51 protein-coding genes, 2 tRNA genes and 3 pseudogenes (1 of these 56 running past the window's edge) are annotated in these 57,347 nt (G+C 58.7%); 23 read left to right on the forward strand and 33 right to left on the reverse strand.

Annotated elements, in window-relative coordinates; genetic code table 11:
• Positions 1-575: 575 nt before the first annotated feature.
• From M0D69_RS13515 to M0D69_RS13535, 5 genes are all read right to left on the reverse strand, one after another.
• On the reverse strand, positions 576-2,132 hold the full coding sequence (locus M0D69_RS13515; RefSeq protein ID WP_301782499.1) for a DHA2 family efflux MFS transporter permease subunit: 1,557 nt from the start codon (positions 2,130-2,132) through the stop codon (positions 576-578).
• Between the two features lie 76 nt (positions 2,133-2,208).
• Positions 2,209-3,369: an HlyD family efflux transporter periplasmic adaptor subunit gene (locus M0D69_RS13520; protein ID WP_301782500.1), complete on the reverse strand. Its 1,161-nt coding sequence runs from the start codon at positions 3,367-3,369 to the stop codon at positions 2,209-2,211.
• 65 nt (positions 3,370-3,434) lie between these two features.
• On the reverse strand, positions 3,435-4,943 hold the full coding sequence (locus M0D69_RS13525) for an efflux transporter outer membrane subunit (protein ID WP_301782618.1): 1,509 nt from the start codon (positions 4,941-4,943) through the stop codon (positions 3,435-3,437).
• 198 nt (positions 4,944-5,141) lie between these two features.
• Positions 5,142-5,576 carry a MarR family winged helix-turn-helix transcriptional regulator gene (locus M0D69_RS13530; RefSeq protein WP_301782501.1) on the reverse strand — a complete coding sequence of 145 codons (435 nt, stop codon included), beginning with the start codon at positions 5,574-5,576 and terminating at the stop codon, positions 5,142-5,144.
• Between the two features lie 139 nt (positions 5,577-5,715).
• Entirely contained in the window at positions 5,716-6,645 is a 930-nt protein-coding gene (locus tag M0D69_RS13535; RefSeq protein WP_301782502.1) for a LysR family transcriptional regulator, read from the reverse strand.
• Positions 6,646-6,932: 287 nt separating this feature from the next.
• Here M0D69_RS13535 and M0D69_RS13540 point away from each other — a divergent pair, with 287 nt between their 5' ends.
• A complete protein-coding gene (locus M0D69_RS13540) occupies positions 6,933-7,865 on the forward strand; it encodes a helix-turn-helix domain-containing protein (protein WP_301782619.1) in 933 nt (310 codons plus the stop codon).
• On the opposite strand, the gene M0D69_RS13545 is transcribed toward M0D69_RS13540, so the two are convergent.
• From M0D69_RS13545 to M0D69_RS13570, 6 genes are all read right to left on the reverse strand, one after another.
• On the reverse strand, positions 7,851-8,207 hold the full coding sequence (locus M0D69_RS13545; protein WP_301782503.1) for a nuclear transport factor 2 family protein: 357 nt from the start codon (positions 8,205-8,207) through the stop codon (positions 7,851-7,853). The two genes, M0D69_RS13540 and M0D69_RS13545, sit on opposite strands and share 15 nt — an antisense overlap.
• Before the next feature lie 77 nt (positions 8,208-8,284).
• Positions 8,285-8,725: an acetylacetone-cleaving protein gene (locus M0D69_RS13550; RefSeq protein WP_301782504.1), complete on the reverse strand. Its 441-nt coding sequence runs from the start codon at positions 8,723-8,725 to the stop codon at positions 8,285-8,287.
• A gap of 285 nt (positions 8,726-9,010) precedes the next feature.
• Positions 9,011-9,478, reverse strand: a complete 468-nt coding sequence (locus M0D69_RS13555; RefSeq protein WP_301782505.1) for a MaoC family dehydratase — start codon at positions 9,476-9,478, stop codon at positions 9,011-9,013.
• Positions 9,479-9,523: 45 nt separating this feature from the next.
• Positions 9,524-10,852 (reverse strand): MFS transporter, encoded by a 1,329-nt coding sequence (locus M0D69_RS13560; protein ID WP_301782506.1) that lies wholly within the window; start codon positions 10,850-10,852, stop codon positions 9,524-9,526.
• Positions 10,853-10,878: 26 nt separating this feature from the next.
• Positions 10,879-12,087 carry a porin gene (locus tag M0D69_RS13565; RefSeq protein ID WP_301782507.1) on the reverse strand — a complete coding sequence of 403 codons (1,209 nt, stop codon included), beginning with the start codon at positions 12,085-12,087 and terminating at the stop codon, positions 10,879-10,881.
• Positions 12,088-12,241: 154 nt separating this feature from the next.
• A complete protein-coding gene (locus M0D69_RS13570) occupies positions 12,242-12,367 on the reverse strand; it encodes an SRPBCC domain-containing protein (RefSeq protein ID WP_301782508.1) in 126 nt (41 codons plus the stop codon).
• Positions 12,368-12,788: 421 nt separating this feature from the next.
• Between M0D69_RS13570 and M0D69_RS13575 the strand changes: the two genes are divergently transcribed.
• The 6 genes from M0D69_RS13575 to M0D69_RS13600 all read left to right on the forward strand — a co-directional run bounded on the left by M0D69_RS13575 (position 12,789) and on the right by M0D69_RS13600 (position 18,899).
• Positions 12,789-13,973, forward strand: coding sequence for an acetyl-CoA C-acyltransferase (locus tag M0D69_RS13575; protein WP_301782509.1), 1,185 nt, complete (start codon positions 12,789-12,791; stop codon positions 13,971-13,973).
• 21 nt (positions 13,974-13,994) lie between these two features.
• Positions 13,995-14,804 carry an enoyl-CoA hydratase/isomerase family protein gene (locus M0D69_RS13580; RefSeq protein WP_301782510.1) on the forward strand — a complete coding sequence of 270 codons (810 nt, stop codon included), beginning with the start codon at positions 13,995-13,997 and terminating at the stop codon, positions 14,802-14,804.
• A gap of 2 nt (positions 14,805-14,806) precedes the next feature.
• Entirely contained in the window at positions 14,807-16,735 is a 1,929-nt protein-coding gene (locus tag M0D69_RS13585) for an acyl-CoA synthetase (protein WP_301782511.1), read from the forward strand.
• 127 nt (positions 16,736-16,862) lie between these two features.
• Entirely contained in the window at positions 16,863-17,591 is a 729-nt protein-coding gene (locus tag M0D69_RS13590) for a TetR/AcrR family transcriptional regulator (RefSeq protein WP_301782512.1), read from the forward strand.
• 24 nt (positions 17,592-17,615) lie between these two features.
• A complete protein-coding gene (locus M0D69_RS13595; RefSeq protein WP_301782513.1) occupies positions 17,616-18,392 on the forward strand; it encodes an oxepin-CoA hydrolase, alternative type in 777 nt (258 codons plus the stop codon).
• Positions 18,393-18,455: 63 nt separating this feature from the next.
• Complete coding sequence (locus M0D69_RS13600) at positions 18,456-18,899, forward strand: PaaI family thioesterase (protein WP_301782514.1); 444 nt, start codon at positions 18,456-18,458, stop codon at positions 18,897-18,899.
• 49 nt (positions 18,900-18,948) lie between these two features.
• Here M0D69_RS13600 and M0D69_RS13605 read toward each other — a convergent pair.
• A pseudogene (locus M0D69_RS13605) lies at positions 18,949-19,274 on the reverse strand (acyl-CoA dehydrogenase family protein); the annotation flags it as partial.
• Positions 19,275-20,168: 894 nt separating this feature from the next.
• Here M0D69_RS13605 and M0D69_RS13610 point away from each other — a divergent pair.
• The 7 genes from M0D69_RS13610 (at position 20,169) to M0D69_RS13640 (ending at position 30,479) form a co-directional block, all read left to right on the forward strand.
• Positions 20,169-21,575 (forward strand): MATE family efflux transporter, encoded by a 1,407-nt coding sequence (locus M0D69_RS13610; protein WP_301782515.1) that lies wholly within the window; start codon positions 20,169-20,171, stop codon positions 21,573-21,575.
• A gap of 61 nt (positions 21,576-21,636) precedes the next feature.
• A complete protein-coding gene (locus M0D69_RS13615) occupies positions 21,637-22,524 on the forward strand; it encodes an MBL fold metallo-hydrolase (protein ID WP_301782516.1) in 888 nt (295 codons plus the stop codon).
• 35 nt (positions 22,525-22,559) lie between these two features.
• Positions 22,560-23,162, forward strand: coding sequence for a TetR/AcrR family transcriptional regulator (locus M0D69_RS13620; protein WP_301782517.1), 603 nt, complete (start codon positions 22,560-22,562; stop codon positions 23,160-23,162).
• Positions 23,163-23,211: 49 nt separating this feature from the next.
• A complete protein-coding gene (locus tag M0D69_RS13625) occupies positions 23,212-23,928 on the forward strand; it encodes an SDR family oxidoreductase (protein WP_301782518.1) in 717 nt (238 codons plus the stop codon).
• 86 nt (positions 23,929-24,014) lie between these two features.
• Positions 24,015-25,436 carry an amidase family protein gene (locus tag M0D69_RS13630; RefSeq protein WP_301782519.1) on the forward strand — a complete coding sequence of 474 codons (1,422 nt, stop codon included), beginning with the start codon at positions 24,015-24,017 and terminating at the stop codon, positions 25,434-25,436.
• A 316-nt stretch (positions 25,437-25,752) separates the two neighbouring features.
• Positions 25,753-26,766, forward strand: a complete 1,014-nt coding sequence (locus M0D69_RS13635) for an IS110 family transposase (RefSeq protein ID WP_301782520.1) — start codon at positions 25,753-25,755, stop codon at positions 26,764-26,766.
• 686 nt (positions 26,767-27,452) lie between these two features.
• Positions 27,453-30,479, forward strand: coding sequence for an ankyrin repeat domain-containing protein (locus M0D69_RS13640; protein WP_301782521.1), 3,027 nt, complete (start codon positions 27,453-27,455; stop codon positions 30,477-30,479).
• A 562-nt stretch (positions 30,480-31,041) separates the two neighbouring features.
• On the opposite strand, the gene M0D69_RS13645 is transcribed toward M0D69_RS13640, so the two are convergent.
• Both M0D69_RS13645 and M0D69_RS13650 read right to left on the reverse strand, forming a co-directional pair.
• Positions 31,042-32,640 (reverse strand): SagB/ThcOx family dehydrogenase, encoded by a 1,599-nt coding sequence (locus M0D69_RS13645; protein ID WP_301782522.1) that lies wholly within the window; start codon positions 32,638-32,640, stop codon positions 31,042-31,044.
• 58 nt (positions 32,641-32,698) lie between these two features.
• Positions 32,699-32,974, reverse strand: coding sequence for a hypothetical protein (locus M0D69_RS13650; protein WP_301782620.1), 276 nt, complete (start codon positions 32,972-32,974; stop codon positions 32,699-32,701).
• Positions 32,975-33,444: 470 nt separating this feature from the next.
• Here M0D69_RS13650 and M0D69_RS13655 point away from each other — a divergent pair, with 470 nt between their 5' ends.
• From M0D69_RS13655 to M0D69_RS13670, 4 genes and pseudogenes are all read left to right on the forward strand, one after another.
• On the forward strand, positions 33,445-33,705 hold the full coding sequence (locus M0D69_RS13655) for a transcriptional regulator (protein WP_201084040.1): 261 nt from the start codon (positions 33,445-33,447) through the stop codon (positions 33,703-33,705).
• 481 nt (positions 33,706-34,186) lie between these two features.
• Complete coding sequence (locus M0D69_RS13660) at positions 34,187-34,411, forward strand: CDGSH iron-sulfur domain-containing protein (RefSeq protein WP_063496116.1); 225 nt, start codon at positions 34,187-34,189, stop codon at positions 34,409-34,411.
• A 261-nt stretch (positions 34,412-34,672) separates the two neighbouring features.
• The gene (locus M0D69_RS13665; RefSeq protein WP_301782523.1) at positions 34,673-35,017 is read left to right on the forward strand and encodes a hypothetical protein; all 345 of its coding nucleotides are present in this window, start codon (positions 34,673-34,675) and stop codon (positions 35,015-35,017) included.
• 847 nt (positions 35,018-35,864) lie between these two features.
• Positions 35,865-36,003 (forward strand): annotated as a pseudogene (locus M0D69_RS13670) (esterase family protein); the annotation flags it as partial.
• A gap of 349 nt (positions 36,004-36,352) precedes the next feature.
• Here M0D69_RS13670 and M0D69_RS13675 read toward each other — a convergent pair.
• On the reverse strand, positions 36,353-38,386 hold the full coding sequence (locus tag M0D69_RS13675) for a YncE family protein (protein ID WP_301782524.1): 2,034 nt from the start codon (positions 38,384-38,386) through the stop codon (positions 36,353-36,355).
• Positions 38,387-38,714: 328 nt separating this feature from the next.
• Between M0D69_RS13675 and M0D69_RS13680 the strand changes: the two genes are divergently transcribed.
• Complete coding sequence (locus M0D69_RS13680; protein ID WP_301782525.1) at positions 38,715-38,996, forward strand: hypothetical protein; 282 nt, start codon at positions 38,715-38,717, stop codon at positions 38,994-38,996.
• A 607-nt stretch (positions 38,997-39,603) separates the two neighbouring features.
• Here the strand turns inward: M0D69_RS13680 and M0D69_RS13685 are convergent.
• On the reverse strand, positions 39,604-39,975 hold the full coding sequence (locus M0D69_RS13685) for a helix-turn-helix transcriptional regulator (RefSeq protein WP_367619710.1): 372 nt from the start codon (positions 39,973-39,975) through the stop codon (positions 39,604-39,606).
• 52 nt (positions 39,976-40,027) lie between these two features.
• On the opposite strand from M0D69_RS13685, the gene M0D69_RS13690 reads away from it, so the two are divergent.
• On the forward strand, positions 40,028-40,264 hold the full coding sequence (locus M0D69_RS13690) for a hypothetical protein (RefSeq protein ID WP_301782526.1): 237 nt from the start codon (positions 40,028-40,030) through the stop codon (positions 40,262-40,264).
• Positions 40,265-40,514: 250 nt separating this feature from the next.
• Here the strand turns inward: M0D69_RS13690 and M0D69_RS13695 are convergent, their stop codons facing one another.
• From M0D69_RS13695 to tig, 8 genes are all read right to left on the reverse strand, one after another.
• Positions 40,515-41,027: a site-specific integrase gene (locus M0D69_RS13695; protein WP_301782527.1), complete on the reverse strand. Its 513-nt coding sequence runs from the start codon at positions 41,025-41,027 to the stop codon at positions 40,515-40,517.
• Positions 41,012-41,911 (reverse strand): integrase arm-type DNA-binding domain-containing protein, encoded by a 900-nt coding sequence (locus M0D69_RS13700; RefSeq protein ID WP_301782528.1) that lies wholly within the window; start codon positions 41,909-41,911, stop codon positions 41,012-41,014. The genes M0D69_RS13695 and M0D69_RS13700 overlap by 16 nt, the downstream gene beginning before the upstream one ends.
• 143 nt (positions 41,912-42,054) lie before the next feature.
• A tRNA-Val gene (locus M0D69_RS13705) sits at positions 42,055-42,130 on the reverse strand.
• A 76-nt stretch (positions 42,131-42,206) separates the two neighbouring features.
• Positions 42,207-42,479: an HU family DNA-binding protein gene (locus M0D69_RS13710; protein ID WP_047896884.1), complete on the reverse strand. Its 273-nt coding sequence runs from the start codon at positions 42,477-42,479 to the stop codon at positions 42,207-42,209.
• 283 nt (positions 42,480-42,762) lie between these two features.
• Complete coding sequence (lon, locus tag M0D69_RS13715) at positions 42,763-45,186, reverse strand: endopeptidase La (protein WP_122171820.1); 2,424 nt, start codon at positions 45,184-45,186, stop codon at positions 42,763-42,765.
• A 194-nt stretch (positions 45,187-45,380) separates the two neighbouring features.
• On the reverse strand, positions 45,381-46,652 hold the full coding sequence (clpX, locus tag M0D69_RS13720; RefSeq protein ID WP_047896882.1) for an ATP-dependent Clp protease ATP-binding subunit ClpX: 1,272 nt from the start codon (positions 46,650-46,652) through the stop codon (positions 45,381-45,383).
• A gap of 250 nt (positions 46,653-46,902) precedes the next feature.
• Positions 46,903-47,556: an ATP-dependent Clp endopeptidase proteolytic subunit ClpP gene (gene clpP, locus M0D69_RS13725; protein WP_047896881.1), complete on the reverse strand. Its 654-nt coding sequence runs from the start codon at positions 47,554-47,556 to the stop codon at positions 46,903-46,905.
• Positions 47,557-47,715: 159 nt separating this feature from the next.
• Complete coding sequence (gene tig / locus M0D69_RS13730; protein ID WP_301782529.1) at positions 47,716-49,062, reverse strand: trigger factor; 1,347 nt, start codon at positions 49,060-49,062, stop codon at positions 47,716-47,718.
• 447 nt (positions 49,063-49,509) lie between these two features.
• Here tig and M0D69_RS13735 point away from each other — a divergent pair, with 447 nt between their 5' ends.
• Positions 49,510-50,667 carry a glycerate kinase gene (locus M0D69_RS13735; RefSeq protein WP_301782530.1) on the forward strand — a complete coding sequence of 386 codons (1,158 nt, stop codon included), beginning with the start codon at positions 49,510-49,512 and terminating at the stop codon, positions 50,665-50,667.
• An 85-nt stretch (positions 50,668-50,752) separates the two neighbouring features.
• Here the strand turns inward: M0D69_RS13735 and M0D69_RS13740 are convergent.
• Positions 50,753-51,211, reverse strand: a pseudogene (locus M0D69_RS13740) (PepSY domain-containing protein); the annotation flags it as partial.
• Positions 51,212-51,442: 231 nt separating this feature from the next.
• On the opposite strand from M0D69_RS13740, the gene M0D69_RS13745 reads away from it, so the two are divergent.
• Together M0D69_RS13745 and M0D69_RS13750 are read left to right on the forward strand one after the other, a co-directional pair.
• Positions 51,443-51,529 (forward strand) — tRNA-Leu (locus M0D69_RS13745).
• A 152-nt stretch (positions 51,530-51,681) separates the two neighbouring features.
• Complete coding sequence (locus M0D69_RS13750) at positions 51,682-52,713, forward strand: tyrosine-type recombinase/integrase (protein ID WP_301782531.1); 1,032 nt, start codon at positions 51,682-51,684, stop codon at positions 52,711-52,713.
• Here M0D69_RS13750 and M0D69_RS13755 read toward each other — a convergent pair.
• From M0D69_RS13755 to M0D69_RS13790, 8 genes are all read right to left on the reverse strand, one after another.
• Positions 52,710-52,922 (reverse strand): DNA-binding protein, encoded by a 213-nt coding sequence (locus tag M0D69_RS13755; RefSeq protein ID WP_301782532.1) that lies wholly within the window; start codon positions 52,920-52,922, stop codon positions 52,710-52,712. The genes M0D69_RS13750 and M0D69_RS13755 overlap by 4 nt on opposite strands.
• Before the next feature lie 2 nt (positions 52,923-52,924).
• A complete protein-coding gene (locus M0D69_RS13760) occupies positions 52,925-53,485 on the reverse strand; it encodes a hypothetical protein (protein WP_301782533.1) in 561 nt (186 codons plus the stop codon).
• The gene (locus M0D69_RS13765; RefSeq protein ID WP_301782534.1) at positions 53,478-53,915 is read right to left on the reverse strand and encodes a hypothetical protein; all 438 of its coding nucleotides are present in this window, start codon (positions 53,913-53,915) and stop codon (positions 53,478-53,480) included. The genes M0D69_RS13760 and M0D69_RS13765 overlap by 8 nt, the downstream gene beginning before the upstream one ends.
• 2 nt (positions 53,916-53,917) lie before the next feature.
• Positions 53,918-54,496, reverse strand: a complete 579-nt coding sequence (locus M0D69_RS13770) for a hypothetical protein (protein ID WP_301782535.1) — start codon at positions 54,494-54,496, stop codon at positions 53,918-53,920.
• Positions 54,493-55,608 carry a hypothetical protein gene (locus M0D69_RS13775; protein WP_301782536.1) on the reverse strand — a complete coding sequence of 372 codons (1,116 nt, stop codon included), beginning with the start codon at positions 55,606-55,608 and terminating at the stop codon, positions 54,493-54,495. Before M0D69_RS13775 ends, M0D69_RS13770 begins: the two co-directional genes overlap by 4 nt.
• Before the next feature lie 81 nt (positions 55,609-55,689).
• Positions 55,690-56,097 (reverse strand): hypothetical protein, encoded by a 408-nt coding sequence (locus M0D69_RS13780; RefSeq protein WP_301782537.1) that lies wholly within the window; start codon positions 56,095-56,097, stop codon positions 55,690-55,692.
• A gap of 77 nt (positions 56,098-56,174) precedes the next feature.
• On the reverse strand, positions 56,175-57,137 hold the full coding sequence (locus tag M0D69_RS13785) for a recombinase RecT (RefSeq protein WP_301782538.1): 963 nt from the start codon (positions 57,135-57,137) through the stop codon (positions 56,175-56,177).
• Between the two features lie 53 nt (positions 57,138-57,190).
• Positions 57,191-57,347: the 3' end of a YqaJ viral recombinase family protein gene (locus M0D69_RS13790; RefSeq protein WP_301782539.1), read on the reverse strand. The gene runs 872 nt beyond the window's last position; only the last 157 of its 1,029 coding nucleotides appear in the window; its start codon lies off the right edge, out of view; the stop codon is at positions 57,191-57,193.

Raw genomic sequence — 57,347 nt, forward strand, 5'->3', positions numbered from 1 at the left:
CTGTCTTTCTTTCTTCGCCAGCTTCACTGGCGTTGCGTGACGGCCTCGGCTCATCTCTCCATGATAAAAACAGATCGCTAAATATTCAACTTATTTACGGGATGTTGTACTAGTGCCTCATCGGCGCACTCTACCGTTCGGGGACCGTGACTCTACGGTGCGTCCAACGCCCACGGACAGGTTGAACGCCTCAAGGTGATTGGATCGGGACGCTTGACGAACTTCTTTGGCCGACCCACTTGCGGCATTCGACGAAATTCTGGTGATCCGCGCACCGTTGTCCAGTCGAAAAGCCCCTGGCAGCCTAGCAAGTTTCGTCTCCGCACACGCGTCTTTTGTAGCAAATGCGACGTCTATAAACCGCTCCGAAGCCGGCGTTTCGATCGAGTCCGATGCGACGGCGTGCACGCGACCCAGCCCGAGAGTGGCCTCGCAGCACGTTTGCCATAGCGAGCTCACAAACTTAGAGGGCGAATTCCGCAGGGTGCGGAATATTCAGCGTTCCGAACACGACACCATTGCGCCCGCTGGCCGAGACAACCTTTGTCGTTCCCGATAGGTGCCCCAGCGGTCTTTCAGTGCGCACCTGCGGCCGCGTCACTCGAACCGCCAGCCTTGCCAGGCTTCGTGATCCAGATGAGCGGGATAATGATAATCATGATGATCGCTGCGCCATAGAACACGTCATTCAGCCCTAACATGGCGGCCTGAGTCTGCACCGTATGATCGAACAACGCATACGATGCTTGCTGGCCCAGACCAAGCGCAGAGCGGTAGGTGTTCATCTGCGCATTGAATATCGGGTTGGTCGGACTCGACTGCTGCGTCAGGATTTCATGGTGCATGATCGTCCGGTTGTTCCACACGACGCCCGCCAGCGACGTGCCGATGCCGCCGAAGAACATACGTCCGAAGGTGGACAGGCCGGCAGCGGCTGGCACCTTTTCGGGCGGTTGCCCTGACAGGATGATCACGGTCAGCGGCGCAAAGAACAGCGCCATCGGAATACCCTGCAGCAGGGTTGGCAGGATAATGTACCCTTCGCTGAGATCCGTGTAGAAATACGAGCGCATGTAGTAGACGGTCGCAAAGCCGATGAACGCAAACGTGCCGATGATGCGCGCATCGGAACGCGGCAGGATCTTACCCATGATCGGTGCGCCGATCACCGCAAAAATGCCCAGCGGCGCCGTCGCGAGCCCGGCATCAACTGCCCGATAACCCAGGTACTCCTGCATCCACTGCGGAAGCAACACCAGCGTGCCGAAGAAGATTCCATACGCCACAGCAATCGAAACTGTGCCTCCAAGGAAGTTGCGTTGCTTGAAGAGGGTAAGGTCGACGATAGGGTTTTTCTCCGTTAGCTCCCAGACAATGAATAACGCAAGGCCCACTGCGGCAACGATAGTCAGAACGACGATCGTGCTCGACGAGAACCAGTCGAGATCCTTGCCCTTGTCCAGCATCACCTGAAGCGACGCGACCCAGACGATCAGCAGTAGCAGCCCGACAACGTCGATTGGCAGCTTTTTAGCCGGTGTATCGCGCTTGCGGTAGAGAAACCAGACCATCGCGGCAGCGAATAGCCCGACCGGGATGTTGATATAGAAGATCCATGACCAGCTGTAGCTGTCCGTGACCCACCCGCCGAGTGCCGGCCCCACAATCGGCCCGGTCACCACAATCATTGAGAATAGCGAGAGTGCCAGCGAGGATTTCGCCTTTGGCCACGAACTGAGCAGCAGTGCCTGGGACATCGGAATCAGCGGTCCGGCCACGGCGCCCTGCAGCACACGTGCAAGAAGCAGGATCGGCAACGTTGGCGCAATGCCGCACAACCACGACGCCAATACGAACAGCAGGATCGAACCGACGAACAGGCGAACCTGACCTAATCGCTGGGTCAACCAGCCGGTCAACGGTATCGCGATTGCATTCGCAGCAGCAAATACAGTGATAACCCACGTGCCTTCATCAACCGATACGCCCAGGTTTCCCGAGATGGTCGGAATGGCGACGTTGGCGATCGATGAGTCAAGCACGGTCATGAAGCCCGCGAGGCCCACGCATAGCGAGCCCAGGGCGAGTGTCGCCCCCGTAAGCGGGGGATGGTTAGGATGGTTGTTAGTCATGCTGAGTACCATGATATTGTGTGTCAGGCTGAAGGGGCGTGGCGTCTTTCACATGCCCCTGATCAGTGGGGAACGATTATTCGTTTTCGGCAATGATGCGTGCGATCGCAGCATCCGCGTCGTCGCCATACTTTGCGAATACGTCGGTCTTGTAGGTCGAGGTCGGCTCGGTACCGAGCTGGGTACCAGTGGGGTCCTTGACGTCGACATCCACATTCATTGAAAGACCCACGCGCAACGGATGCTTTTCCAGTTCTGCGGGCGGAATCGCGATGCGCACCGGCAGCCGCTGCACCACCTTGATCCAGTTACCTGTCGCGTTCTGCGCCGGCAACAGCGCCAGTGCCGATCCGGTGCCCGGCGTAAAGCCCACCACCTTGCCGTGATAGATGACGGAGGAGCCGTAGACATCGGCCGCCAGCTCAACAGGTTGTCCAACCCGGATGTGCCGAAGCTGCCACTCCTTGAAGTTCGCATCGACCCAGACCTGTTCGAGTGGCACCACGGACATCAGCGGCGTCCCGGGGGATACGCGCTGCCCGACCTGAACGGTGCGCTGCGCGATATATCCGGTCACAGGGGCTGGCAGCGTGGTGCGCGCATAAGCCAGGTATGCGTCGCGAACGTGGGCGGCGCTTGCCAGTACGTCCGGATGTTTCCCGACCGACGTGTTGGCCGTCAGTGCGCGATTGGCACCAAGCTGCTGGCGGGCCGCGTCAAGCGCAGCCTGAGCCGATCTGACAGCGTCGCGTGCATGCGAGATTTCCTCATCCGACACTGCCCCCGTCATGCCGGTGGAAAGCCGGCGCCGCAGGTCGTCCTGTGCCTTCGAAAGATCCGACTGGTGTTGTGCGATATCTGCACGATATTTGTCATCGTTGACATACAGACCATGTATCTGGCGCACGGTCTGCCCCAGATTGGCCTCCGCCTGTTGCAGTGCGATCGTTGCATCGGCCGGATCGATCTGGACGACCGGTTCGCCCTTCTTCACGACCTGCGTGTTGTCCGCATTGACTGCGATCACAGTGCCCGTGACCTGGGGCGTGATCTGGACGACGTTACCGTTGACGTATGCATCGTCGGTATCCACGTGGAAACGGGCGTCAAGGAAATAGTAAGCGCCATAGGCAGCGCCTGCGATTGCGAGGGCAGCGACAAGCAGCGCAAGCAGCGTCTTGCGTTTTCCGGGTTGCCTTGCCGGCTCGTTGACCGACGGTGACTGAGGGGTATTCATCGATAGCTCCAACTAGGTTTGAGGTACGCCGTCCTGCCGCTACGCCTGACGGCCGATCTGATCGTTTAGTGAGTGGCCGTGCCGTCGGCCGGCGCGGGAATCGGTGTCTCTGCTATAGCCGCAAGGTCAGCGCGCGAGGCATCGAATCCACCGCCTAGTGCCTTGATCAGTCCGATCTGCATGCTGCGGCGGTCCATCTCGAGGTTGACGACGGCCGTTTCGGCCGCGAGCCGGTTATCGTCCGCGTTCAGCACCTGCAGTTGCTGGTTCAAGCCCGCCTTGTATCGAACGATGGCAAGTTGATACGCCTTGGTCTGCGCATCCAGTGCCTGCTGCGCATCGACCAGTTGACGGTCGGCTGAGTGGATCTGCGTGACCTGCGTGGCAACATCGGATAACGCGTTGATCAACGTCTGGTTGTACGTTGCGACGTCGTAGTCGAAGTCCGCATAGCGGCCCTTCAGTTGGGAGCGCAAAGCACCGGCATCGAAGATAGGAAGATGAATCGCGGGTCCCGCCTGAATCTGCCGGCTTCCGGCCGTAAGCAGGCGCCCCCAGCCAAACGCATCCAGTCCGGCCGCTGCGGAGAGATTGACGTCCGGATAAAACTCAGCCTTCGCTTCCTTCACATCGTGGATTGCCGCATCCACCTGCCAGTAGGCCGCGACGATGTCCGGGCGACGCGAAAGCAGGTCGGCAGGCAGGTTGTCGGGAAGCGCGACGCTGGCACCATCTCCAAGCGCCGGATTGGCGATCCTGAGGCCGCGGTCCGGCCCCTCGCCAAGCAGCGCGCCCAACTGGTAGCGTACGGTCGTGATCTGTCCATCGAGGTCGCTGACGCTGGAGCGGCTCGTTGCGGTTTCGCCATATGCGGTTTGCCGTTCCACGTTGGTGTCGAGTCCCGCACCAACGCGTCCATCCGTGATTCGCCCGATATCCTGGCGATTCTTCACTTCGCGAACCTCGATATCACGCAACGCATAGAGCTGCGCAAGATGGTTGTATGCGCTTGCCACCGAAGCGGAGAGAGAGATACGCACCTCCTCGGCTTCGGCGTCGGCTACCTTTTCCTGCGAGATGGCCTGACGAAGCTTCTCCCGATTCTTGCCCCACAGGTCGAGGTCAAACGAAGCACTGGCGAGCACGTTGTTCTCGCTCTGCCACGTGCCACCGTACGGCGGCGGAACGATGCCATTGCCCGTATAGAGCTGCCGCGTCCAGGCATAGCTGCCCGTTACATTCGGATAGAGGGTCGAGTTGGCGCTGCCGACATATGAAGTTGCTTTCTCGATGCGGGCGCGTGCCTGGTCGATCGTCGGATTACTCTTTAACGCCTCGTCGATCAGTGTGGGCAGTTGAGGATCGCCGAACTGTTTAGCCCAATCCATTGCTGGCCACTGTCCGCCCTCGGCGGGCAAACTCTCCTTCGTCTCGAACTTTGCGGGAGGCTCGATCTGCTTGTCGCTTTTGATGCCGCCGTAGTTGACGCATCCGGCCAGGGCGAGCGCCGCCACCGCCGCGGCTATCGAGGCCACCCATGCGCTCGCTCGCAGCTGGGGTTGGTAGTGATTCATCATGGTTTCGATTTTCCTTTCACTCATCTGGGGAACATGTCTTCGCACGGTTCGCGTGTCTTATAGTGCATATGCACACAATAGCCTTCAGGTATCCATGCACGGGAGTGAATGGACTCGACATGATTAACATGTGTATATGCACTAATTTAAACGCAAGACTACGACTGCTGGATGGGCTGGTGGCCCGATCTTTCTTTAGGCTTTCGAAACGTCGCGCGTGACGCGGAAAAGCTCGCGTCGAAGGTAGGCCGCCTGCTGATGTCCAAACTTGCGCTCAAACTCGTCCTGGGCCGCACGCCAGCACACCACCGCCTCTTCAAGCTTCGCGTGGCCGCTACTGGTCAGAACCAGTTGGAGACGTCGCTTGCCCTGCCCGTCAGGCTCATCGGCGACAAAACCGCTGCGCAGCAACCGTCCGAGCACGCGCACGAGCGTGGTTCGGTCCATCACCATCGCCTGTGCCAACTCGACCATCGTCAAACTCGAATCACGTCCGAGCGTGCTTAGGATGCTGAACTGCGTCGGTGTGATGTTCGCGTCCGACAGATGCCGCTCGTAAAGCTGCGAAATGTGCCTGGCAGCCTGGCGAACGGCGAAACAGTCGTCGTTTTCGGGTGATTGAGTGTGCATGCGCACAGATTAGTGGTGCTGCGGGAGCCGATCAATGCTCGCAGGCGCAACAATCTATAACGGCCACAGAAGACTTGGGCTCTCAGCTGGACTGATGAGGACAGGTTGAGGCAGACACCAACCGCGGTCTGATGAATCTTCAGGTCTCAGGCTCAGACGCCGCCGGCGCGCCGGACATTTCTTCAAAGAACGCGGCGGCATGCTCGATAAACGCTCTCACTTTGGCGGGCAGCAGCGTTCGCGTGTTGTACGCGAGCCGAATCTCGATCGCTCCGTCGACAATGTCGAACTCGCCGAGGATGGATATCAGTTGGCCGGAGGCCAGTTCCGTCTGCACCAGCGCAACTGGCACCACGCCGATCCCGAACCCCTGCAGCACCATTTCCCGGTTGAAGATCGGATTATTCGAAGCGATGTCGTACGTCATCGGGATGGTCACATCTTCCTGCCCCATGCGGAAAGTCAGGACAGGTTTGCGCAAGGCCGGCGACATCACGACGAAGGTTTGTTCGGCCAATTCGGAGGGATGCCCGGGCCGCGAATGCGTCTGCAGATACTGCGGTGCCGCGACAATGCAAAGGGGAATGCGCTCCAGCAGCCGTGTGACTGTCGTGTCGCTGCTCAGCATGAAGGGCAGCACGACCCCGAGGTCATAGCCGTCCGCCACCAGATCGACCGGGCGCTCGGTTAGCGTCACGTCGAGACTCACCTGGGGATGCTTATGCCTGAAGGTCGAGATCAGCGGCACGAGCCGGTTCACGGTCGCCGTCGTATGGGCGACGAGTCGAAGCACACCGCTCGCCTCGCGCGTCTGCTTTGACGCCTCTGCTTCCAGCGCCTCCAGATCGTCGAGAATCCGGGAGCAGCCTTCATAGAAGTGCTCCCCCGCTTCCGTCAGCGAAACCTGCCGCGTAGTGCGGTGAAACAAGCGACTGCCGAGACGCTGCTCAAGTCCCGCAATGGCGCGGGAGACAACCGGCGCGGTAACACCCAGCATGTCCGCAGCGCGCGTAAAGCTTTTCGCCTCGACGACCGAGCGGAAAACTCGCAAACTCTCAAGATATTCCATACGGCACCTTCCGTAAGTTCGATGGTGCAACGAATTGGACGAGCGCCCGAATAGGAACGGGTGGAATTTTAGAGCGCCGCGGGGCACCGCCGTTGCTCTCAATTATCGGACGCGAGCATCGATAGGGTACATCCTACTGCCCGGCTGCATATGAGCGCGCTAGCCTGGCCTTTATTCATATGGACCACATGCAGAATTTGATGCTGTAACAGCATGCGGCGCATGATGCGAAACGGAGACATGAGGTGCGAAATCAAGCAACCGAATGGTCGAGTAACGACGTGCCCATGGGTGACCTGACAGACGCCTGGCAATCGGTGTTGAGCAGCAGCTACCGCGAGTGGCAAATACCGCGTCGTCTTCCCGCCACGTTTTTTGCTCACGTCAAAACGCATGACTTCGCTGGCGCTGGCATTGTCGAGACGGTTTGCGACCCGTGCTCGGGGCAACGTATGCGTGCCCAGTTGCGCCACGATGACGAACCTTATATCGGCGTACAGCTGACTACGGAAGGTCGGGAACGCTTCAAGATTGGCGATTCCGGGATCGAGGTCGCGTCGGGCGACGTTGTGGTCTGGACGACGGATCAATCTGTTGAGTTCGAGGTGATGGAGCGCCTGCACAAGGTAACCCTGATGATTCCGTGGTCTGTCATGCGGGAACGATTACCCGCGCGAAATCAGCCACTTGTTGGCGGGAAAATCGAAAGCCGCACGGGAGTGGGCTCCCTGCTGGCCGTTCATCTGCTCGCGCTGTCAAATGAAATCGCGACGCTCGATCCCGGCGTTCAAGGTTCGGTGAGCCGCGCCACCCTCGAGTTGCTTGGCATCGCCCTGTCAGGTCAGCAACCATCGGCGTCATTTGACGCGAGTGCCACGATGCTGCGGCGCGCCCAAGACTACATCTTGCAGCACCTGCACGAAGACGACCTTAGCCCTGCCCGCATCGCACAAGCGAATCGCATCTCACTGCGATATTTGCATATGCTATTCCAGCGAAACGACGCGACGGTTTCCGGCTGGATTCTGGACAGACGTCTGCATTCCTGCAAGCAGGCCCTTACGGATCCTGCGTACAGCCGACAGCAGATAGCGGAAATCGCGTTTCGATGGGGCTTCAACTCGACAAGCCATTTCTGCCGTGCTTTCAAGGAAAAGTACGGAGCTTCACCCGGCGAAATCCGCAGAGCCGTTTTACGTGACCCGTCAGGCCGAGAATGAGGTAAAGGTCTGCACCACGATTTTCTCCCCTCGAATAAAAAACGTGTCGGTTGCAAGGGAGACCCACGGCTTGGCCTCCCAGGCCAGATAGGCGATCTCGCCGGCGATGCTCTGGCTCGTGATTTTGAACGCGGGCCAAAAAACGGGATCAGCACCGTCCAGGAAAGCCTTGAAGAATCCCCTTATCTCCTCCAGGCCGTGAAAGGACTTGTCCGGCGTGATGAGCGTCGAGCGTTCATCGTAGTCCTTGAGGATTTCATCTACGCCATGCGCGAATGCGCCGAGATGATGGTCAAGGACCTGCTTGGTCGCACCTTCCGCGTGGTCAGAAGAATTTGACATGTTAAGTCTCCTTGAAGAGCAAATTCCGGAACTGGCGATGCTGCGCATCGCCAGCGCGGGCTGTACCTGTTGTGACGTTAGCCGGCGTAGGCGCGCTGCGCTTCGTCCCACGTGACGACCACAATGGGGCTGCCGTCTTCCTTGATGAAGGCCAGCGGACCGAGGAAGGTCATGTAGAACTCGCTATCTACGGGGAAATAGGTCTTGTCGTGTCGCGCGTTTGCTGACTCGTAGCCGTAGGCGGGGGCAACGACCGTATCGCCGCCTAGTTCGCGGCCACCACGAACGTCCATGCGTCCTTTGGTCAGCAGGTATTCACCCGGTCCGACGTGAAGATGCGCATTGAAGGACGAGCCCGCAGGGCAATCGAAAATCGCCGTCCACGCGCCCATTTCAGGGGACGCGTGCAGCATCTTCCATCGAACGCCTCCTTGCGAGAGAGCGTCCGGGAATGTCTTCCACGCAATGTCATTGATCTGAACTGCTTCTTCGCGGACTTTCGGCTTGATTTCCATCATCGTCTCCTGGTTTGAGCCGAATCAATGGTGGATTCGGCTCAGTGTTAGGTGAATAAACGATAGCTCAGCAAAGGACACAAGCATTGCACCGTAGCGCAAGCCGGGTTGTCTGTCAGTGCAGTACGAGCGCCGGCCGACCTCCTTCACTGCGCCGCACCAAATGAAGTCTGATGAAACTACGTCTGCAACATTAATCTCACGAGCACAAAGCAACCTGAATTCTATTGGTCGAGGCAAAGCCAGCCTTAACGTCAACATGCTCGAAGAACGACCTCACCGCGCTGGTTAAGGGCGACCCGCGAGTAGTCGCTTCGCGGTGTAAAACACGACGAGCTCACCTCGCTGATTGCGTACATCGACTTGGCTCGTGACAACGGCGCGGTTGCCTTTCGACGTCGGCTTGACTTCCTGCACCTCAATGATCGCATCGATTTTGTCGCCGACTTCCACGGGGAGGTGAGTCTTGAGCCCCATCTCGAGAAGCGCGAGGCCAGTACCCTGGATCATTGTCTGAAAAAGCATGCCCTCGATCAAACCGATCGTCAATGCGGCAGGAACCGGACGTCCGCGCATGGCGCCATGTTCGTAGTCCGCATCGATGAAGATGGCTTCAAGCATCCCCGTGACGTTGATGAAACCTATCAGGTCGCTCTCGGTGACGGTGCGTCGGTGCGTTCGAAAGCGTTGTCCGGGACTGATGTCTTGCCAATAAAAGCCTTGCCCCAGCAAAATTACATTTTGTGTATGTTGCATCGTGTCGCTCCATGAATTGGTCTTTCCCGATCCTGCCCGGGTGCATCATCTTTCGCTGCCTGGCACTGGCGTCCATGCGAACAGCGCGATTGCCGCGATGGCTTGAATACAGGCGACAGTGAGGAAACTGCTCGTGTAATGGCCGGTCAGTGTTCTCACCAGACCGGTGAGCCAGGGCGTAAAAAAGCCCGCCAGATTCGCGGCAGAACTGATGAATGAGATTCCAACCGCGGCCGCACTGCCGCTCAGCATGCGCCCCGGAATTTGCCAAAACAGGGAAATGCCCGCTCCTGTTCCTGCCAGCGCAGTGACCAAGAGGACAAATGTCGCCACCCGGTTTTCATGCCAGACAAACACGAGCGCGACCAGACTGACCACACTGACCACCGAAGCCACTGCGCAGTGATAGCGAATTTCGTCGCGACGAGCCGCGTGGGAAGAGAATGCTACGTTCAAGAGTGCCCCCAGAACGCAAATGGCCGCGAGCGCGTTGCCGATAGCCGAGTACCCGCCGAAACCCGCTTCTTTTAGAATGGTCGGAATGTAGAAGGACAACGCCGCATTCGCGCTCAGGATACAAAAGTAGATGAGGATCAGGTTCCAGATTGTTGGCGTTCGCAGCGATGCCCAAGGCCTATCTTCGCGGCCGGCCATCTTGCTGTTTTCCCGCGCAAGGTCACTCTCGATCAGGCACTTTTGTTCGTCCGACAACCAGCGTGCCCGAGCCGGACGGTCAGGCAGCACAAATACCGCGACGCACCCGAGCAACAGCGTCGGCGCGGCCTGCAAGAGGAACATCCAGCGCCACCCTGCGACGCCCAGATACCCGCTCATGTGTTCGAGCACCGCTGAGCCTGTCAGGCCGACGACCACCGTCGAGCATATGGCGGCTGAATGGAAGATACTGAAGTTCCGGGTGCGGCGTTTGGCCGGAAACCAGTAGGTGAAGTACAGGATGACTCCGGGATAGAACCCCGCTTCAAAAACACCAAGCAGAAATCGCAACGCATAGAAGGCCATCGGTCCGCGAATGAACGTCATCGCGATACTTGTCGCACCCCACCCGACGGTAATCGCGGCAATGGTTTTCCGGGCGCCCACGCGTTGCTGGAACAACGTACTGGGCACGCCGAAGATCACGTAGCCCAGAAAGAACAGACCGGCACCGAAGCCGTACACGGCCTCGCTGAACCGCAGGTCGGACAGCATCTGCAGCTTGGCGAAGGAAACGTTCGCCCGGTCGACCCACGCAAGCAGCCACAGCGCGAACAGCAGCGGAACGATGCGCCACTCGGCGCGCGCGTACGCCCGCTTCAAGGTTGCGTCGGCATCTCGATTCAGCGTCGGGCGGATTGTATCGATTGGTGAATTCATGTTCGTTTCCATGGCGGCTGGCTCGCTCAGAAGGTCGTGCGCATACCGACGGTGATTGCAGTCTGATTACGCCCGATGGTCGCGGCATTGGAACTGACCGGACTACTGTTCACGCCGGCTCCTAGCGTGCCGCGCGGCTTGTTGTCCACGAACGCGACGTCCGTATAGAGGGATGTGCGCTTCGAAAGGAAATACTCCCCGCCCACGCGGTATAGATTGGCTCCCGCTGTGCTTTGCTGCAGGTCCTGCAGGTACAGCCAGTTACCCGTGACACGCAACGAAGGGGTTACCTGCCATGCGACTGCTGTGAAGTAGTAATTCTGGTTGGCGCCCGTGGTCGGATTGCGGAATTTGATGAAATCGAAGGCGGTTTTCACTATGCCGAAGGTGTATTTGACGGCGAGCGTGTAGGCGCGTAGCCAGTTCTCGTTGGTAGCGCCCGTCGGATCGCGTGCGTCGTAGTAAGCGGTTAGCAATTCCAGTTGTCCGCCTGTCCAGTTCAGGTTTGCAGACCATGCTTGCTTATTTTGGAATTCTCCAGCAGTCCCGCCGAACGAGTACAAGGCGCTCCCCGAGAAGCCGAAGCGATTCGCGGGGAGCTCATATTTGACCGAGTTGTTCAGCCACTGATAGAGGAACCCGCCGTTCACGGCACTGTTTGCGCCCGTCGCGGCAGCCGCTGCCGGAAGCGCTGGATTGATGTTTGACGAGTTCTGGAAAACGGCGCTTGCGAGCGACCCGGTCAGCGAGAAGCCCGTAATGTCTGCCGCGCTATAGGCGTCGTAAAGCGGTGTCCAGTTTCGCCCAACCTTGAGCGCACCCCACGGCGCGACGACGCCCACGATCGCCCCACGATCAAACAGAGAATTCGTCGCGTTGGGAAATGGCAACCCGAAGTCGCCGGCACCGCTCGAGGGGTTAAAACCGCTTTCAAGCCTGAACGTTACCTGGGTGCCACCGCCGATGTCCTCGAAGCCGATCAAACCCCATCGACTGGTTGCATGATTGTTGCCGGAAAACGATATCGAGCTCGCCGACTTGCCATCGGCGACACCGGTGTTGGTGCGATAGACAAGCCCCGCATCGATGAGACCATAGAGCGTCACCGACGACTGCGCGTGCGCCTCGTGCCCCCCGGCTCCCAGCAGGACGGCGAGCGCACCCAACGATCGGGCAACCGTGCAATGCGTCCGGCTTCTTACGCCCCTCGAAATCCGCTGAATTTTCCTGAGCATTCTCATCTCCAGCGCCTCATATCTGATTTACAGTTGCGAGCGTTCGGTTGTTTAAGTTTCATTGGTAACTAATTCGTTATACTAATAATTTAGCGTGTAAAAATCATTCAAATCGAACGCAACAATCACTGATCTGTTGCACGCCTATCGCCCGCTAATCTTGCGCGGCTGCGTACGATTCGCAACAGGGCAAACACGTCTTCAGCATGGCAGGGTCGTTAAGCCGTTTCCATACGTCGGCGCGAGGCGCCCTGATCAATCGCGTTCCGTCGAAGTCCATCAATCATCTCCTGGGGCAGACGGACATTCACAATTACTCTATTGCTTCAAATCGATCAATATATCCACCGTCTACATGCTAGTAACGAGGATTACGCGCGTCAAGCAAATGCATCCCGCCTCAGGGCTAACCCCTATGACGGGGGCAGCATTGCCAGTCAACTCGAAACGACTTTGCCAAGCTCGCCTTAAGCCTTATGCGATAAGGCTATTTGGGTCATATACACATCCACCAGGTTCGCTTAGCAGTTCATGTATACCCCGATGAAGCGCGTTTTTATGTTGACGAGGAGTCGATGCATTACTACGATATAGACAATGGATACATAGACGCGATTCGGTGATTTATACGACCAATGTATCCACTGTCCATATTGCACGTCTGCCCGGCGTGCTTGCACAAAAGTAACCAGGAGATATCCATGAACCGAGCAGTAATCGTGTCGTACGCACGTACCCCAATCGGCCGAGCGACGCGCGGCGCGTTCAACCAAACCCACGGCGCGACCATGGCTGGCCACGTGATCAAACATGCTGTCGCGCGTGCCCATCTCGATGGCGCCGAAGTGGAAGACATCGTGTTTGGCTGCGGCCAGCCGATAGCAGCAACCGGCGGCAACATCGCGCGCGCTTCCGCCATTCGCGCCGGTTTGCCGGTGTCGGTGAGCGGTACTACATTGACTCGTTTCTGCGCGTCGGGACTACAGGCCGTCGCCTTTGCGGCCCAGCGTGTGTTGGTAGACAAGGTTCCCGTCATGGTGGCTGGAGGCGTAGAGTCGATCAGCCTGTCGCAGCCGGTCACGCTCAAGACGGCGCAACGCGAAGCGTGGCTCGCCGAGCATCGCCCTGATGTCTATACCCACATGATCGAAACAGCCGAAACGCTGGCGAGCCGTTACCACGTCTCGCGCGAGCGTTCGGATGCGTTCTCGCTGCAAAGCCAGCAACGTACGGCCCGTGCGCAAGCGGCCGGCATCTTCGACGATGAAATCGTGCCCTTGGCGTCTCTGAAAGGAGTCGTCGATAAAGCGACTGGCGAAACAACGACGGTCGAGTGCCTGCTGACGCGGGACGAAGGCAACCGCCCGGACACCACGCTCGAGACCCTCGCGGGGCTACCGCCCGTCAAGGGTGAAGGATTCCAGGTCACGGCCGGCAATGCGAGCCAGTTCTCCGACGGCGCCGCAGCGGTTGTCATCATGTCCGAGCAGGAAGCGCAGCGGCGCGGCCTTACGCCGCTCGGCTACTTCATCAGCCTTGCTACGGCGGGCGTCGAGCCGGACGAGATGGGCGTGGGACCGATCAAGGCCGTGCCGCGACTACTCGAGCGCAACAACCTGAGCATCGACGACATTGACCTCTGGGAGCTCAATGAAGCATTTGGTTGCCAGGCGACCTATTGCATCGATGTCCTTGGTCTGCCTGAGGAGCGCCTTAACGTGAACGGCGGTGCCATTGCGATCGGTCATCCGTACGGCATGACGGGTGCGCGTCAAGTCGGCCACATCTTGATGGAAGGACGCCGGCGCAAAGCGAAATACGGCGTAGTCACCATGTGCGCAGCAGGGGGAATGGGTGCGGCCGGCTTGTTCGAATTCATCCATTGAACCTTGGGAGGCGACTCAGTCATGTCTGATTCAACGGCTAACGCAGCAAAGACGGAATACGGCACCGTGTTCGTCGACCGGGACGGAAGTTGTGCTGTCGTCACAATGAACCGACTTGAAAAATACAACGCCATCAACAACGCGTTGCGCAGCGACCTGTATGAAGCTTTGTCTGTGCTGATCGCGGACCGGTCAGTGCGGGGCATTGTGCTGTGGGGCGGTACGAAGGCGTTCGTTGCGGGCGGAGATCTGAACGAGATGCTGGTGCGCCGTCCGATGGACGTCTTCACGCCAACGAGTGGCACACCCGATTTGTGGGCGCTGATCCACAACAGCATTGTGCCCATCGTTGCGGCTATCGCCGGACCGTGCTTCGGCGGTGGGCTGGAACTGGCGATGGCTTGCGATCTGCGGGTGGCCGCGGACAATGCGCAGATCGGCCAGACCGAGACGAACGTCGGGCTAATCCCGGGGCGCGGAGGCACGCAGCGGCTTGTCCGGCTGGTAGGCGCGACCAAGGCGAAGGAAATGATCTTCACCGGCGAGGTTATTACGCCGGACGAAGCGTATCGGATCGGTCTCGTCAACAAGGTCGTGCGTCCCGCCGAGTTGCTCGACGAGGCGAAGAACTACGTACGAAAGATTGCCGAGAAATCGCCTCACTCCATCGCGCTGGCAAAGCTCCTGATTCATGCCGGCCAGGACGCCAATCTCGACGTCGCGCTAATGATGGAGTCGCTAGCGTTCTCGGCGCTCTTTAGTACCGACGACATGCATGAAGGCGGAAACGCATTCCTTAACAAGCGTCGACCTGTCTATAAAGGTTCATGAACATGTCCACTACACAAATCGACTCGTGCATGAACACGCCGGCTTCGCACGACGACCTGCGCTTGATGGTTCGCACCATGGCGGACATCGAGGCGTTCGAACAAACGCCGCTTGCCGAGCGGCACCTGCCCGACAGCACCTACGCGATGCTGCGCGAGAGGAGCATACGGCAGCCGGGCGCTGCGGCACTGCATTACTTCGACTCCGGCGACGAACTGGACCGAGCGAGCACGATCACGCACGGGCAATTGTTCGAAAGGATCACGCAAACAGCCAACCTCCTTCACTCGCTCGGCATCGGTCCGACCGATGTGGTGGGCGTGATCATGCCCATCACGCCGGAGTCGCAATACGCCATTTGGGGCGCGGAGGCGGCCGGTATCGTCTGCCCGGTAAGCTGGATGCTCGAGCCAGAAATCATTGCTGCATTGCTACGGCAAGCGGGAGCCAAGGCAGTGATTACTTATGGCCCGGACGGCGATATCGAGGCATGGCACAAGGCCATGCAGATCCGTCAGGACCTCCCGGCGGTCAAGCACTGGATAAAGGCAGGCGGCACAGCAGTTCGCGACAGCAGCATCGTTGATCTGCTCGCGCGCCTGCCTGAGTTCAACGGCGGTAGGCTTGACAGCGGCCGGATCATCGCGCCGTCCGACATCGCCTCCATGTTCCACACCGGCGGCACGACCGGCACACCCAAGCTCGCGTTGCACACACACGCCAATGAAGTCTTCATGGCTTGGATCAGCGCTTTGCAGTACGACGTTCGGGCGTTCGACGTGCGCGTGTGCGGCGTACCCATGTTCCATGTCACAGGCGTCCTGACCAGTTGTCTGATGCCGCTGGCGGCTGGCGCTTCGGTGGTCATGTTGTCGGCAAGCGGCTGGCGTGATCCGTCCGTGATCCGCAACATGTGGAAAATCGTTGAGCGCTTTCGCGTCACCACGCTCAGCATGGTGCCAACGGTCGTCAATTTGTTGCTGAATATCCCGCTCGATGGCGCTGATATCAGCTCGCTCAAGACTGCAACCTGCGGCACAGCGCCCCTCTCGGCTGCAGTCGCCGAAGCGTTCACCCAGAAGACGGGCGCAACGCTGATCGAAGGCTATGGCCTGACCGAAGGTACAGCACTGAGCGCGACCAACCCGCGCTACGGCGAAGCACGCGTAGGATCGATCGGCTTTCGCTTTGCGTATGAAGAACTGAAGGCCGTGAAAGTGGCGAATGGCCGTATTCTGCGCGATTGCGCGCCGCTTGAACCGGGCATCGTCGTGGTGCGTGGTCCCAACATTTTTCCGGGTTACCTCGGCGGCGCTCACAACGAGGATATCTGGATGGACGACATCTGGTTCAACACAGGCGACCTCGGATACGCCGATGAAGAAGGCTACTTCTGGCTCACGGGGCGCGCGAAGGATCTGATCATTCGCGGTGGCAACAATATCGACCCCCGCATGATCGAGGAAGCCCTGTACCGGCATCCCGACGTGTTCGACGCGGCAGCAGTCGGCGTTCCCGACGCGCACGCTGGCGAGTTGCCGGTGGTCTATGTGGCGTTGAACGCGGGCTCCACTTATCCGCTCGGACGTCTCAAGCACTATGCCTACGAAGTCATTCCTGAGCGTGCTGCAGTACCGAAACAGTTCTATCTCGTCGACGCGATTCCGAAGACGTCGGTCGGGAAGATCCAGAAGAACAGCTTGCGCAACGACGCCATTCGCCGCGTTCAATGGCAGATGCTCGCCGACGCGCAGGGACAGCCGCCGGTGCCCGTGGTCGATATTCGCGTAGACGACCGGGGGGACCGCGGCGTGATGTCGACGCTGGTGATGCCCGCGACACTGACGGCCGAGGAAAGAGATGAGGCGATCGCCACGGTTCGTAGCGTTTTCGCTACGATGGTCGTTAAGTACGAGTTTCTGTTCGAATGACGTCGGCATGCCAGGGTGAGTTGCATCGCTCGGCGGGGCTGGTCCGAACTCGCCTGGCACGTCTTTTTGCGGTGCAGCGTCCGCGTTAAACTTGATATCCCGTTACCGCTACCGACTACCACTCGCCATGACCAAAGCCTTGCCTGCTGCCATTCGACGCCCGTATCACCACGGCAATCTGCGCGAAGAGATGATCCGCTGCGGCCGGGAGATTCTCGCCAGCGAGGGCATCCACGGATTGACGCTGCGCTCGGCCGCGCGGCTCGCCGGCGTATCTCACGGCGCGCCGCGCAACCAGTTCGCGGACAAGGAAGGACTACTGGCTGCGATCGCGACCGACGGCTTCTGGGAACTGATTACCGTTCGGCGTGCGCGCCTACTGCCCGAGATGACCGCAGAGGCACGCCTGCTCGTGGTGATGGACGGTTATATCGAGTTTGCCATTACGCAACCTGCCTTGTTCTTCCTGATGTTCGGGCCGCAGATTGTGGGCAAGGAGCACTATCCTGAGTTGCTCGCCGCAGGCAACGCTTCGTATGAGTTACTGCATGGTGCCGTGGAGGATTACTTCGCCGAGCGTGGCGCAAGCGAGCGTTTCGACGAGTTGAAAGTGCGATGCGCGTGGTCAGCCGTTCACGGGCTCAGTATGTTTTACAGCGACCGCCCGGTCGGACCCAGCCTTAAACGCAAGGTGTCGTTCGAAAAGTGGCGTCAGGGATTGCTCAAATTCATCCTGACCGGGTTGATCGCCTCCGAGAACGGCAGCAACGACGCCGACAACCCGCCACCACCGGCCAAAAAAGTCGCAAAACCGCGCGCAAGAAATCGTCCGGTTGAAGACGCCGGCACAGCATGACTTCATGTGGAGACGATCCGCACTATGCAAGGGCACCTGTTATCTGAACGCCGCGACGGCACGCTGTTTCTGACTCTATCGAACCCCGCGGCGAGAAATGCGCTGGGGCCAGCGCTGTATGACGCGCTCGCGAATGCATTGACGAACGCGGCTGAGGACGACGCCGTCCACTGCGTGATCCTGAGCGGTGCCGATGGTGTATTCAGCGCCGGCGGGAACCTTGTGCGGCTGCTCGGCAACCGCTCGCGTCCGCGGTCGGTTCAGGCAGACAGCATCGAGGGGCTCAACCGGTGCACGGCCGCAATTCGTGCGTGTCCGAAGCCGGTGATAGCCGCCGTAGAAGGGTTCGCAGCCGGTTCGGGACTCTCCATCGCTCTGGCATGCGACTTCATCATTGCCGCGACCACCGCGAAATTCGTCATGTCCTACATCAAAGTTGCGCTGACACCCGACGGGGGCGGTGCGTGGGAGCTCGTGCGAAGCCTGCCGAAGGCGGTGGTGAGCGACGCGCTCTTAAACGGAGCGGCTTTAGCGGCCGGGCAGCTTGCCGCATACGGGGTCGTGAACCGGACCGTCTCACCGGGGTCCACAATAGCCGCTGCGACGGAACTCGCCGAGTCTCTGGGACAGCGTTCGCCACATGCGTTGGCTTTGATGAAGCAACTGATCGAACAAGCGGCATCGCAGGCTCGAACTGCATATCTGGAGTACGAAAAGACGACCTTTCTGGACGCGCTTTATCACAGGGACGGCGGCGAAGGCATTACTGCCTTTCTTGAGAAGCGTCGGGCGTCGTACTGATCGGACAAGCAAAACCTTCCGCATTGATCACTTCATTTTAGACTGACCAGGACCGATTCTCGAATGACTCTCACCCCAGAACAAGCAATGAGTGGTCTTGAAACGTTGCGGCGTCAAATCGACGAAGGTCGACGAGCGCCGATGGGCGAGACACTCGATTTTCAGCTCATCGAAATAGACGAGGGCGTCGCGGTCTTTGCGGCCTCGCCGGCAGCCAAAACCTATAATCCGCAAGGGACCGTTCACGGCGGCTATTCAGCTGCGTTGCTGGATTCGGCATGCGGCTGCGCGGTCCACTCGTGCTTGAGCGCAGAACAGGGCTATACGACTATTGAACTGAAGGTTTCTTACCATCGCCCGATCACGATCAAGACCGGTCCGGTTCGCGCAGAAGCGAAGGTAATCTCGATTGGAAAACGCATCGCGTTCACCGAGGGTCGGCTGACCGACATGTCAGGGCGTCTCTATGCATCAGCTACGTCGACGTTGCTGGTCCTTCCGCGATGACGTGGTTACGCGTGGTATTGAGGAAACGCTAGTTCAAGTTGCTCGGTCAGTTCATGACGCAGGTCGCGTTGCCACTTATCCCCATCTTGTGTTCGACCGAGTCGCAGCGTACAGCATTGCGCACGACCGGTTCGCCTGGTCATCCGGCAGCCACTTGAGAACAAGGAACAATGAGATCCCTTTCGAGCCGGCCGGTGCATCCGGCAATCGGGCGAGCACGAAGTGCACGATATTGTCGGTCAGGTCGTGTTCGCCGCCCGATATGAGGATCTTCGTGCCGGAAATCCGGTAACCGCTGTCTTCGGCCATCTCGGCACGTGTTCTCAGCAGGCCGAGATCGGAGCCGCAATGCTCCTCGGTCAGACACTTCGTGCCCGCCCTCTTCCGTCGGGATGGCTTGCAGAGAAGCATAAGGTCTCGCCTCAGTTCGACCACTCCAACCGCGTCCTTGTACCTCTACCCTGCGCCAGCTCCAAACCGATTGCCTTGATAACCCCGAGTCCCCTTCGAAAAACGTGACGGGGGTCCAGTCCTGGTACGGGTCAACGACCGGTTCGCCTGCATTCCCTGCCCCCTCTTTCTTACCGTGTGTGCCGGAGCACGGGTGGCCCGCGCGCAACCCACCCCGTCTCGCCCCGGGGGCGGCATGCCGTGATAAGTCCGGTTATCACCGCCACACTGGCTGTACGCCCCCGGCGGCCACGCTCGGACACGGACTGGCAGGTCCCGTCCGGTCAGGCTGGCTGGCCGGGTCGCCCCGCGTCGTAGCCGTTTCTGGGGTCCAACGGTCTTCCGCAAGTCCAAAGCGGGCGGCAGGTTCTCGGCCTTTGCTGCCATTGGGACGGGCCGGGTTCTACGTCAGCAATGTGACGGATTGCTGACGGTGGCGGCATCGTGCAGTCGGACGGCAGCTTACTGCATCAGCGAACTCACACTCCCGACCCAATGCCGCCGTTTCCTTGTTCGCTACGTCAACGTCTCTTACCGAGGACAGCGGTCATTCAGCGTCAGGCGATCTGACAAAAGCACCGCGAACAAAACCTCTCGACATAACAGCACGGAAATGACGTTCGGTCGTTATCCCGACTGCCCCTTGAATCCTCGACCCTCCCGTAACGAACGCTCCTAGCATGTGCGCGATTAGCGTCGTTGCATCGCTCGCGTGTTTTATAGTATTATGATCGTAATATAAAGATGACCAACGACATTACGGCCCGCGGGACATCGATCCAAGGGCAGTCGGGACAATCCAATGAGGGAGAGCCAAAATTGACGACTCAGAATGAGCGCGAGGCCGCGAAGCTCCGAACGCGTGAAGCGATGCTGCACGGACCGATCTTCGCAACGATGATGCGCATGGCACTTCCAACGATCGGTGTCCTCGTCGCGCAAACACTTGTTAACGTTGCCGAGACGTACTACGTGTCGTTTCTAGGCAAGCCGGCATTGGTCGGCGTCGCGTTGGTGTTTCCCATCTGGATGCTCATGACAATGATGGCTGCCGGAGGGATTGGTGGCGGAGTCGCTTCGGCAGTCGCACGGGCCGCTGGTGCGGGAAGGCATGGCGACGCCAACTCTCTAGTCGTGCATGCGGTCGTTATTGCGATTGCCTTCGGCCTAGCATTTTCGATCCTCACGATCGGAATGGGCTCCCGCCTCTACAGCGCGTTAGGAGGGACTGGCGAGGCGCTCCAATCTGCGAAGACTTATTCGACTTTCGTCTTCCTCGCAGCCATCCCAATATGGATTGTCAACCTCCTGTCGGCCGCGCTTCGGGGAATCGGCAATGTCCGGGTGCCGGCGATGGTGACGTTCATCGGTACAGCCATTCTGGTACCGCTGTCACCTCTGCTCATTTTCGGGATTGGCCCGTTTCACGGCTTTGGCCTCGCAGGGGCTGGCATAGCCGTCAGCCTCTACTATTGGGTAGCTGCAGCCGCTCTGTTGCGATACATGGCCAGCGGACGGTCTAGTTTGCGTCTTTCACTTGAATCCCTTAGATGGCCGTTGTTCCGCGACATCCTCAAGGTCGGGGTGTTGGCTGCGCTCGGCACCATTCAGTTGAATGTCATGGTGCTACTTGTCACCGGAGCAGTGGGCAAGTTCGGTATCGACGCGATCGGAGGGTATGGGACTGCATCCAGGCTTGACTACGTCCTCATTCCTGTCCTATTCGGAATCGGAACCGCAATCCTGACAATGGTCGGCACTAATGTAGGTGCTGGACAAGTTGCGAGAGCGAGGAAGATTGCTTGGATTGGAGTCGCTGCCAGCGTCGCCATCACAGAGGCGGTGGGCCTTTTCGTCGCGATCTTTCCCGGCCAGTGGATCGGCCTGTTTTCGCATGATGCGGCAATCATGGAGACGGGTTCGCTCTATCTGCATGTCGTTGCGCCCTTCTATGCCGCTAACGGAATCGTCTTCGCCCTTGGCTTCGCGGCGCAGGGCAGCGGTCATATGTGGCGAATCTTTTTTGCGGGCACGGCGCGCCTATTGATCGCGGCCGGTGGCGGATGGATGGCCGTCGTCGTCTTCGGCCTACCTCAAGCAGACCTGTTCGCCGTCGTCGCGGCCGCAATGATTATTGCCGCGGCCATATGCGTGGCCACAGAACTATCGGGTGCCATGTGGCCCCGTCCTGTCAGCCACACTGGATCCGCAGTTAGCGCGTCGTAACGGTCGCTACTTATCCGGGTTGCGAGCAACTTTGCACTCCAAACAGAAGGGAAAGCCAACAATGAAAACGACTGGCGGGACAAGCTGGCAGATCGGACAAGTAACAGTAACGCGCATCGAGGAACTGCATGGGCCGAGCTTTCGGCCGGAAGATTTGTTTGCCACCTGGGACCCTGCGGTACTCGAAGAGCACGGCCATTGGATGTCTCCCAATTTCTATCAGCAATCGACCAATCAGGTCATCATGTCGGTGCACTCTTGGCTGATACGGACGCCCCAGCATACGATTTTGGTCGACACGTGTTGTGGCAACGGCAAGAACCGACCCGGGTCACCACACTTCCATCAGCTGAACGCGCCTTACCTCGATCGACTTCGGAGTGTAGGTGTCGAACCAGAAGAGGTCGACTATGTCCTTTGTACTCATCTCCATGTCGACCACGTCGGCTGGAATACCCGTCTGCTTGACGGGCGGTGGGTACCGACATTTCCTAACGCGAAGTATGTATTTTCGCGCGAAGAACTAGACTTCTGGGATCCCTCAAAAAATGCCTACCTCCCGGAAGAGCCTCGCAATGTCTTCACCGACTCCGTTCTTCCAGTCATCGCGGCTCAGCAGGATCATGTGGTGAGCATGACAGATCAGCTGAGCGACACTCTCTTGATTGAACCGACCCCTGGTCATTCTCCCGGCCACATCATGCTGCGCCTGATCAGCGGGCAAGACGAGGGAGTCTTCATCGGCGACGTGATGCACCATCCGATACAAATCTATCGACCGGATTGGAACAGCCAGTTCTGCATGAACCCCGAACAGGCGGTGACTTCGCGCATGCGCGTCCTCAACGATTGCGCTGAGCGAAACTCCTTGATGTTTCCGGCGCATTTCGGTGCGCCGCACGCTGGACGGATCCGCAACAATGGTAAAGGGTTTTCATTTGACTTTTGACGGCGGCTTCGCCAGGTAAGGATCAAGGACCATTCATGCGCTACGCAAAAGGGCATAAAGACGATACGCATAATCACATCGTCAAGATCGCTGCTCAGATCTTCCGCGAAGAAGGAATTGAGAAAGTCGGTGTTGCCGCCGTGATGCAGCGCGCCGGCCTGACCGTGGGTGGCTTTTACAGCCACTTCACGTCGAAGGAAGAGTTAGTCGGAGAGGCTATTGGAAGTGCTGCTGACGAAACCTTGCGCCGCATCTTCGACAATTCGGACGACGGCAGTAAAACCAGCCTGAAATTGATTGTGGAACGCTATTTAAGCGTTGCACATCGAGACAATCCGGGAACCGGTTGTGTTGTGGCGGCGCTCGCATCGGAACTAAAGAATCGCCCGGAAGAAACGCGCGCGACCGTTACCGAGAAGACTACTGAAGCTATCGAGTGTATTGCGAATCGTCTTTCTTCCGAGGCCAGCGTGAAGGCACGAATGAGGGCCGCCGGCGCCATCTGGGCTGTGATGGTCGGAACGCTGCAACTTTCTCGCATCGTTCCAGATAAGGAATTGTCGACACAGATCCTGAAGGATGGCATTGCGAACGCGCTGAAGATTGCCTCTGAGATGGAAAAGTCGAACACCAAGTAACGCCCTGAACGGGCAATCCTGACAACCACCAACCTCAAAAGTGATCGACATGGATATTCAAGGCAAAACTGTCCTCGTGACTGGCGCCAACCGCGGCATAGGTGCGGCGCTCGTCCGCGCATTTCTCAAGCATGGAGCGGGCAAGATATACGCAGGTGTGCGCGATCTCTCGGCCATGCCTGACTTCAATGACGGCAGGGTTTCAGTTGTTCAACTCGATATCACGAAGCCCGACGATGTTTCCGCCGCTGCCCAAAAGCTCGGCGAAATTGATGTTCTGGTCAACAATGCCGGCGTCATGACCGGCAGCGATATCTTGTCCGCAACTTCGGCTCAACTGGCAGCAGATATGGATGTCAACTACTACGGCACGGTTCGCGTGGTGCAGGCTTTCGCGCCCTTGATAGAGAAAAGCGGTGGTGGAGTCATCGCCAATGTCATTAGCGTTCTTGGGTTGGCTCCCATGAGTTACGCCGCCGGATATTCAATCTCAAAAGCGGCGCTGCTGTCGGCGACTCAGGCGGCACGGGCAAGCTTGAAGTCAAAGAAAATTAAAGTCGTCGGCATTTTTCCAGGCCCCATTGACACGCAGATGGCATCTCGCTTGCCAATCGAAAAAACTTCGCCGGATGTCGCTGCCGAAGAGATTCTGAAAGGCCTTATCGAGGATCAAGAAGATATTTATCCCGATCCTGTTTCAAAGCAGGTGTCCGGGATTTGGAGCAGTAATCCAAAAGGGCTGGAGCATCATTTTGCAACGATGTAAGGCCTGAATGGCTTCGGCGGGCGCGCGACTGCGATGGCGCTGCAGCCGTGTAGGGAAACAGCACAAATCAAATTGCGGGCAGAAATATGCATACTCAGCTTCACGATCTTGGCCTCGTTGCGGCAGCCGAAGCCATCAGAAACGGCGAAATCTCGTCAGAGTCTTATGTTACGCACCTGGTTGAGCGCTCAAAGGAGTTTTCCAGTCTAAATGCGTTCATTACGATTGATGAACCCCGGCTGCTAGAGAGTGCTCGGGCTGCGGATTTGACGCGACCAAAAGAGCCGGCAGCCCTTTGGGGCGTTCCGATTGCTGTCAAGGATAGCTATCTGACGCGGGGCATTAAGTCCTCGCTTGGCACCGGTATATTGAGCGACTACGTGCCAAGTCGGGAAGCCGACGTGGTGAGAACATTAAAAAAAGCCGGAGCACTGGTTTTTGGCAAGAACAATCTCGAGGAGATGTCCTTCGGCCTGACCGGCAAGAATTTTCACTACGGTCAGGTGAGGAATCCTTATGATGGTTTTCGTGTAACGGGCGGCTCTTCTTCGGGAGGCGCTGCTTCGGTAAGTGCGCGGATCGTCCCTGCCGCATTGGGGGGAGACACGATTGGTTCGATTCGCGTTCCAGCTGCACTATGTGGGGTCGTGGGCTTCAAGCCAACTCTCGACAGATGGCCGGGTTCTGGCGCAGCACCGATTGCGGAGCATCTTGATGTGGTGGGGGTGCTTGCACGAAATGTCGAGGATTGTGCCATCCTCGACGCCATTGTCACCGGTAGTCCGAGAACGTCAGAGCAGGCGCGGTCGGATCTTAAGAATGTGAGGCTTGCCTACGCGCCTAAACAATATCTGGAAGATGCGGACCCTGAAGTGGTCAACGCCTTCAATGAGACTCTGCGTCAGTTAAAAGATGCTGGTGCGGAAATCGTCGAAATCGATCTAGGCGCAGAGTTTATCCCTCTCGCGCAGCAGACGACGTTTGGGATTTTCTTTCACGAGACCAAGCCAAGTATCTCCAGGTTCCTCACCGATTACCAGATTCCGGCTTCCTTCGAAGAAATCTATGAAGGCTTGCACCCCGGCATCAAGGCGGGATGGGAACACTTTGCTTTGCCGGCCGGCGGCGGTTATCTACCCGAAGGCGACTACCAAAAAGTCCTCGCGCAAGCTCGCCCAGAGCTGCAACGTCGCTTTCGGCAGGGTTTTGCCCAAGCTCCATTTCTGCTATTTCCTACAACACCCTGCGCCGCGCCTTTGATCGATTCGCAATTTAAATTTACGGTTGCGGGAAAAGAAGTGACCGATCTCTTCCTGGCTAACAACACCGTCCCATCGAGTGGCGCGGGTTTGCCCGGGATCAGCATTCCGATGAGTTTGACGGGCAATCAACTTCCGCTTGGGCTTGAAGTCGCTGCGGATGCAGGGCAGGACATGAAGCTCCTGGATGTTGCACAGCGCATCCAGGCCGTCCTGGGGCATATTCCTGGGCCAAAAGGATTTGCCTGAGCGACCGGCTGGGGTTGCGGGCCGCGTTAGTGCGGCCTGCCAGGTTCGTCGGTCCGTCGCGTAGACAAGTAAACTGCTGCCGACCACAAGAAGACCGGCCATGCCGTATCTCGATGGCTCGACGCCTTGAGCATGCGAGTAGGTCCGCCTGGTTGAAAAAAACCGGATGCATCGCTTTTTTAAGCATAGCGGTCGTTTGGATGATGCTTCGTTCGTACCAACGAATGATGATCATGTAGCCGGCCTCCTCGCCGCGGTTATGCGACGAGGGTTAAAGTCAGTTTGCGAAACGCACTTTGACCCTGCGGAGACCGACATGAACTATTGTGGCATAGACCTGCATTCGAACAACTGCGTGGTGATCGTCAGCGACGAGAACGACCGGATCGTGTACCAGAAACGCCTGCCAAACGAGCTCGCGCAGATTGCGGCGGCGCTTGAGCCGTACCGGCACGAACTGGTGGGTGTGGTCGTCGAGAGTACGTACAACTGGTACTGGCTGGTGGATGGACTGATGGATTCAGGTTACCGGGTACACCTGGCCCATCCCGCTGCCATCAGGAAATACGACGGACTTAAACACAGCGGAGATTTCGCCGATGCGGCCTATTTGGCGCAACTGCTGAGGCTCGGCTTGCTGCCCGAGGGCTATGTCTATCCGCGCGAGGAACGCGGCGCACGCGACCTGGCACGCAAGCGCAAGCAACTGGTGCGCTATCGCACAGCGCAAATCCTTTCAATCGAGGGGATCCTGATGCGGCAGACGGGCAGCAGAATGAGTGGCGAGACAGTCAAACGGCTGACGGCGGAACAGGTCGACGAATTTGCATTTACGCCCGATGTCATGCTGGCCGTGGAGGCCAACCGTGCGATCAGCCAGGCGCTGGGCCAGCAGATTGAAGCGCTGGAGAAGCGATTGAGGGAACGCGTGAGTCTGCGTGCCGAGTACCACCTGCTCAGGACGGTGCCGGGTATCGGCGACACGCTCGCGACCACGATCATGCTCGAGACCGGATCGATCAGCCGCTTTGCCCAAGTGGGCAACTTCAGTTCCTACTGTCGCTGTGTTGACAGCCTGAGGGAGAGTAACGGCAGGAAGAAGGGTGAAGGCAATACCAGGAACGGCAACAAGTATCTCGCGTGGGCGTTTGTCGAGGCAGCGAACTTCGCAATGCGTTACTGCCCGCAGGCCAGAAGCTTTTACAATCGCAAGAAGAGCAGGACGAACCGCGTCCTGGCAATCAAGGCTCTGGCACACAAGCTTGCGCGGGCGTGCTACCACATGCTGCGAGACCAGAAGCCCTTCGATGTGCACTTGTGTTTCGGGTAACGGTTTGGCCAGGGGCGACGAGCCAGGACAAGGGACTGGTGTGAAGCCACCCGAATGATTTGGACGCCGCCCTTGCGCCATCTGAACGAACGCAGAACGCTGAATCGCCCAGGCTGTGAGCCATCAAAGGACTGGTGTCGTTGTTATGACGATAGCCACAGGGAATGCAAACACCCCCTGGACACGGACTGGCACCAAAGTTTCTCTGGGGCGGCGACTGCCGCCAGGGCAGTCGCGGAGTATTGCCACTGCTTGATCCCGACGGGTGTCTGGTGCGATTCGGTTCGCAACCAACGAGTGAGAAAACGGACGCGGTTAATGTTTGCACGAATGAAGATGGCGCGCTGTAGTCGCTGTGAATTGGACGCAACTGTTTGCGGCGTACTTCTTTTATCCTTGACTCCGGCCGGCTAATGGGTGTCCCTTGATGGCCGAGAGCACCAGTTCCGTGGACGTTCCACGTAGCCGACATTTCAGTAGTCAACGGCAGCTTTCCGACGAGGTGGGTGAATGCGTACTGCCGGCCAAAACCCGTCATTCAGTATGAGGAAATCGTCAGTCATAGGGCATCCGGTTCATGCCGGATAACTGCCGTTCAAGACCGGAAAGCTTGCTATAGAAGTTGGCAGGCCACACGACCATGAGAGAATTCTTGCTCTTGCACATGTTCGCATCCTCGTCGCCTCATGAAGATCCTCGAATACACCGGCCTCGACACCTCACGCGTCAAGGCCAGCTACGACAAGGTGTCCGCGGCCATCGCTCGCCACGACTTCCGTGCTGCCCAAGTCAAGAAGCTCGCCAATCTGAGCCACGGCAAGTTCTACCGGGCGAAGCTGGATGACGCCGACCGGCTGTTGTTCTCGCTGGTGCGCCACGGGGATGAAGTCTGCGCACTGATGCTGGAAGTGATCGCCAATCACGCTTACGACAAGTCACGTTTCTTGCGCGGCGCGGCGATTGACGAGAGCAAAATTCCAGACATCAGCGCCGATGACGCCATTCGGGAGGCGCAAGCTCTACGCTACCTTCATCCCGAGCGTACCGGCATTCACCTGCTCGACAAACCGATCTCGTTTGATGACACGCAAGAGACTATTTACCGACAGCCACCTCCCTTAATTGTCGTCGGCAGCGCTGGCAGCGGCAAGACCGCACTGACGCTTGAAAAGCTCAAGCATGCCGAAGGTGAGGTCCTCTACGTCACTCACTCCACGTTCCTGGCGCAGAGCGCCCGCGACCTTTATTACGCCAACGGTTTCGAGCATGGCGGCCAGGATGCCGTATTTCTGTCCTACCGCGAGTTTGTCGAGTCGATCCGCGTTCCGGCAGGACGCGAAGCTACCTGGCGTGACTTTTCGGGCTGGTACTCCCGCATACGGCAGAACTTCAAGGATGTAGAAGCCCATCAGGCTTTCGAGGAGATTCGCGGCGTGATTGCTGCCGGGGCGAGCGGCGTCCTGTCGCGCGGCGAGTATCAAGCACTGGGGGTGCGTCAATCGATCTTTTCCGTAGAACGGCGCGACCAACTCTACAATCTGTTTGAGAAGTACCGTGCCTGGCTCGCCGAGGCAAAGCTCTACGACCTGAATCTTGTCGCCCAGGACTGGCAAGCGCTGGCCGCGCCGCGCTACGACTTTGTGGTTATTGACGAGGTGCAAGACATCACCACCGTGCAACTCGCGCTCGTGCTGAAAACCCTGAAGAAGCCTGGCCATTTCATGCTCTGCGGGGATTCCAACCAGATAGTCCATCCCAATTTCTTTTCCTGGAGCCAAGTCAAGAGCCTGTTCTGGAAGGACCCGAAAGTGGCCGAGCGGCAGGAATTGCGCGTGCTAACGGCCAACTTTCGCAACGGCCTGGAGGCCACACGCGTCGCCAATCAGTTGCTCAAGGTCAAGCAGCGGCGTTTCGGCTCCATCGACCGCGAGAGCAACTTCTTGGTCCAGGCCGTCGGCGGCGAGACCGGCCAGGTTACGCTGATGCCCGACAAGGACGCCACCAAGCGCGAACTGGACCAGAAGATTCGCCAATCCACCCAGTTCGCCGTCCTGGTTATGCGCGATGAGGACAAGGCCGACGCCCGCAAGCACTTTGCCACGCCGCTATTGTTCTCGATCCACGAAGCCAAGGGTCTCGAATACGAGAACATTGTGCTCTACCGTTTCATCTCGGATCACCGCGGCGAGTTCAACGACATCGCCGAGGGCATCGTAAAGACCGATCTGGCGGTCGAGACACTGGATTACAAACGCGCCAAAGACAAGAGTGACAAGTCGCTCGAAGTCTATAAGTTCTTCGTCAATGCGCTGTATGTAGCGCTGACGCGCGCCATCAAGAACATCTACATGATCGAGTCGGACACAGGGCATGATCTGTTCGGGCTGCTGGATCTGATCGTGGGCCAGACCAAGATCGAGGCCAAACAATCCACGCTCGAAGACTGGCAGAAGGAAGCACGCAAACTCGAACTGCAGGGCAAGCAGGAGCAGGCGGAGGCCATCCGCCGCACCATATTGAAGCAGGTCCCGGTGCCATGGCCGGTGTTCGATGAGGCCAAGGTCAGGGAACTGTTGATCAAGGTCTTCCGCGAGCAGTCTCCGGGTAACAAGGGCAAGCAGCAACTCTTTGACTATGCCACCTGCTTCGATGAACCGCAGCTCGCCGAATGGCTGGCCGTTGAGGCGAAGTTCGAGCAGGCACGAACCTTTGATCAGCAGCGCGCGGTGTTCGCCCGCAAGAGCTACGTCCCTTTCTTCGCCAATCACTTCAAGGACATCCTCAGGCAGTGTGACCAGCATGGCGTCGATCATCGCCTGCCAATGAACCAGACGCCACTGATGGCCGCAGCTGCTGCAGGAAATGTGGCGCTGGTGGAAGCCCTGCTGGAGCGCGGTGCCGACCGCGATGCCGTCGATCACTATGGTCACAATGCACTGCACTGGGCTTTGCGTCAGGCATTTGGCGATGCAAAGTTCGCTGCTGGCCCGCTGGCGGCAATCTATGAATGCCTGGCTCCGCCCTGCATTGATGTCAGAGCGGGTGATCGCTTGGTCCGCATCGACCGGCATCTGTCTGAATACTTTCTGTTCCAGACCCTGTGGGTATTGTTCAAAGCCCGATTCAGCAAGATACGACGCAATGCAGACAGCGCGTTCCAGACCCAAATCATCCTCGATGCCTGGCAACACTTACCCGCTAACCTAGTGCGGCCAGAGCGCAACAAGCGCCAGCATCTTTCTGGCGTGCTGGCGAGGAACGAAATCGACAGAGACTATGCCTACAACCGATCCCTGTTTCTGCGCGTATCCACCGGGCGGTACCAGTTCAATCCCAAACTTGCTGTGCGTCGCCGCCAGGGCGAAGAAGAAAACTGGATCCCGATCTACACGGCACTTAACCTCCCGTTGATTAGCGAGTTTGCCTACAACGACGGCTGGATCAGCACCTGGGACAATATTGACAAGCTTGTGATCCTTGCCGGACTACCTGAACGAACTACACCCATTGCGGCTGAGCGCTCCGCCGAGCGGCAAGCGGCCAAAATGAGGGAGTTGGACGAACGCAGAGCCAACCAACTTGCGGCCAAAGCACGTATTCATGCCGCCGCCGAAGCCACCCAGAACAGAGCGCCACCATGGGGAACAAAGGAAGCCAAACGGCTTGAAATCGAACGTGTGAGACAAGAAATCAAAAGACGGAGGAAGGATTGACGTGCCGATCCTCGTTGGCCATATAAAGCGCTTTGCATAACGCCGATTAACCGCCGGTGGACTCAAAGAGTCGACGGCCGCTGTGCCTTGGACGCGGTCACAGCGGCGGCGCTGTTCGGGGCGGCGGCAGTCGGTCGATCAGAGCCGGCCGTAGTCGGGCTCAGTTCGGCCAAGAACCGCCGGTGGTTGATCACGGAATGCACACCTCAGATTGTCCGGAATCCTTCATAAAGGAGACATTCGCAGAGGTTAGCGTGGCAACGTTCGGTCGAAGCGGCCGCTTATGCCTTTCCAGTTGCGACCACTCGAAAATGTCCGCTTCGATGGAATTCGAATAGATGCTTTCAACGATCGCTGCCTTGGAAAGCAGACCTTAAAGCAAGCTTTCTGGCGAGGGTTCTATTCTTCGCATAGGGGCGGGTCGCTTTCCATTTTATTCTCACGCCGATACGTTTGGTTCGTAGCGCATTGATAAGGAAAACGATGACTATCTGTAACGTTCAATCGCCGAACGCTCGTGGAAAATACCGCCTCGCCACGATCGGGACGTGAGACTCTCGCTTCAAGGCTGAACCTCATACGGTGGAGATGTGGACAGGCGCTGATCGTCTACCGCACGGCCGACGGTGAAGTGATACAGGCTTTGCCAGGTGTGATCCTCCACGCCGAGCAGTGCGTGCATTTCATCATCGAAAAAGCAGCCAATCCCTGTCGCGCGCACGCCGGCGGCTTCGGCTTCGAGATAGAGCGCCTGGCCAAGAATGCCGCATTCCCAGAACAGATGACGATAACGCCATGGCTGCTTCAACGCGATTCCGAATCCCGCGATCATCCCCAGCGCAAAGCAGGAATCGGCGCCGATATCCTGGTGGCAGCAAATCGACTTTGCCGTGGCGCGCAAATCGTAAGGCAGTAGAAGATAGAGCGGCAGATGATCGGGGCCGGTCTTTTGCCACAGCCATTCTGGACGTAGAGACCGCTTGAGATCCGGCAGTGCGCCCGGATTTCTCACGAACATATACAGGCCCGGCTCCAGGTCGCCCACGCGGTGCACCATTAGCGCTGCATGCACTGCTGCAGGAGACACCAGTGCATTCCACGGCGGCGTGCCATGACATGGCAACAAGCACGCCAGCATGCTGAAAAACGCCGCCTTGGTGATACACGTCGTACCGTCGAAATTCACCGCGCTGCGACGCTGCCGCGCGATCCGGGCAAAGCTGAGATCAAGGGCGGGCGGCGCGGGCGACGGATGCAGCTCCAGATCCGGCAAGGTTGGTTCGCGAGTACGGGCCTTATGCGTGGCGCGATGGATCGAATCGATATCCGGCCACTTCACATGTCCCGGACTCAGCTGATTCGCGCGTCCGTGCCACTGTGCGCTATGCAAGGCGATCAGCATGCGCTCAAGATCAGGCCGCGATTCGGGGTTGCCGATCCAGAGCAAGGCATCCGGCGCCTCTGTTTCTGCCTTCCCGAAATCTTCTCCGCGGTTCAATCCAAGCAGGTTGGCGACTGCGTCGTCCGCAGCAGCCTCCGCCAGCCGCGTCTGCCAGCCAAGCGCTGCCGCTGCGTAACTCACCGCAGCGATGACATGGCCGCAATCGTGCTGGCAGTAGCGCCAGGCGCGCATGCCGTATTTCCACGCCTCGCGCCAGGGGATCGAGCTTATACCGATCAGGACGCCACTTTGCGGGAACGCCTCGCTCCATCGTTCGTCATCCGCTGCGGCGCGGCATTCAAGGGAATGGTTCCGGCTCAGGTAATGGTAGACCCCACCGGACAAGCCGGGCAGAGTCGGACACAGAAGATAGCCCTCGGTCGGATGTAGATTTCCGCTCGAAGGGTTGCAGCGCAGTGCCCACCGCTGGGTGCCGTAGGATTTCCACGCCGACAGGCCGAGCGAAAGTTCGAACAGGATTGCCAGACTGGAAAGATCGAATCTGCGCGCGGGCGGCAAAGCGCCGCAGCGCAGTTCGTTGTAGCGTGTAGTCAGGCTATCCGCGGCTAACGGCAGACCAATGCGCGGTGCGCCGTGAAACTCCCGGAACGGATCCGGTTGGGTTGCCCAGTCGAGTTTCCCGGGGCCAGGGGCGTAGCCGCTGACGCGATGCTTGCTACGCTCGTGATATTCGAGCATCGGATACTTTAACCGGTTCATGCCACGGTCCGAACGCGTAGGGTGAATTTCAACACCAGTCGCGAGCGCTGCCTGGCATTCAACGCTTCGGTCCCCTCATACCCTCGGTTTCCGTCGCTGCATTCCGCTCTTCGCAGGCTTCAATGGGTTCCATGGTCTCGTCGATGGAAGCTGTCGCGCGTTCTGTGGCCGCCTTCGTTTCGTCGACGGTGGAACCGAGTCCTCCGTCGTCGTCGCTCGGGGGCTGCAGCATGTCTCGAAGCATGGCCTCCAACTCCGGCGTGTCCCACGGCGCGCCATGCTGTTCTCTTTTCTTTATGTAGTGCCTGACTTCTGCGTCCTGCTCCGGCGTCAGGGGAAGACCGCGAAATGTGCTTTGGGGGGGTAGCGTCGGTCATGGTATTGCTCCGGAATTTATCCCATTTTGAGTGTAGCTCTGTTGTGGCCAAGGAGCCTCTGCTATCGGTCTGCGCATGGACTGATCCGTCCATTCGCATCGGCTCGTCCAGCGAGCGGACGTTGCAATCGGCACAGATACGAGCCCGGGCGCTTTGCGCACCGATGCAAATTGCGACGGGTCATGAAGGATGGCAGGACCTATGACAAAACTGTTCGGAAAGTTTTCCATCGAGCGCGTGCACAAAAGCTGTACGCTGGTGATTCCCGACTGCGACAGGATCGGACCCAGATGAGCGGATGGCATTCGGTTTTCACAACCTCAGCCGCAGCTATGACGCACTCGGGCACTGCGTAACGTTCTGGGGTTATGACAACGTCGTGAAGGGGACCACGAATATCGGTGTCGGACAGACGGGAGGGCGGAAGATGCGACTGATCGAACCGGATGAACGCCAGGCTTTCCTGGCAACCTTGCAGCGCAAGGGACTGGCAGAAGGTGAATTCGAACTGCTGGAAACGGATACGACTGACCCCAAGGGCGACGAGAACGTCGGCCTGCAGGGATATGTCACCGTAACCAGACTATCAACACAAATTGCGAGGGAATACCCCATCGGCTTCGAAACCGGTTGGGTGCAGCATTTCAGACAGGATCTCGAAGCTGGCGTCTTCGATAAGCCGGAATGAGATCCCGCTGTTGCGGCGAACTCTCCGAGCGGAGCAAGCAGGTATGGCGAAGTGGAAGCCGGATCAACGGCGGAGGAGGAGGGAGTGATGTGGCCTTGTCGATCCGGAGCGATGCGGGCGGCCTCGATCAGTAACCCCAGGCATCCCAGAGCCCAATGCGCCTACGCGGCGGTCTTGACTGGTGTCAGCGTGGCCCTGCCACGTCGCGCCCTGCAATCGCACAGGCGACCGTCCGCTTACGGGGCGTCGAGTTCGAGCGTCCGAAACCGTGGCCGATAGTTACCGCCTCCACCAAGCCAGATCATGATGTCCTCATACCATTCGCGGCGAACCTCTCCGCAAGCTTTTGTGCGATGCCACAACGCTCGCCGCACCTTCACGCGGTATCAGATATAGACTGAAATTGACCTGTATTCAGGCTGCCGCATCGAGTGTCCCGAACGTGTGCGGAACGCGTGATTCAGAATCAGCGGAGACGCAAATGGCGACTGCAATTATTACCCCCCGGAATGATGGCCCGTACCACATCAAGGGCGACTTCAAGATTACCACTCAAGGCGGGAAAAATATTGAGGTGGATAAGGACGAGGTCTGGCTGTGTCGATGCGGCCACTCGCAGAACAAGCCATTCTGCGACGGTTCGCACAAGAAGTACGAGTTCAAGAGCAATCTTGACGAACAGCCGCAGGAAGGTGAAACACCCTGATGCATCAGGTGCTGTCGACAAGTTCGGCGCAGGCTTCGCACACGCGTCAAGGCTGTGCATCGTCCCAAGGAGACTGTGCGTGGTTTCACGCTGCCCGAGCGCGCGCAGGCATACAGGAAAAGCAGACGATGGGGGGCGCGAGTGTCGCGGACATCGCTAACCGGAAGGCGCGTTCTTGCGGTGCTCGTACTCTGCATAGGTGTTACGTGCCGGGCAATTGGCGCGCCGCTGCTGTTCGAGTTGTCAGTGATCAGCCGTGCTATGAGCGATTTTCGGCTGGACGAGGCAGTCGAAAACGCCCGAATTTCCCGTGGCGAAAAGCCTGCTATAGAGGATCTCCTTAACCCGCCATACCTGAAGCGATACGGCCTGGACCTGAACTTGTACACGGACAAGCACGGTCGTTTTTTGCCAACAGGCTCTGACTGGCAACAATGGGGACTTCGGACAAAGGCGGCGGCGACTGTGATGTGGCTGGGTTATGATCCACTCGGGACATGGTGGACCTTCGGTCAGATAAGGTGCGTCGACCGCTTTTACGAAGCTTATGGCGACAGCGAGCCGATCGTCGATGTCGCTGATGCTTGCCTCGGCGAGCCACATTGAGCAACGTATGTGCAACCGGGGAGGCGCGGCGGAGCAGGAAGATCGGGACTTCGCAAAATGAGCTGGATATCGCGCGCTTCCGGGACAAAACATGTCGCTGAACTCGCGCAGAAGATTGCCGGCTAGCGCCACCAACTCGACCGCGCACGTCTCGCCCGAAACCGATCGAACGTCACCCGCATCCGCAAGGCCCGCGCCCCCCCCTTTTTCGTGTCCGCGCGATCCGTTCGTCGTTCTCGAAAGCGGACAGACAGCGCATCATGTAAGGTGGCACGCGGCTGCAATCGGCATCCGGCCTGAATGGCCGATGACTTGCCGGCAGACACCAGGGGACGAATGGCTGTATCACCTTGGAAGCTGCCGTAAAGGTCACTCCGGGTCGAAGGGCCGTTCAGGGTCGGGAGCACGCATTCACTGACAGTGAGACCTGACATCCTTGTTTATCGGTGTGCGAACGGCAGGAAAGTGACCTGTAGCCGCCTCATCGACGTCGTCACCTCAGCGACCGCAATGGCCGAACTGCAGTCCTTCCATCGCGCGGGGCCCCGCCGTAGAACAACGCGAACGGCGACGCCCTACCCCCGTCCGTTTCCGGTGGCATTGCCACCTGGTGATTGCGGTGATAACCCTAGTTATCACCGCCGTGCCACTTGACCGTCCGCTTAAAACGAAGGGATGGCGGCGACTGCTGCACTCGAGCGATGCTGGTCCGCCTGATCGACCGGTTGTTGATGGGAAACATGATCGGCCGTACTCGACCCTGAGTCGCCTGCCGAACATACGCCCTCACCGGTCCGAAGCTCGACCTCTTTCGGACATTGCCGGCTTGCTTGGCGGCGGCTCCTAGCTAGGTGTGCCGCATGATTACGCGGATCGTCCCGGTGGCCACACGTGGGAGTACTGGGCCAACGCGGTCCAGTCAGGTTCTTTTCTTCGCGACTTCATTTCGGCGCAATGCCTCGCGGACGCAAACCGCGCGGAGGTGACCGCCTGCTTCGCCGCCTGGGCTATAGCGATGGCTCATTGACAAGGCGGCCCACGCAGGATGCCGGGTTAGCGGGAGGCAAAGCGCTCGTGTGCAAGACTGGGCGCTTGCCATCGTGCGTTCATTACCCTGGTCTCCTTCAGGCTGTCCGTGACGGTCAGGCGCTGGCGGCCTTTCTGGGCAGCGGCCGACAACGTCTGCGGCAAGCGCCTGAAGGCGTTGATCCCAATGCGGGCTGATGCTGGGGACGTCCCACCCTCTCCTTTGGCATAAATCTCTCGCTGCGTAGAGGCCGTCGTCCATCGCATCAGCGCCATCACCGAGCGCCTCGCGCGACGCAAAATCACGCGTCAGGGTGCCAAAACATAGGCGATCAATGCGTCGGCATCGTACTGACTTTGCCGGCTCCACCCGTTGTTGGCTGCGGCAAAGACATGGACTTCTTCGGCAAACGCAGCAATCGTGCAATTGCCGCGGAGATTGGCGACCGTCTCGACGACGGGCGAAAGCCCAAGCGCTGCTGTAACGGGATCGCCTGCAATCGGCAGTGGCGGGAGCGTCACCTGGTTGACGCCCTTGACCAGCACGAAGCTGAAGGTGGCAAAGTTGTTCGGATGACTCGCCGTGAACGGCATGCTAACTGGCGATGCATCCGTCGTCCCATAGTGAAGGAGACCGCAGGTGGAATCCGCGCCGGCTGCGTTCACGGTCGGTGGCGCGAGCGTCGCCGTGCAGCGGTTATTGTCCACGAGGATGGTCAGCGGCGTGGCCCACTCGATAAGGTTTCCCGTTGCACCAACGAACTCGATCCAGATCGTGTTGAGCCCGTCGGGCAGGTCAGTAGACTGCACGAAGCCGCCCAGCGACGGATTCATCCACAGGAACAGGTCGCTTATCGCGCGCGTGGGAAAGAAGCCCGGCTGGCCGCCAACGTTTCTGGGGCCGGTCGTGACAGCTACGAACTCGAACCCGTTCCAATGCTCGTCTGTCCAGCTAACGTCCCGGAGGACGAAGCCCTGGCTCGCATTCTGGACGAAGACGCGATAGTACGCTGCGCCGTCGTTGAGGGCTCGCATGTAGTTGAGCGTCAGCGGTAGCGCGCCTCCGAAGGGCGTATTCTTCACCTGATAAAAATAGGTGGGATCCACGGTCGTGTCGGCCAGTCCCTGCGTCGGCCCCGCGACGGTGATTACCTTGTCGAATGGGATAAAACCGATGCCCATGAGCACTGGGCCAGCGGGCTGGAAAGCCAGCAAATCCGCCTCTTCGATGATCTTGTCGCTGCAGATCAGCATCTGGCCCGGAGCCGGCACGGTGACACTCGATGGCCGGAAGGGTACGCCGTCAAGAACCACCTGCGAGTTCTTCCCGGCCACGTCGATCATGGTGATACGGTTGGCCGGGTCGCGTTCTGGGACGAGCAACAGATTCTGGGTGGCATCGTTCCAGGTCAGGAAAAAAGGTGCCGTCAGACCCTTGACGATCGTCTGGCGCGCGCCATTGCTGAGTTGAAAACGGCTCACCCGCCCCGTGTCCGGTCCGGTGGTCTGTTCGCTGATGTAGGCGAATTGCAGGTTAGCGCCAAGCACCAGTCCCACTGCGTTTTGCAGGCCCGAAAGCACGGCGGTCTTTGCGCCGGTGGTCAGATTGATCTGCCACAGATGACCGGCGGGCGCAAATTCGACCACGTAGGCGTGGTTATTCGACTCGTCAAGGAAAAGCTGCTGAGGCGCAGTCATGCCCGACGAAAGCACCATTGCCGGTGTGCGATTGGGGCCGGCCAATGGAACCTTGAGCAGGTTCCCAGTCCGCTCCGTCACGTAAACATGCATCCCATCAGCGCTCACCTTGACGTCTTCGGGCTCCTGATAGCCGGTGCCCAGGACCGCGTAAGGGGAATCCAGCTTGTAGGTGACCCATTGAATCTGCAAGTTGAGCCCGGCAGCGATTACCTGAATCTTGGAAAAATTCCCTCCGTTCGTGTGAACAGCGAATACATCGTTGGTCGAAAGATTCGCTTGCGGAATTGTGGCGGCGGAATAAGGCAGGCTCTGAATGGTGTCTGGCGTGAGCGAGGCAAAATCGGTCACGCCGAGATTGATCATCTGTGCGTTGCCGATGCGAACCATGCCAGCCGGAGGCGACCACCAGATGTCGCCGGTGAGAGGAGCTCCGGTGGAGTCTTCGATGCCGGTGTCGAGGTTAAAGCCGTAGCTGGCAAGGAGGGTCGCAGAGCCGGAAGTGACAACGGTTGCGGTGTGGGTAAGATTCAGACGGGAAAGTTTGCCGCCGAATTCGACAAAGACAAGCTGGTTCAGGGGGCGGCGAAAGTCGGAGCCAATAGCGCCGCTTAGGTTACCGACAAGTTGGACTGGTGAAGGCATCTGAATCTCCTTTATGTGTACCCCGAGAAGCGGAAAAGAGCGCGCGATTCTTTGTGAACGTTACGGGCTTTTGAATTGCTTTAGATGATCCGGCGTCATGGTCGTCTTCCCAATCGACACTGGTTAGCCTAGTGATGAGCTCCGCGCCTGATAACGGCGCAAATTGCGAGCGCGCTACCCACTAAAGACGATCCGGCGCCGAACATTTTCAATGCAGCACAGTCTCCCCGACGGTGATCGAAGCGTTTTGACAATCGGCGTGAGGCTATAGCGTCGGCAGATGTCGGGGCCGTTTGGGTAGCATCGGTTGGAGTAGTCCTGTACAGCGATGCCGGGACAAGAAATCAATAGCGCCCACGGCAACGAATTGCAGACGGTCATAGCGATGGTTGCAAGCCGGAGCGAAACCGGCGCCACCAGTGCTAAGCCCGTTCGATCAACAAGGTCGACCAAGGAGCACGGCATCGTGAGCGCGACTCCAACAGTAAAACGATTCACCGTGCCCGGTTTTGAATCAACAACTGCCTCGCCCAAGATGGGTGTCGCGCATAATGCGCCGATCCCCAAAGACCGTCGCCGCCCAACGTCCTTATCGTCGTTGTTTTTCTAGCTCCGTATGCGGCCTCTGTCTTACCGGGCCAGACCAACGATATCGACCCGTCCTTGCTGCTGGCGATCAAGTGCACCAAAGCAGATCAACTGGAGCGCGCGATAGGCCGCACCGGGCTCAACTTCGGTCGTTCGAAACGATATCGTGACGGTCCCTTCATGGCCGATAGAGCCAGTTCAACCGAGGCCCCTGAACCGACATTCGCGAAGAATGGGACGAGCTCGCCAACGGCCGCAACGGCCGAAAAACTGCGGATCCAAGCAATATCCGCGACCAACTTGCCGCTCGCCCATTGGGACCCTAGAGGGCAAGCAGCGGTATGGGCTCCGGTTCGCAACTTTATTGTCACCGACCAGGCATCGTCGCATCAGAGTTGAGTCACTGAACGTCCTCGGCTATTGTCGCGGGCGCATACGGATTGCCAAACTAGATCTCAGTGGCAACTCCGCAAAAATGCCTTCCATTCGGCCGTATCTACTCAATAGGACTCAGGGAATAGGTGGCGTATTGTTCCGTCATGTTCCATCCTCTCAACATAAAACGCTGATCAATGCAGTTAGAGTTGATTACATAGGACTACATACACGTTGTTCGTCCAAACATGATTTCACAATCCACCCTCGCGCTTGCGTCGCCGCGTTTCAGCGTCCGCCGACCCATTCAGTCTTTTCGACCGTCTCGCTTTCGACGCAAGTGCTGTGGCGAGTCGTTGTACAGTCGCATCAGCCGGGTTTGGCGCACTCGTGCCTGTTGCGATCCGCTCCTTAATCCACATATCGATATCGCTTTCGATCCAGGCAACCCTGCCACCACCAATCTGGACAGGTCGGGGGAATTTCCCGTCAGCAAGGTATTGATAGAGAGTACTCCTCCCTAGGCCCACACGCGTTCTGACCTCGCGCAGGCGAACCAGTCGCTCTTTCATTGGGAGGGAGGGAGGGAGGGAGGGAGGGAGGGAGGCAGGTGGCTGCTCCTTCATCGTCGGCTCCTGATTGGCTGCGCCCTGACGGGCGGGTGCACGTACGAATTTAATGAGTAACAAGCAGCACCGCAAATGCGGCCCCAGCAACAGACTTGCCAAGAATCGCGAATGTGCTTGGCGGCAGTTTTCCTCCGAATTCCACAATTTCCAGTCAGTAGGCGAAACTTACCTCAATTTTCAATTTTTTAGTGAATTCGTGCCATTTGAGCAGCAGCTTTTCTTCCTTAAGGCTGCAATAGCCGCGGGAATGCATTTTTATGACCCAGGACCCTTCGATGCGCCCTGAGAACAAGGACATCGAATGCAATCGTGAGATGCGCTGCCATTCATCGTGCTGTGCATTGGGCGTTTGCGCTTATCCCCGTGTGAATCGTCCACATTTAAATATATATCGCTTTCCTGAATAATTGATATGCCATATCTTCCGCAGATTTCGCTACTCCTTATTTCAATCGCGCGATGCCTCGATTACCGATTCCTCATTGCCACTCTCGCACATCTTCTCGAGCACCCCTCGTCCCAGACAGATACCTGACCTAAATGAAGAAGTGGTTGTCAATGATCTCGTCGCTCGAAACATCCGAAGCTGACAAGAGTGGTTCCGGCACGTCGTCAGCAACGTCAGGCAGGCGGCGTGATGCCAGACGCTCCAGATAATCCGCCCAGTCCTGAACCATAATCCTGCGCTGCTCAAAGAACTGCGTTCTGTCGTACGCGTCGCCCAACTCCTCATCACTACCGTGCGCGAGGTGACGTTCCACGACGTCCTTTTCGTAGCCCAGACGTTCGCGAATCAACGTGCGCGCAGTGGCCCGAAAACCGTGACCGGTCATCTCCTGCCCCGAGTAACCTAACGTGCGTAATGCCGCATTGATGGTGCCGTCCGAAATCGGAACCCCCACCTTCCGACTAGGGAATACGAATCCCTTTGGCCCGGTCAATGGATACAGGCCCTTCAATATGGCTACTGCCTCCCGTGGCAACGGCACCAGATGCGGAGGTCCATTTTGTTTGCGCTCAAGACGCCCCTTCATCATGGCGGCCGACATATCCACAGGCCGCGCTTGAGGTCAAACTGATCCCACTCAGCGGCCCTCACCTGCCCCGGACGCTGGAAGACCAGCGGCGTGAACTGCAGAGCGGCACGGACTATGGGCGTGCCCTTGTAGGATCGGATAGCGCGAATGAGTTGTCCCAATGCCTCCGGCTCCGTAATCGCGGCGTAGTGCTTCACGGACGGCGTACGGACGCCGCCCACCTTCGGGTCGAGCGCCGGATTCTCGGACACCTTGATGATGCCAGTCTCAACGGCATGCCGGAAAACGCAGTTGCATGTCTCACGGACCCTACGGGCGGTGTCCGCCACGCCCCTGTCGCGCGCGCGATGAATAACTTCGGTCACGTATTCATGCGTGCTGATCTCGCCGATCGACCGCTGGCCGATCCAGGGGTAAGCATTTTTCTTCAGACGTCGTTCAATCTTGTCCAGATAGTTTTCGGACCAGTGAGACTTCTGCGAAGCGATCCAAGCCTTGGCTACCGACTCGAAGGTCTCTGACGCCTGTAGCCGAGCCTGAGCCTTGGCCATCCGACGCTCGCGCATTGGGTCGACACCCTTGCGCAAAAGCTCGCGGCCGGCCGCATGTGCCGCCCGCGCCTCTTTCTCGGTGACCTCGGGCCACGTCCCGAGTGCCATCGTTTTGTTCTTGCCGGCAAACTCATACTTCCATCGCCAGAGCTTTGCGCCATCTGGTTGAACGCGGAGAAAGAGCCGTCCGCCGTCCGAGAGAAGATAGGGCTTGACTTGCGGCTTGGCCTTCAAAATTGCCAGCCTAGAAAGCTTATGCAGTAAGGTTTTGGGCATTTTTCGGGGTATACGCAAAGGCACAAGTGGGTGAAAAACCCAAAATACCTCAAAAAATACCCCGCTCAAACTTCGGATCCAGCGGGACGGGTCCGGACTATCCGGGACGATTTCCGGGCAACAAAAAACCCGCAGAGCCAATAGCTGTGCGGGTTTCCGTGTATTTCTCCGAACTTCTTCAGACTACTTCGGACATTGCATGCGAAACGGTATGGTGGGTGCTGAGAGGCTCGAACTCCCGACCTACGCCTTGTAAGGGCGCCGCTCTACCAACTGAGCTAAGCACCCGTTTCGCCATTCAATTGTGCGACTCATTCTACCGGACCTGAAGGCGATTCAAACCGCTCCATATCCAGCGAGTCCGCTAGTTTAGCGCATCTTTTAGTGCTTTGCCAGGGCGAAATTTCGGAACTTTCGCGGCTTTGATCTTGATCTCATCGCCGGTGCGGGGGTTACGGCCGATGCGCGCCGTACGTTTGCCCACGGCAAACGTACCGAAGCCGACGAGCGTCACCGAGCCGCCCTTCTTCAATGTCGTCTTGACTCCGCCGATCACGGCTTCGAGTGCACGGCTGGCCGCTGCTTTGGATATATCCGCTTGTTGCGCGATATGGTCGATTAGGTCCGTCTTGTTCATTGTGATCCCCCGAATGATGGTGTGTGGTTGGGCGATGCTGCAAAGAGTGGGTTCGTGACAGGCTGCTTGAGCACGGGCTGGAAGCCCCAAGTGCGGCGGTCATTAGAAGTAGCCGAAACCCCCGTGTCAACAGGGATTGAGCCTGATTAGAGGGTTTTTGCAGCGCCAAATGCGTGGACGGACACGCCAATAAAAAACCCGCGGAGTCATTTCACAATGACCCCGCGGGTTTTTACTTTGCTTAATCTCGGCGCGACAGTTCGCTCCGCGCCTCGACCAGCGTTTAATGCTTCACGAAATCGCCGGCTGCTGGCGTGTCTTTCTTTTCCGCAACAGCAGGCGTTGCCGGCTTGGCTTCCTCTTCCGGCAACGCGGCAGGAACACGCTCAAGTGCGAGCTCAAGCACCTTGTCGATCCAGCGAACCGGAACGATTTCGATCGCGTTCTTCACGTTGTCCGGAATCTCGGCCAGGTCCTTCGTGTTTTCTTCCGGGATCAGCACGAGCTTGATGCCGCCGCGATGCGCTGCCAGCAACTTCTCCTTCAATCCGCCGATAGGCAACACTTCGCCACGCAACGTGATTTCGCCGGTCATCGCCACGTCTGCGCGAACCGGAATGCCGGTCAGCACGGACACGAGCGCCGTCGTCATCGCGATACCTGCGGACGGACCGTCCTTCGGCGTCGCACCTTCGGGCACGTGAATGTGGATGTCCTTCTTCTCGAACGCCTCATCCGACACGCCCAGACGACGCGAGCGCGAACGAACCACCGAACGTGCAGCCTCGACCGATTCCTTCATCACGTCGCCGAGCGAACCCGTGCGGATGATGTTGCCCTTACCCGGCATCACGGCAGCTTCGATGGTGAGCAGATCGCCGCCCACTTCCGTCCACGCGAGACCCGTGACCTGGCCAACCTGGTTCTCCTTCGCGGCCAGACCGAAGTCGGTCTTGCGCACGCCGAGGAACGTATCGAGATTGCTGCCATCCACCTTGACCGCGCCCTCTGCCTTCTTCAGCAGAAGCATCTTCACGACCTTGCGGCAGATCTTCGACATTTCGCGCTCAAGCGAGCGAACGCCAGCTTCACGCGTGTAATAACGAATGATGTCGCGAATCGCTTCTTCCGTGAGATCCATCTCGCCAGCCTTGAGGCCGTTGTTGCGCGTCTGTTTCGGCAACAAGTACTTCTGCGCGATGTTGACCTTCTCGTCCTCGGTGTAACCCGAGAGGCGAATCACTTCCATCCGGTCGAGCAACGGCGGCGGGATGTTCAGCGAATTCGACGTCGCCACGAACATCACGTCCGACAGATCGAAATCGACTTCGATGTAGTGATCGGCGAACGTATGGTTCTGTTCAGGATCGAGCACTTCAAGCAGAGCCGAAGCCGGGTCGCCGCGGAAATCCATGCCCATCTTGTCGACTTCGTCGAGCAGGAAAAGCGGATTGCGCACGCCGACTTTTGCCAGGCTTTGCAGGATCTTGCCGGGCATCGACCCGATATACGTGCGACGGTGACCGCGAATCTCGGACTCGTCATGCACGCCGCCAAGCGCCATGCGCACGAACTTGCGGTTCGTTGCGCGGGCGATTGACTGGCCCAGCGAGGTCTTGCCAACACCCGGAGGCCCGACGAGGCACAAGATAGGCGCCTTGACCTTTTCAACGCGTTGTTGGACCGCAAGATACTCGAGGATCCGTTCCTTGACCTTCTCGAGGCCAAAGTGATCTTCGTCGAGCACGCGTTCCGCGTTCGAGAGGTCATTGTTGACCTTGCTCTTCTTGCGCCACGGCAAACCAATCAACGTATCGATGTAGTTGCGCACGACGGTGGCTTCAGCCGACATCGGCGACATCAGCTTGAGCTTCTTCAACTCAGCGTCAGCCTTCTTCTTGGCTTCCTTCGGCATGCGCGCGTTGGTGATGCGCTTCTCGAGTTCCTCGAGATCCGCACCTTCCTCGCCTTCGCCCAGTTCCTTCTGGATCGCCTTGACCTGTTCGTTCAGGTAATACTCGCGCTGGCTCTTTTCCATCTGACGCTTCACGCGTCCACGGATACGCTTTTCGACCTGAAGAATGTCGATCTCGGCTTCGAGCTGGGCAAGCAGATGCTCAAGGCGTTCCACAACCGGGAACATCTCGAGAATGTGCTGCTTCTGGTCGAGCTTCAACGGCAAATGCGCCGCGATGGTATCGGCCAGACGACCCGCTTCGTCGATACCCGACAGCGACGTCAGGATCTCGGGAGGGATCTTCTTGTTGAGTTTCACGTACTGATCGAACTGCGACACAATCGCGCGACGCAGTGCTTCAGTTTCAGCGCTGTCGGCGTGGTCGGGTTCGAGCGGCATCACGTCGCAGGAAAACTGTGTTTCCTGTTCTTCGATCGTGAGCGTCTTGGCACGCTGCAAGCCCTCGACGAGCACCTTCACGGTGCCGTCCGGCAGCTTCAGCATTTGCAGGATGTTTGCGATACATCCCACTTCGTACATGTCTTTTTCGGTCGGCTCGTCTTTGGCTGCGGTCTTCTGGGCAACAAGCATGATGTGCTTGCCACCTTCCATCGCAGCTTCGAGTGCCTTGATCGATTTGGGTCGTCCGACAAAAAGCGGAATCACCATGTGCGGGAAAACGACTACGTCACGCAGCGGGAGCAGCGGGAGAGTAATGCGTTCCTGCGGGAGGAGTTGGGTTCCTGACATTTCATTTCCCCAGTAGTGGAATCAGTTCAGTCGTAAATAAGGCCGTCAAAATGGATTGCAAGCCTTAAGCGTGTGGGAAAAGATCGGTGAATCGAAAAAATTCGCGTCAGTAACGTCCACAAGATATCCGAAAAATAAACAAAAAGCCGTTCACGTTGCCATGAACGGCTTTCTCGCCGACACACAGCCCAACCTTAGTTTGAACCTGCAACCTTCGGTGTGTCTTCGTAGATCAATAGCGGCTTACCGTCGCCATCAATTGTGTTGTCGTCGACAATGACCTTGCTCACGCCTTTCATTGTCGGCAACTCATACATCACATCAAGCAATGCTTGTTCCAAAATGGATCGCAGACCACGCGCGCCCGTTTTGCGGCGAATTGCTTTCAACGCAATGGCTTGCAGTGCGCCCGGACGAATCTCCAGGTCGACACGTTCCATGTTGAACAGCTTGTGGTACTGCTTCACCAACGCGTTCTTCGGTTCAGTCAGGATCTTGATCAGCGCGTCTTCATCCAGCTTGCCAAGCGTCGCCACGACGGGCAGACGGCCGATCAGCTCAGGAATCAAGCCGAACTTGATCAGATCTTCCGGTTCGACTTCGCGCAGCACTTCGCCCGCGTCGCGATCCACCTTGCTCTTCACGCTTGCGCCAAAACCGATGCCGGTCTTTTCCGTACGATCGATGATGACCTTTTCAAGGCCGTCGAACGCGCCGCCGCAAATGAACAGAATGTTGGTGGTGTCGACCTGGATGAAGTCCTGGTTCGGGTGCTTGCGGCCACCTTGCGGCGGCACCGAAGCCATCGTACCTTCGACCAGCTTCAGCAATGCTTGCTGGACACCCTCGCCCGACACGTCACGCGTGATGGACGGGTTATCCGACTTGCGGCTGATCTTGTCGATTTCGTCGATATAGACAATGCCGCGCTGAGCCTTGTCGACTTCGTAGTTACAGTTTTGCAGCAGCTTCTGAATAATGTTCTCGACGTCTTCGCCAACGTAACCCGCTTCCGTCAGCGTGGTCGCGTCTGCAATCACGAACGGAACGTTCAGCATGCGTGCCAGCGTTTGCGCGAGCAAGGTCTTGCCCGAACCCGTGGGCCCGATGAGCAGGATGTTGCTCTTCGACAGCTCGATGTCGTCTTTCTTCTCAAGATGCTTGAGGCGCTTGTAGTGGTTATAAACCGCCACTGCGAGAATCCGCTTCGCGCGATCCTGACCGATCACGTACTGGTTCAGGATCTCGCTGATTTCCTGAGGGCTGGGCAGATCCGACTTCGTCAGGCCAGCCTCTTCCGCCGCGCCGGCTGCTTCGTCGCGGATGATTTCATTGCACAAGTCGATGCATTCATCGCAGATGAATACAGAGGGACCCGCAATCAGCTTCTTGACCTCGTGCTGACTCTTGCCGCAGAACGAGCAATACAACAGCTTTTCGCTGTTAGAACCCTTTTTGTCCGCCATGGATGTGTGAGCCTCCGGACACTCGATTACATAATACGCCGCTCAACTCACCTACGCAGAAATGGCATGTGCAGAGGGTGAAAGCGTGTGTGGCGTGTGCTTTGACGCCGTTTTCCGCGTTGACACCAGGCTTGCGCACTGGTGCCATTTGCCGCGCCGCCGTTGACGGTCTGGCCTGAAATCGCAACGCCTGCATGGACAAAAACGGAACGGCCGGCCCGTTATTCCCCAACGACCGGCGCGACATCGTTCAGGGACGCTTGTGAAGAACCTGATCGACGAGACCGTACGCCTGGGCGTCGTCGCCGGACATGAAATTGTCGCGGTCGGTGTCGCGTGCGAGACGATCCACCGGCTGACCCGTATGGTGCGAGAGCAACTGATTCAGACGCTCCTTCAGGTACAGGATTTCCCGTGCCTGAATTTCGATGTCCGACGCCTGGCCGCGTGCACCACCCAGCGGCTGGTGAATCATGACACGTGCGTTGGGCAGCGCAACGCGCTTGCCCTTGGCGCCCGCTGCCAGCAGGAACGCGCCCATGCTCGCGGCCAGTCCCATGCATAACGTAGCGACGTCCGGCTTCACGAACTGCATGGTGTCGTAAATGGCCATGCCTGCCGACACCGAGCCACCCGGACTGTTGATGTACAGGCTGATGTCCTTGTCGGGGTTTTCGCTTTCGAGGAACAACAACTGCGCGACCACGAGGTTTGCCGTCTGGTCGTTCACTTCCCCGACCAGGAACACCACGCGCTCTTTCAACAGGCGCGAATAGATGTCATAGGCACGTTCGCCGCGGCCGCTCGTTTCAACCACCATGGGCACCAGACCGAGCGCCTTGGTTTCGAAATCATGCGGCGCGTTTGACGCGAGCGTGTCCAGTAATTGAGCGCGAAAGGTCATGCAATTTCCTTGTTCGGAATAGGGATACTGAACGACAAAGGAACATCCAAAGAACGGCACAACTTGGCGACCGACACCAAAAACGCCAATGCAACCGAAATGCAAAAAAGGCGTGCCGGCCCGTCACCTCGACGGCCCTGCACGCCTTGTCGACGCTGCTTACGCTTGCGCCGTCGCGCTGGCCAATTCCTCGAAGCTTACTTCCTTGTCGCTCACTCGGGCCTTGCCGAGCACGAAGTCCACGACGTTGCTTTCCACAACGTACGCTTCCATTTCGGCGAGGCGCTGCTGATTCGAATAATACCAGCGGACGACTTCCTTCGGGTCCTCGTAGCTTTTCGCGAATTCGTCGACTTCCGCGCGGATCTGTTCCGGCTTCGCCTGCAGGTCGTTGGTCTTGACCAGTTCGGCCAGAACCAGACCCAGCTTGACGCGGCGTTCAGCTTGTTCCGCGAACATTTCTGCCGGAATGGGAGCGTCGGCTGCGTTTGGCACACCGCGTTGTTGCAGATCCTGACGCGCCATTTCCACCAGACGTTGCTGATCCTGCTCGATCAGCGCCTTCGGCACGTCGAGTTCGGAGATCTTCAGCAGTGCGTCCATAACCTGGTTCTTCACGATCTGCTGCGTGCGGCGCTTGGCTTCACGCTCCAGGTTTTCCTTGATCTCACCGCGCATCTTGGTCGTGTCGCCGTCTTCCACACCCAGCGATTTTGCAAATTCGGTATCGATTTCCGGCAGGTGCGCCCACTCGATCTTCTTCATCGTGATGGTGAACTGAGCCGTCTTGCCGGCTACGTCCTTGCCGTGATAATCGTCGGGGAACTTGAGGTCGAATTCCTTCGATTCGCCGACCTTCAGGCCAAGCGCCGCCGTTTCGAATTCCGGCAACATGCGCCCTTCGCCCAGCACGAACGTGAAGTCTTCGGCGCTGCCGCCTTCAAACAACGTGCCGTCGAGCTTGCCGACAAAGTCCATTGTCACGCGATCGCCGTCTTTAGCAGCCGTATCCGCGCCGCCGTCGCCATGCTCGCCGCCTTCGCCACGTGCGTGGTAATGCACGCGTTGCTTGCGCAGGATTTCCAGCGTGCGGTCGATTTCGGCTTCCGAGATGGCCGTGACCGTACGTTCGATTTCAGCTGCAGCCACGTCGCCGATCTTGACTTCCGGGTACACCTCGAAGGTCGCGTCGAACGCGTAGTCGTCGGCGACTTCGCCGCCCTTGGGCGCGAAGCTCGGCTGGCCTGCCACACGCAGGTTTTCGGTGCGCGTGACGTCGAAGAACTCCTTGCCGACCTTGTCGCTCAGCACTTCGGCTTCAACCTGGCCCTGGTACTGCTGCGTCACCATCTTGAGCGGCACCTTGCCCGGGCGGAAACCCGGCATGCGCACGTTTTTCGCCAACTGACGGATACGCGAATCCACTTCCTTTTGCACCGTATCTTTCGGCAGGGAAATCGTCACACGGCGTTCGAGCTTGCCGAGGTTTTCAACAACGTTAGCCATGGCTTCTATCGTCCTAAAATAAATCGAGTATTCGGGTTCGTGTGTCTGGTCAGTTCTGGTTCGATCTCGCGCCGCGACAGGCGCACGGCGTCGCGCGGTTCCTGAACATTGACGGCCAAGCCGGAGCATTCAGCTAGCCGTGACAGGAAGCCGTGCACACCGGTTTGAGTCAACAGAGCCAAACATTTTACCAAACTATTTGCAAGGGTCGTGGCGGATGAGGGTCAGCCACGCCAAATACCGGCAATTCGGGGCTATTTTCGCGGTTTTGGTGCGTGTTTTGCAGTCTCAAGTCACTGTGATGAGGTCCCTTTCGGATCGCGCCGGCGTCGGGTTCCAGCGTTCTTGCATTGCCGATGCGCATTGAAAGCATGCCCAACAGGCATAAGGTTTGATTATTTCGGGCCGTGTCGCTAGATTTCAAGCAAATTCATAACTCGAGACATCATGCCCCACGCCCATTCCGCCGGTTCAACCTCTCCCGTCGTCGTGATTGCGCCCGATTCCTTTAAGGGATCGCTTAGCGCGGAACAGGTCGCGGAGGCAATTTCGAACGGTATCCGGCGCGCTCGGGCCGACGCCGTCATCCGCATCGTGCCGATGGCCGACGGCGGCGAAGGCACGCTCGACGCCATGCTCGCGGCGGGCGGCGAGCGCAGTGTAGTCAACGTGCGCGGCGCGGCGTCCAAGCGGCGCGACGCCGCGACAGGTCTGCTGGCGGATGGCAGCGCGATCGTGGAAACGGCGGAAGTAGTGGGCATCACGGATCCGGACGGGATGGCTGTACCGGTTACCGAACGCAGCACGCTCGGCATGGGCGAAGCGATCCGCACGCTGCTCGATCTCGGCGTGCGCAAGTTCTATGTGGCGCTGGGCGGCAGCAGCACGAATGACGGCGGTGCGGGCCTTCTGGTGGGCCTCGGTCTCAAACTCTTCGATGCAGACGGCAAGACGCTCGACCCCGTGCCGTCGCAGCTTGGGCGGATTGCGCGCATCGACGCGACGGGGCTCGATCCGCGCGTGCGCGAAGCCGAATTTACCGGTATGTCCGATGTCGACAATCCGCTCACCGGCGAGCACGGCGCGACGGCGATTTTCGGGCCGCAGAAAGGCGTGACGGGCGATCAGATCGCGACGATCGATGCAGCGCTCGCTCATTTCGCCGATTTGCTCGAGCCGGCGCTGCAACTTACCGCGCGTGATAAACCCGGCGCTGGCGCGGCGGGCGGTCTCGGCTTCGCGCTGCATATGTTGGGCGCGAGTTTCGAGGCCGGCGCAGAAGTGGTCGCGCGCCAAGTCGGGCTGGATGCGGCGCTCGAAGGCGCGAACTGGCTGATCACAGGCGAAGGACGCTCGGATGTTCAGACGCTGCATGGCAAGGCGCCGTTTATCGCATGCCAGCACGCTCGTGCGCATGGCGTGGAAGCGTCGCTGCTCTCCGGCGCTATCGATCCGGCTGCGTTGCCGCGTTTGTCCGAGCATTTCAGCGGCTGTTTTTCGCCCGCACCGGGGCCGATCACGCTGGAAGTCGCGATTCGCGATGCAGCGACGCTGCTGGCGAACGAAGCCGAACAACTTACAAGGTTGAAGTTCGGCTCGCGGTGATTGCACGGGGCCGGCTAAACCGCCCTCACGTCCCTCGCGTCCCTCGCGTCCCATAACGTCCCATAACGTCCCATCAAGCGCACGCTCATCGCGTGCTGGCAACTCTGCCGGAACTGAACAGCAGCCGGTCCGATATCCACACGATCAGCATCGTCAAGCCCATCATCGGGAAGACGATGCCAAGCGCCGTCAGACCGCCGATCCAAACGTGCATCGGCGGCTTTGAGACCGGTCGGGATGGCGCGCCGAGTGCCCTGCCCGGCTTGCGTTTGCGCCACATCACAAAGCCGCTGACCGACATCGCCGCAAGTCCGAGCGAGATGGCGGACGCAAGAATCTAATTCGCGACGCCAAAATAACGGCCCATGTGCAGGGACGTGCCGTATGAAATCCACTTCGCCACGCGCCCGTAATCGCGATACGCGATATCCGACAAAATCCGGCCGCTTTATCTATCGATGTGCAATGTGCGTTCGGCTTGAGGATCGGCGGGAAAGTACGACACCATGTACACGCCTTGCGGGGTTGTCGGCAACGCGGATGAAGGGCGAGGTCGCCGACAGGAACCAGACCCTTCCACCCCTTCCACCTGTGCGGGCCCACTACAGACATTGGCCATTGGATCGGTTAGAATGCCGGGCTTGGCGTGACGCGCATCATTGGCGTTATCGGGAAAACGCCGTTTCCCCCAGATTTTTAAGGCGCGGTCAAACGCGGTCATGGGTCGTACGCCCCATACGTTGCACTCCCCGCTTTAAACTAACCGCAAAGACACGCGTGAGTGGCGAAATTGGTAGACGCACCAGGTTTAGGTCCTGACGGCAGCAATGTCGTGTCGGTTCGAGTCCGACCTCACGCACCAGCTTACATATCGTAAATTTACAACAAAAGTAAAAACGCGGTAAATCAAAGGGTTAGGGGCATTGCAAAGCAATCGCCCCTCCCGCCTTTCACCATCGAAAGGGTAAAAAAGTATAATAAACTCCCCACACATTACGCACGGGGTTCCCCACGATGGCTTCGATCACTCCACACAAAGACGGATTCCGCGTTCAAGTCTATGTCGCGGGAGTCCGCGATTCCAAGGTGCTGCGGACCAAGCGCGAGGCTAATACGTGGGGAGCTGCGCGCGAAACTGAGCTGCGCGAATCTGCCGCAAAGCCTGAAGCAGAACGCCATACTGTCGCGGCCATGTTGACTCGCTATAGCGAGGAGATATCAGCGAACAAAGAAGGCGCCCGGCACGAGCAGCTACGCATCAACGCGTTCATCCGCGACTTCCCTGCTATCGCTAAATTGAATCTCGCAGACCTGACTACGCCCGTGCTTGGTCAGTGGCGCGATGCCCGGCTCGCCGGTTTCACAGCGCCCGGCGGTCGAGTAGTTGCGAAGGTGCGCACGGGTTCAGCGCAACGCGATGTGAGTTGGATGTCTAACGCCTGCAAAGTGGCGCGGCTCGAATGGCATTGGATGAAACACAACCCGTTCGAGGGATTCAGGCATCCCGGCCAGGGCGTGCCGCGCGATCGACGCGTGGACCCGTGGAAAGAAGTGCGGCCGATCGTGCGCTCACTCGGGTATGTGAGCGGCAAGGCGCCGGAAACGAAGAGTCAGGAGGTTGCGCTCGCGTGGCTAGTGGCACTGCGCTCGGGCATGCGCGCGGGCGAGGTTTTGGGACTCGACGACGAATCGCTGAACCTCACGAAGCGCACCGCGACCGTGAAGCACAAGATGCAGTACAAGACGAAAAAGCCTCGCGTCATCCCGCTCACGAAGCACGCCATTCGCCTGCTAAAGCCGGTCGCCGGTAAGGGGAAGTGCTTCACTGTATCGAGCGCGTCAGTAGACGCCCTATTCCGCAAGAATCGGGACCGGCTAATGATTGAAGGGCTGACATTTCATGACTCGCGGGCCGAGGCACTTACGCGCCTCTCCCGGAAGGTTGACGTTATGACGCTGGCGAAAATCAGCGGCCATAAGAACCTGAAGACCCTGCTAAACGTGTACTACCGCGAAACCGCCGAGGACATCGCGGCCCGGCTTTAGACCGTTTCGAGCATCCGGTCTACTTGCTCGACGGGGATAAGGCCGCACCGGTTCAGCTTCATCTGCCCGGCCTTCACCATCTTGCTTACCGTGTGACGCGTGATCCCGAGCATTTCGCCGGCCTGCGTCATCGTTACTTGAGACGGGCGCGGCCGGCTCTCTGCGTAGAGCTGCACCGCGCGTCTCGCGGCTTGTTCAATCTCGCTCACTTCTATTTCCCCTTCGAAAGCCGGCATGCCTCGCGGTAAATCTTGGGCGCATGCCAAAGCGGATTTTGAATGATCGTGTCGCGCGGGTAGTTGTGCGCGAACCATGCGGCAAAATCCTCCTCCCCCACGATAATTCCCTCGCGCGCCACGATCGCAACGGCGTCCGCCTCGACGACTTGCAGGCGCCGCAGCTCGTGCAACACCAGCATCATGGACTCGCAGTCGCTGACCGTGAGCCCGCGATCCTCGCTGAAGCTCAGTGCCTCGACTTCCTCGATCGAGGATGCGAGCGCACCGCGTGCGACCGGGCAAGCACTCCAATGTGCATTGGCAAGCAATTCACGAAGCTCGGTCAGCTCGCTGCGGGCGTAGTAGCTATCGAGGTTCCGCCCGTTTTTCGGGAGAGCATCGGCAAGTGCCTTTGCGGCTGCGTGCAAGTCGTTATACATAGGCGAGTCGCGCCGCTCGCGCATCTTGCCTTCCTCGATTCCGTCGAGGTACGCAGCCTTCTCGCCCGGCGTGCGTGGCGTCAGTTCGTCGCAAAACTGGATAGCCTCAGACATTGGCGACTCCCGGCGAGGGAATGAGCACGGCGCCGCCGACGAAGCTCCAACGGTCGCCGTTTGCTTCCTCGAACGAAGCGCGGTCCTGCGTGGCAACGAACGTAGTGCGGCCGCTGTCGTCGTGCTGGAACAGATACCCGGCCGGGCTCAATACCTGCGCCACGGCGTTCTTTACGGAGAGCGTCGCGGGCTCGGGTTCGCTGGCGCCCGAGCGAAGCGCCTGGACTGCACGAACGAGCACTTCGAGATCGAGCTTGCCGGGCTTTTTGACACCGTTCGCCACGGCGAGGTATTCCGCTTCAAGGTTGTCGGCCGCAAGGCGATTGCTCGCAATGCGCTCCTCTGCGTACTCCGCAACGCGGCGGGCCTGCGACTCGACGTTCGACCAGTCGAGACGCAGCGCGCCTTGTGCAATTTGCGCTGCATTCATGTTTAGGCTCCCAGGGTTTCGAGGTAACGGCGGAAAAGCGAGGACGGCTCGTGGCCGAGTGCGTACTGGATGGCGGCCAGCTCGCGGGCGAGAACGATTTGAGGATCGGGAATCGCGGTCCACACTTCAGGGTCAGTCACGCCCGTGGCCGTCATTGCCTCGCGTACCGTAGCTTCGCTGACGTTGTGCGAGCAGATGCGCGCGGCGGCCGCCGTGAGCACTTCGAGGCTTGCATACGTCGCCAAGTCTTGAATCTTCAGCCATTCGCACAAGCGGTAAAACTCGATTTGCGTTAGTTCCTTGGCGGCCGGCGTGGTATTCGACATTGCTTCTTCTTCCTCAATTTGTGGCGCCGCACCGGGCGCCGGGTTTTGACGGGCAAAGCGTTTGATGCGCCCGTTTTCGTTCATATCGCCGCGCGGATCGGACTTCGACGACGTAGAGAGTTGGAACGTTGCCGTTAAGCCGTTGCCGGCGCGCGCATCAACGGCAACGCGGTTGTTCTTCATGCCGACCGTGACGACTTCGAGCCCTGCATCCTTGACCATATCGAGCAACAGGCGTTTGCGATCGAAACTCATGCGCGTGCCTTCGGATGGTGACAAGCGCCTTCGCCGTGGCACTGGCCCGGCAGATCGCATTCACGGAACTGGCAGTTATCGAAGGGAACGCGGGCGAGACGCATCGAGCCCACGGGCGCCGGCCGCTCGGAACGGATCACGCGATCCAGCTCGGCAATAATCAGCGCGCCAGCCTTTTCGAGATTGCGGCGTGGCGTGGTGGGCTTCCACCAGTCGTTTTCCCACGGCCAGTGTATTTCTGCATCCCTGTGCCATCCCGCCGTGCGCAAGGCGTAACAAGCTGCTGCGGCTGCTAGTGCGCCTTTTATGTGCTTGTCGTCTTGCTCGTCGGTGAACCCTTCCACGGCTACCTGACGCACGCGCTCGGCCAGGATGGCGACCACGGCCGGCGACGTGTAGGTATTCAGGCGCAACGGGTTCACGGCCACTTCCAATTGCTCGCAGCGGGCTTGCCAGTATTCCGCTTGCTCGCGGTCAAACTTCGCGCGCCGCTTGCTGGCGTCACCGTTCTTCGGCAGATCGAGCGTGCGCCATTCGGTCGAGCCCGTGAGCGCACCGTTCGCGCGCAGCTCAATCCATCGGACGCGGCGCGATTGCTCGCGGCTCCGCGAAGCAGTGCGCTCGATATGTTCGAGGGCGCCGCGCAATGCCTTGTTCTCGGCTTGCAGCGCTGCGAGCGAACCCGGTACAAGCTCGGCCTCGCGTTCATCCTGATCCACGCGGCGCCGAAACTCGTATGCACTGCTACGCGCACCAGTCATGTATTCACTCAGGGATTCGCGGGCCTGCTGGAATACGTTCTCTGCGATGTCTTCGGCGGCCTTGTCTTCCGCTTCCTCGACGGCCTGTTCGGCTTCGTGGTAATCGTTGATGGCGTTCAGCAGGCGATCGACGGACGTTGCGAGATAGCGGCCCCACTCGGCGGCACGGTTGCGCACGGGCGGCCGGTTGTTCACGCCATACTCCATCGCGTCGAGCACAGCGCATTGCAGCGCTGCACGCGTGCGCCACATGTTGTCATCCGTGAAGCGACGCGCGACGGCTAACGCTGCTTCGTCCCATACACCCGGCATTTGATGACCCGAGCGCGTACCCATCTTGAAATCACCCATCTATCTCTCTCCTAGCGGCCTGAAAAACATAACATGGTTTGATTATCTAACCATGAAAAGCAAACGTCAAGTGAATGACACCTATGCCTGCTTCGCAATCTTGTTTCGCAGCTTAATTTCATTCATGGCGATATCCGTCCGCATGCCTTGCACGGCCAGCGCGGGCAGCTCGCCAAGGAAGTCGCAGACCGCCTCGACGTGTTCAGAAAGCGCGCGCAGCTCGTCGCCATTCGCAGCGTAGATACCGCGCTGCGCGTGCCGCTCCATGATGAGCACGAGCGCGGCCGCGATCTTGTAGACCGGCGGCTGAAACTCTGGCGCATCGAATTCCTCGCAGAACTTCAGCCCGAGCTGGACAAACTCATTGAACTGGCAGAGCTGGTCATACCCAAACGTGCCGGCCTTCAGCGCGGCAATGCCGGCGAGGAGCTTGATTTTCGTGGTCACGATGCTTTCGCTACTTTCGGCGGGCATCGAGTCAGACATCATGATTGACTTGTGCAGGCGCGGGATTGGCCGGGCTTTCGCCCGACCGCCCTTTGCTGCGGCCCTACGTTCTGCCCTATTCACGCTGCGTTCTCCCACGGCGGCGCTTCGCCGTTGCTGTTCTGCTGTACCTGTTCGGCTACCTTCGAGCGCATCAAGCCTGCCAAACGCGACGGCCGGCGCGCATCCTGCCCGGCACGATCGTCTACCAGGGCGGGCGATGCTTGCTGTTGCTGTTCGGCCGCTGGCGTGGCCTGGGCATCCGATTGGTCAGGCAATGCCGACGGTTCTACGCGCTCCTCCTCGCGGCTCTCGAACACGTACCCGCTTGCTTCGTTGTCGTTCGCAATGGCACGGTCGAGTGCTTCCGAGCTGTTCGGCAGGAGCTTCGCGGCCCGCTTGATGACGGCCTTGATACTCATTTGGTCGTACCACTTCGTCCACGGGCTACTCGCGCCCGTACCTGACTTCGACGCTTCGCGTGTCTTCTCGATATCGCGGCGCGGCATGACTTCACGGTGGACCTCCCCGTTCGTGAGCTTCACAATCACGTAGGAAGCGATCACCGGACCCGGATCATCGTCGCCGAGATACGGCTCGTGCTCGATACGCGGATCGTCGCCGCGCTTGAACCGGAACAGATCGCGGTCATACACGGCGGCCGCGTCGATGCTGGCAACCTCGCCCGAGTTGCGCATCACCTTTATCAGGCCGCGCACCATCGGCAGGTATTGCACGGTCGGAACCCACACTTCGACCTCGCGGTTTCCGCGCTTTTCCTTCTGTTTCGTGTTGTAAATATTGAGAACCGCCTCGCGGCCGTCCGGCAGCAGACCATCTTGCGCCGCCTTCATGCACGACGCGAACAGGCTACGGCGATCGGCATAGAGCAAATCTTCCTTCAACTGCACCACGGTAATGACCGTGCGAATGAACCGGTCAACGTCGAGCCCGTGCGGCAACGCCTTTGCAATCTCGGCGCGCATGCCCCCTTCGAGCTTCGAACGGAATTCCTGTAGGTGACTCACTTGTTGCTCTGACATAGCTACCCCCAAAGGTTTGTGCGGCACGGTATCGCACCATGCCGCACTACTGGTTACGCTGCTTTTTTCTCGGTAATGCGCACGTTGCGGAACGCAGGAACGCGGGCATCGATATGCGACGCCGGCACCTTCGTTATCGTGATCGTCACGCGCTCACCTGCTTCACGATCGTAGGCGCGGAACGACTCCTTGTTCGTGCCGGCCGAGATA

The organism is Caballeronia sp. SEWSISQ10-4 2 (genome assembly GCF_030464885.1).
Taxonomy (GTDB): Bacteria; Pseudomonadota; Gammaproteobacteria; order Burkholderiales; family Burkholderiaceae; genus Caballeronia.

Coding starts and splice junctions, on each gene's coding strand:
- M0D69_RS13515 (WP_301782499.1), bottom strand. CDS start 2,132: ATGACTAACAACCATCCTAACCATCCCCCGCTTACGGGGGCGACACTC.
- M0D69_RS13520 (WP_301782500.1), bottom strand. CDS start 3,369: ATGAATACCCCTCAGTCACCGTCGGTCAACGAGCCGGCAAGGCAACCC.
- M0D69_RS13525 (WP_301782618.1), bottom strand. CDS start 4,943: ATGAATCACTACCAACCCCAGCTGCGAGCGAGCGCATGGGTGGCCTCG.
- M0D69_RS13530 (WP_301782501.1), bottom strand. CDS start 5,576: ATGCACACTCAATCACCCGAAAACGACGACTGTTTCGCCGTTCGCCAG.
- M0D69_RS13535 (WP_301782502.1), bottom strand. CDS start 6,645: ATGGAATATCTTGAGAGTTTGCGAGTTTTCCGCTCGGTCGTCGAGGCG.
- M0D69_RS13540 (WP_301782619.1), top strand. CDS start 6,933: ATGGGTGACCTGACAGACGCCTGGCAATCGGTGTTGAGCAGCAGCTAC.
- M0D69_RS13545 (WP_301782503.1), bottom strand. CDS start 8,207: ATGTCAAATTCTTCTGACCACGCGGAAGGTGCGACCAAGCAGGTCCTT.
- M0D69_RS13550 (WP_301782504.1), bottom strand. CDS start 8,725: ATGATGGAAATCAAGCCGAAAGTCCGCGAAGAAGCAGTTCAGATCAAT.
- M0D69_RS13555 (WP_301782505.1), bottom strand. CDS start 9,478: ATGCAACATACACAAAATGTAATTTTGCTGGGGCAAGGCTTTTATTGG.
- M0D69_RS13560 (WP_301782506.1), bottom strand. CDS start 10,852: ATGAATTCACCAATCGATACAATCCGCCCGACGCTGAATCGAGATGCC.
- M0D69_RS13565 (WP_301782507.1), bottom strand. CDS start 12,087: ATGCTCAGGAAAATTCAGCGGATTTCGAGGGGCGTAAGAAGCCGGACG.
- M0D69_RS13570 (WP_301782508.1), bottom strand. CDS start 12,367: ATGGACTTCGACGGAACGCGATTGATCAGGGCGCCTCGCGCCGACGTA.
- M0D69_RS13575 (WP_301782509.1), top strand. CDS start 12,789: ATGAACCGAGCAGTAATCGTGTCGTACGCACGTACCCCAATCGGCCGA.
- M0D69_RS13580 (WP_301782510.1), top strand. CDS start 13,995: ATGTCTGATTCAACGGCTAACGCAGCAAAGACGGAATACGGCACCGTG.
- M0D69_RS13585 (WP_301782511.1), top strand. CDS start 14,807: ATGTCCACTACACAAATCGACTCGTGCATGAACACGCCGGCTTCGCAC.
- M0D69_RS13590 (WP_301782512.1), top strand. CDS start 16,863: ATGACCAAAGCCTTGCCTGCTGCCATTCGACGCCCGTATCACCACGGC.
- M0D69_RS13595 (WP_301782513.1), top strand. CDS start 17,616: ATGCAAGGGCACCTGTTATCTGAACGCCGCGACGGCACGCTGTTTCTG.
- M0D69_RS13600 (WP_301782514.1), top strand. CDS start 18,456: ATGACTCTCACCCCAGAACAAGCAATGAGTGGTCTTGAAACGTTGCGG.
- M0D69_RS13615 (WP_301782516.1), top strand. CDS start 21,637: ATGAAAACGACTGGCGGGACAAGCTGGCAGATCGGACAAGTAACAGTA.
- M0D69_RS13620 (WP_301782517.1), top strand. CDS start 22,560: ATGCGCTACGCAAAAGGGCATAAAGACGATACGCATAATCACATCGTC.
- M0D69_RS13625 (WP_301782518.1), top strand. CDS start 23,212: ATGGATATTCAAGGCAAAACTGTCCTCGTGACTGGCGCCAACCGCGGC.
- M0D69_RS13630 (WP_301782519.1), top strand. CDS start 24,015: ATGCATACTCAGCTTCACGATCTTGGCCTCGTTGCGGCAGCCGAAGCC.
- M0D69_RS13635 (WP_301782520.1), top strand. CDS start 25,753: ATGAACTATTGTGGCATAGACCTGCATTCGAACAACTGCGTGGTGATC.
- M0D69_RS13640 (WP_301782521.1), top strand. CDS start 27,453: ATGAAGATCCTCGAATACACCGGCCTCGACACCTCACGCGTCAAGGCC.
- M0D69_RS13645 (WP_301782522.1), bottom strand. CDS start 32,640: ATGAACCGGTTAAAGTATCCGATGCTCGAATATCACGAGCGTAGCAAG.
- M0D69_RS13655 (WP_201084040.1), top strand. CDS start 33,445: ATGCGACTGATCGAACCGGATGAACGCCAGGCTTTCCTGGCAACCTTG.
- M0D69_RS13660 (WP_063496116.1), top strand. CDS start 34,187: ATGGCGACTGCAATTATTACCCCCCGGAATGATGGCCCGTACCACATC.
- M0D69_RS13665 (WP_301782523.1), top strand. CDS start 34,673: ATGAGCGATTTTCGGCTGGACGAGGCAGTCGAAAACGCCCGAATTTCC.
- M0D69_RS13675 (WP_301782524.1), bottom strand. CDS start 38,386: ATGCCTTCACCAGTCCAACTTGTCGGTAACCTAAGCGGCGCTATTGGC.
- M0D69_RS13680 (WP_301782525.1), top strand. CDS start 38,715: ATGCCGGGACAAGAAATCAATAGCGCCCACGGCAACGAATTGCAGACG.
- M0D69_RS13685 (WP_367619710.1), bottom strand. CDS start 39,975: ATGAAGGAGCAGCCACCTGCCTCCCTCCCTCCCTCCCTCCCTCCCTCC.
- M0D69_RS13690 (WP_301782526.1), top strand. CDS start 40,028: ATGAGTAACAAGCAGCACCGCAAATGCGGCCCCAGCAACAGACTTGCC.
- M0D69_RS13695 (WP_301782527.1), bottom strand. CDS start 41,027: ATGTCGGCCGCCATGATGAAGGGGCGTCTTGAGCGCAAACAAAATGGA.
- M0D69_RS13710 (WP_047896884.1), bottom strand. CDS start 42,479: ATGAACAAGACGGACCTAATCGACCATATCGCGCAACAAGCGGATATA.
- lon (WP_122171820.1), bottom strand. CDS start 45,186: ATGTCAGGAACCCAACTCCTCCCGCAGGAACGCATTACTCTCCCGCTG.
- clpX (WP_047896882.1), bottom strand. CDS start 46,652: ATGGCGGACAAAAAGGGTTCTAACAGCGAAAAGCTGTTGTATTGCTCG.
- clpP (WP_047896881.1), bottom strand. CDS start 47,556: ATGACCTTTCGCGCTCAATTACTGGACACGCTCGCGTCAAACGCGCCG.
- tig (WP_301782529.1), bottom strand. CDS start 49,062: ATGGCTAACGTTGTTGAAAACCTCGGCAAGCTCGAACGCCGTGTGACG.
- M0D69_RS13735 (WP_301782530.1), top strand. CDS start 49,510: ATGCCCCACGCCCATTCCGCCGGTTCAACCTCTCCCGTCGTCGTGATT.
- M0D69_RS13750 (WP_301782531.1), top strand. CDS start 51,682: ATGGCTTCGATCACTCCACACAAAGACGGATTCCGCGTTCAAGTCTAT.
- M0D69_RS13760 (WP_301782533.1), bottom strand. CDS start 53,485: ATGTCTGAGGCTATCCAGTTTTGCGACGAACTGACGCCACGCACGCCG.
- M0D69_RS13765 (WP_301782534.1), bottom strand. CDS start 53,915: ATGAATGCAGCGCAAATTGCACAAGGCGCGCTGCGTCTCGACTGGTCG.
- M0D69_RS13770 (WP_301782535.1), bottom strand. CDS start 54,496: ATGAGTTTCGATCGCAAACGCCTGTTGCTCGATATGGTCAAGGATGCA.
- M0D69_RS13775 (WP_301782536.1), bottom strand. CDS start 55,608: ATGGGTGATTTCAAGATGGGTACGCGCTCGGGTCATCAAATGCCGGGT.
- M0D69_RS13780 (WP_301782537.1), bottom strand. CDS start 56,097: ATGATGTCTGACTCGATGCCCGCCGAAAGTAGCGAAAGCATCGTGACC.
- M0D69_RS13785 (WP_301782538.1), bottom strand. CDS start 57,137: ATGTCAGAGCAACAAGTGAGTCACCTACAGGAATTCCGTTCGAAGCTC.